Source organism: Streptomyces sp. NPDC051041 (assembly GCF_044456065.1).
Classification (GTDB): domain Bacteria; phylum Actinomycetota; class Actinomycetes; order Streptomycetales; family Streptomycetaceae; genus Streptomyces; species Streptomyces glaucus.
In genome coordinates this window covers 47,509-104,928 of record NZ_JBITFM010000019.1, presented here as the reverse complement: position 1 = coordinate 104,928, position 57,420 = coordinate 47,509, and the positions used below count along the sequence as shown (strand labels likewise).

General features: G+C 73.6%; 45 protein-coding genes, 2 tRNA genes and 2 pseudogenes (1 of these 49 only partly in view). 15 read left to right on the top strand and 34 right to left on the bottom strand.

Annotated elements, in window-relative coordinates; all coding sequences use genetic code 11:
- On the top strand, positions 1-314 hold the 3' portion of the coding sequence (locus tag ACIBAI_RS24710; RefSeq protein WP_399037479.1) for a ribonucleotide-diphosphate reductase subunit beta. It extends 715 nt beyond the left edge of the window; only the last 314 of its 1,029 coding nucleotides appear in the window; the start codon falls outside the window, past its left edge; the stop codon is at positions 312-314.
- A 299-nt stretch (positions 315-613) separates the two neighbouring features.
- Here ACIBAI_RS24710 and ACIBAI_RS24705 read toward each other — a convergent pair.
- The 7 genes and pseudogenes from ACIBAI_RS24705 to ACIBAI_RS24675 all read right to left on the bottom strand — a co-directional run.
- Positions 614-865: pseudogene (locus tag ACIBAI_RS24705) on the bottom strand (multidrug MFS transporter); the annotation flags it as partial.
- A 394-nt stretch (positions 866-1,259) separates the two neighbouring features.
- Positions 1,260-1,910, bottom strand: coding sequence for a peptide deformylase (gene def, locus ACIBAI_RS24700; protein ID WP_344602830.1), 651 nt, complete (start codon positions 1,908-1,910; stop codon positions 1,260-1,262).
- A 71-nt stretch (positions 1,911-1,981) separates the two neighbouring features.
- On the bottom strand, positions 1,982-2,962 hold the full coding sequence (locus ACIBAI_RS24695; RefSeq protein WP_399037477.1) for a tetratricopeptide repeat protein: 981 nt from the start codon (positions 2,960-2,962) through the stop codon (positions 1,982-1,984).
- 348 nt (positions 2,963-3,310) lie between these two features.
- Positions 3,311-3,622 carry a mycothiol system anti-sigma-R factor gene (rsrA, locus tag ACIBAI_RS24690; RefSeq protein WP_399037475.1) on the bottom strand — a complete coding sequence of 104 codons (312 nt, stop codon included), beginning with the start codon at positions 3,620-3,622 and terminating at the stop codon, positions 3,311-3,313.
- Positions 3,619-4,302, bottom strand: coding sequence for an RNA polymerase sigma factor SigR (gene sigR / locus ACIBAI_RS24685; RefSeq protein WP_399037473.1), 684 nt, complete (start codon positions 4,300-4,302; stop codon positions 3,619-3,621). Before sigR ends, rsrA begins: the two co-directional genes overlap by 4 nt.
- Before the next feature lie 340 nt (positions 4,303-4,642).
- A complete protein-coding gene (locus ACIBAI_RS24680; protein WP_399037471.1) occupies positions 4,643-5,299 on the bottom strand; it encodes an alpha/beta family hydrolase in 657 nt (218 codons plus the stop codon).
- 1 nt (position 5,300) lies between these two features.
- Positions 5,301-6,116, bottom strand: coding sequence for an SOS response-associated peptidase (locus ACIBAI_RS24675; RefSeq protein ID WP_399037470.1), 816 nt, complete (start codon positions 6,114-6,116; stop codon positions 5,301-5,303).
- Positions 6,117-6,166: 50 nt separating this feature from the next.
- Here ACIBAI_RS24675 and ACIBAI_RS24670 point away from each other — a divergent pair, with 50 nt between their 5' ends.
- From ACIBAI_RS24670 to hisN, 5 genes are all read left to right on the top strand, one after another.
- Entirely contained in the window at positions 6,167-6,889 is a 723-nt protein-coding gene (locus ACIBAI_RS24670; RefSeq protein ID WP_399037468.1) for a M50 family metallopeptidase, read from the top strand.
- 85 nt (positions 6,890-6,974) lie between these two features.
- The gene (gene aroA, locus ACIBAI_RS24665) at positions 6,975-8,291 is read left to right on the top strand and encodes a 3-phosphoshikimate 1-carboxyvinyltransferase (RefSeq protein WP_399037466.1); all 1,317 of its coding nucleotides are present in this window, start codon (positions 6,975-6,977) and stop codon (positions 8,289-8,291) included.
- An 18-nt stretch (positions 8,292-8,309) separates the two neighbouring features.
- Positions 8,310-9,320, top strand: coding sequence for a ribosome small subunit-dependent GTPase A (gene rsgA, locus ACIBAI_RS24660; protein WP_399037463.1), 1,011 nt, complete (start codon positions 8,310-8,312; stop codon positions 9,318-9,320).
- 139 nt (positions 9,321-9,459) lie between these two features.
- Positions 9,460-9,783: a multidrug efflux SMR transporter gene (locus ACIBAI_RS24655; protein WP_344602848.1), complete on the top strand. Its 324-nt coding sequence runs from the start codon at positions 9,460-9,462 to the stop codon at positions 9,781-9,783.
- Positions 9,784-10,133: 350 nt separating this feature from the next.
- Positions 10,134-10,934 carry a histidinol-phosphatase gene (gene hisN / locus ACIBAI_RS24650; RefSeq protein WP_399037460.1) on the top strand — a complete coding sequence of 267 codons (801 nt, stop codon included), beginning with the start codon at positions 10,134-10,136 and terminating at the stop codon, positions 10,932-10,934.
- A gap of 351 nt (positions 10,935-11,285) precedes the next feature.
- Here the strand turns inward: hisN and ACIBAI_RS24645 are convergent, their stop codons facing one another.
- The gene (locus tag ACIBAI_RS24645; RefSeq protein WP_399037459.1) at positions 11,286-12,737 is read right to left on the bottom strand and encodes a catalase; all 1,452 of its coding nucleotides are present in this window, start codon (positions 12,735-12,737) and stop codon (positions 11,286-11,288) included.
- 143 nt (positions 12,738-12,880) lie between these two features.
- On the opposite strand from ACIBAI_RS24645, the gene ACIBAI_RS24640 reads away from it, so the two are divergent.
- On the top strand, positions 12,881-13,297 hold the full coding sequence (locus tag ACIBAI_RS24640) for a Fur family transcriptional regulator (protein WP_399037457.1): 417 nt from the start codon (positions 12,881-12,883) through the stop codon (positions 13,295-13,297).
- A gap of 143 nt (positions 13,298-13,440) precedes the next feature.
- On the opposite strand, the gene ACIBAI_RS24635 is transcribed toward ACIBAI_RS24640, so the two are convergent.
- The 4 genes from ACIBAI_RS24635 to ACIBAI_RS24620 all read right to left on the bottom strand — a co-directional run bounded on the left by ACIBAI_RS24635 (position 13,441) and on the right by ACIBAI_RS24620 (position 18,808).
- Positions 13,441-13,514, bottom strand: a tRNA-Met gene (locus ACIBAI_RS24635).
- 207 nt (positions 13,515-13,721) lie between these two features.
- Positions 13,722-15,542: a sel1 repeat family protein gene (locus ACIBAI_RS24630; RefSeq protein ID WP_399037455.1), complete on the bottom strand. Its 1,821-nt coding sequence runs from the start codon at positions 15,540-15,542 to the stop codon at positions 13,722-13,724.
- Between the two features lie 230 nt (positions 15,543-15,772).
- Positions 15,773-15,846: transfer RNA gene (locus ACIBAI_RS24625), tRNA-Met, on the bottom strand.
- Positions 15,847-15,901: 55 nt separating this feature from the next.
- Positions 15,902-18,808, bottom strand: coding sequence for a UPF0182 family protein (locus ACIBAI_RS24620; RefSeq protein ID WP_399037520.1), 2,907 nt, complete (start codon positions 18,806-18,808; stop codon positions 15,902-15,904).
- A gap of 163 nt (positions 18,809-18,971) precedes the next feature.
- On the opposite strand from ACIBAI_RS24620, the gene ACIBAI_RS24615 reads away from it, so the two are divergent.
- Positions 18,972-19,514: a PPA1309 family protein gene (locus ACIBAI_RS24615; RefSeq protein WP_399037453.1), complete on the top strand. Its 543-nt coding sequence runs from the start codon at positions 18,972-18,974 to the stop codon at positions 19,512-19,514.
- Between the two features lie 26 nt (positions 19,515-19,540).
- On the opposite strand, the gene ACIBAI_RS24610 is transcribed toward ACIBAI_RS24615, so the two are convergent.
- From ACIBAI_RS24610 to ACIBAI_RS24595, 4 genes are all read right to left on the bottom strand, one after another.
- Positions 19,541-20,635, bottom strand: coding sequence for a PDZ domain-containing protein (locus ACIBAI_RS24610; RefSeq protein ID WP_399037452.1), 1,095 nt, complete (start codon positions 20,633-20,635; stop codon positions 19,541-19,543).
- A 101-nt stretch (positions 20,636-20,736) separates the two neighbouring features.
- Positions 20,737-20,901 (bottom strand): hypothetical protein, encoded by a 165-nt coding sequence (locus ACIBAI_RS24605; protein WP_399037450.1) that lies wholly within the window; start codon positions 20,899-20,901, stop codon positions 20,737-20,739.
- 162 nt (positions 20,902-21,063) lie between these two features.
- Positions 21,064-21,525: a molybdenum cofactor biosynthesis protein MoaE gene (locus ACIBAI_RS24600; RefSeq protein WP_399037449.1), complete on the bottom strand. Its 462-nt coding sequence runs from the start codon at positions 21,523-21,525 to the stop codon at positions 21,064-21,066.
- Positions 21,526-21,714: 189 nt separating this feature from the next.
- Entirely contained in the window at positions 21,715-22,878 is a 1,164-nt protein-coding gene (locus tag ACIBAI_RS24595) for an SDR family oxidoreductase (protein ID WP_399037447.1), read from the bottom strand.
- 193 nt (positions 22,879-23,071) lie between these two features.
- Between ACIBAI_RS24595 and ACIBAI_RS24590 the strand changes: the two genes are divergently transcribed.
- On the top strand, positions 23,072-24,511 hold the full coding sequence (locus ACIBAI_RS24590; RefSeq protein WP_399037445.1) for a zinc-dependent metalloprotease: 1,440 nt from the start codon (positions 23,072-23,074) through the stop codon (positions 24,509-24,511).
- Positions 24,508-25,029, top strand: coding sequence for an NUDIX hydrolase (locus ACIBAI_RS24585; protein ID WP_399037443.1), 522 nt, complete (start codon positions 24,508-24,510; stop codon positions 25,027-25,029). Before ACIBAI_RS24590 ends, ACIBAI_RS24585 begins: the two co-directional genes overlap by 4 nt.
- Before the next feature lie 73 nt (positions 25,030-25,102).
- Here the strand turns inward: ACIBAI_RS24585 and ACIBAI_RS24580 are convergent, their stop codons facing one another.
- The 4 genes from ACIBAI_RS24580 to ACIBAI_RS24565 all read right to left on the bottom strand — a co-directional run bounded on the left by ACIBAI_RS24580 (position 25,103) and on the right by ACIBAI_RS24565 (position 28,972).
- The gene (locus ACIBAI_RS24580) at positions 25,103-25,858 is read right to left on the bottom strand and encodes an AIM24 family protein (RefSeq protein ID WP_399037441.1); all 756 of its coding nucleotides are present in this window, start codon (positions 25,856-25,858) and stop codon (positions 25,103-25,105) included.
- Positions 25,859-25,876: 18 nt separating this feature from the next.
- On the bottom strand, positions 25,877-26,557 hold the full coding sequence (locus tag ACIBAI_RS24575) for an AIM24 family protein (RefSeq protein ID WP_399037439.1): 681 nt from the start codon (positions 26,555-26,557) through the stop codon (positions 25,877-25,879).
- Between the two features lie 12 nt (positions 26,558-26,569).
- Complete coding sequence (locus ACIBAI_RS24570; protein WP_399037438.1) at positions 26,570-28,237, bottom strand: TerD family protein; 1,668 nt, start codon at positions 28,235-28,237, stop codon at positions 26,570-26,572.
- Positions 28,238-28,375: 138 nt separating this feature from the next.
- Positions 28,376-28,972 carry a M48 family metallopeptidase gene (locus ACIBAI_RS24565; RefSeq protein WP_399037435.1) on the bottom strand — a complete coding sequence of 199 codons (597 nt, stop codon included), beginning with the start codon at positions 28,970-28,972 and terminating at the stop codon, positions 28,376-28,378.
- A gap of 229 nt (positions 28,973-29,201) precedes the next feature.
- Here ACIBAI_RS24565 and ACIBAI_RS24560 point away from each other — a divergent pair, with 229 nt between their 5' ends.
- Entirely contained in the window at positions 29,202-30,410 is a 1,209-nt protein-coding gene (locus ACIBAI_RS24560; protein WP_399037433.1) for a TOMM precursor leader peptide-binding protein, read from the top strand.
- Positions 30,403-31,770, top strand: a complete 1,368-nt coding sequence (locus ACIBAI_RS24555; RefSeq protein ID WP_399037431.1) for an ABC1 kinase family protein — start codon at positions 30,403-30,405, stop codon at positions 31,768-31,770. Before ACIBAI_RS24560 ends, ACIBAI_RS24555 begins: the two co-directional genes overlap by 8 nt.
- 350 nt (positions 31,771-32,120) lie before the next feature.
- Here the strand turns inward: ACIBAI_RS24555 and ACIBAI_RS24550 are convergent, their stop codons facing one another.
- The 4 genes from ACIBAI_RS24550 to ACIBAI_RS24535 form a co-directional block, all read right to left on the bottom strand.
- Positions 32,121-32,444, bottom strand: coding sequence for a hypothetical protein (locus ACIBAI_RS24550; RefSeq protein WP_399037429.1), 324 nt, complete (start codon positions 32,442-32,444; stop codon positions 32,121-32,123).
- Positions 32,441-32,809, bottom strand: coding sequence for a WhiB family transcriptional regulator (locus ACIBAI_RS24545; RefSeq protein WP_344602888.1), 369 nt, complete (start codon positions 32,807-32,809; stop codon positions 32,441-32,443). Before ACIBAI_RS24545 ends, ACIBAI_RS24550 begins: the two co-directional genes overlap by 4 nt.
- A gap of 172 nt (positions 32,810-32,981) precedes the next feature.
- On the bottom strand, positions 32,982-33,302 hold the full coding sequence (locus ACIBAI_RS24540; protein WP_399037427.1) for a hypothetical protein: 321 nt from the start codon (positions 33,300-33,302) through the stop codon (positions 32,982-32,984).
- 164 nt (positions 33,303-33,466) lie between these two features.
- A complete protein-coding gene (locus ACIBAI_RS24535; protein ID WP_399037426.1) occupies positions 33,467-35,692 on the bottom strand; it encodes an ATP-dependent DNA helicase UvrD2 in 2,226 nt (741 codons plus the stop codon).
- A gap of 184 nt (positions 35,693-35,876) precedes the next feature.
- Between ACIBAI_RS24535 and ACIBAI_RS24530 the strand changes: the two genes are divergently transcribed.
- On the top strand, positions 35,877-36,119 hold the full coding sequence (locus ACIBAI_RS24530) for a mycoredoxin (protein ID WP_344602894.1): 243 nt from the start codon (positions 35,877-35,879) through the stop codon (positions 36,117-36,119).
- A gap of 273 nt (positions 36,120-36,392) precedes the next feature.
- Here ACIBAI_RS24530 and nudC read toward each other — a convergent pair whose 3' ends face one another.
- The 5 genes from nudC to ACIBAI_RS24505 form a co-directional block, all read right to left on the bottom strand.
- Positions 36,393-37,337 (bottom strand): NAD(+) diphosphatase, encoded by a 945-nt coding sequence (gene nudC, locus ACIBAI_RS24525; protein WP_399037424.1) that lies wholly within the window; start codon positions 37,335-37,337, stop codon positions 36,393-36,395.
- Between the two features lie 155 nt (positions 37,338-37,492).
- Entirely contained in the window at positions 37,493-38,896 is a 1,404-nt protein-coding gene (locus ACIBAI_RS24520; RefSeq protein ID WP_399037422.1) for a dipeptidase, read from the bottom strand.
- A 10-nt stretch (positions 38,897-38,906) separates the two neighbouring features.
- Positions 38,907-42,587 (bottom strand): UvrD-helicase domain-containing protein, encoded by a 3,681-nt coding sequence (locus ACIBAI_RS24515; protein ID WP_399037420.1) that lies wholly within the window; start codon positions 42,585-42,587, stop codon positions 38,907-38,909.
- Between the two features lie 100 nt (positions 42,588-42,687).
- On the bottom strand, positions 42,688-45,960 hold the full coding sequence (locus tag ACIBAI_RS24510) for an ATP-dependent helicase (RefSeq protein ID WP_399037519.1): 3,273 nt from the start codon (positions 45,958-45,960) through the stop codon (positions 42,688-42,690).
- Positions 45,961-46,262: 302 nt separating this feature from the next.
- A complete protein-coding gene (locus ACIBAI_RS24505; protein WP_399037418.1) occupies positions 46,263-46,649 on the bottom strand; it encodes an MGMT family protein in 387 nt (128 codons plus the stop codon).
- Between the two features lie 185 nt (positions 46,650-46,834).
- On the opposite strand from ACIBAI_RS24505, the gene ACIBAI_RS24500 reads away from it, so the two are divergent.
- Together ACIBAI_RS24500 and ACIBAI_RS24495 are read left to right on the top strand one after the other, a co-directional pair.
- Complete coding sequence (locus tag ACIBAI_RS24500) at positions 46,835-49,555, top strand: lysylphosphatidylglycerol synthase domain-containing protein (protein WP_399037415.1); 2,721 nt, start codon at positions 46,835-46,837, stop codon at positions 49,553-49,555.
- Between the two features lie 261 nt (positions 49,556-49,816).
- A complete protein-coding gene (locus tag ACIBAI_RS24495) occupies positions 49,817-51,298 on the top strand; it encodes an alpha/beta hydrolase (RefSeq protein WP_399037412.1) in 1,482 nt (493 codons plus the stop codon).
- A gap of 110 nt (positions 51,299-51,408) precedes the next feature.
- On the opposite strand, the gene moeZ is transcribed toward ACIBAI_RS24495, so the two are convergent.
- From moeZ to ACIBAI_RS24470, 5 genes and pseudogenes are all read right to left on the bottom strand, one after another.
- Complete coding sequence (gene moeZ, locus ACIBAI_RS24490; protein ID WP_399037410.1) at positions 51,409-52,587, bottom strand: adenylyltransferase/sulfurtransferase MoeZ; 1,179 nt, start codon at positions 52,585-52,587, stop codon at positions 51,409-51,411.
- A 64-nt stretch (positions 52,588-52,651) separates the two neighbouring features.
- Positions 52,652-52,864 (bottom strand): annotated as a pseudogene (locus ACIBAI_RS24485) (phage tail protein); the annotation flags it as partial.
- Positions 52,865-52,923: 59 nt separating this feature from the next.
- The gene (locus tag ACIBAI_RS24480; RefSeq protein ID WP_399037408.1) at positions 52,924-53,883 is read right to left on the bottom strand and encodes an NAD-dependent epimerase/dehydratase family protein; all 960 of its coding nucleotides are present in this window, start codon (positions 53,881-53,883) and stop codon (positions 52,924-52,926) included.
- 402 nt (positions 53,884-54,285) lie between these two features.
- Positions 54,286-55,500, bottom strand: coding sequence for a hypothetical protein (locus ACIBAI_RS24475; protein ID WP_399037406.1), 1,215 nt, complete (start codon positions 55,498-55,500; stop codon positions 54,286-54,288).
- Complete coding sequence (locus ACIBAI_RS24470; RefSeq protein ID WP_399037404.1) at positions 55,497-57,224, bottom strand: DUF3492 domain-containing protein; 1,728 nt, start codon at positions 57,222-57,224, stop codon at positions 55,497-55,499. The genes ACIBAI_RS24475 and ACIBAI_RS24470 overlap by 4 nt, the downstream gene beginning before the upstream one ends.
- Positions 57,225-57,420: the final 196 nt, after the last annotated feature.

The window sequence follows — 57,420 nt, the reverse complement described above, 5'->3', positions numbered from 1 at the left end:
TCTTCGACGACCGGCTCCGGGAGCAGGTCACCGACATGCTGCGGGAGGCCGTCGAGGCCGAGCTGCAGTTCGCGCGCGACCTGTGCGGTGACGGCCTCCCGGGGATGAACACCGACTCGATGCGGCAGTACCTGGAGTGCGTCGCCGACCAGCGCCTGACGCGCCTCGGCTTCGCCCCGGTGTACGGCTCCGAGAACCCCTTCTCCTTCATGGAGCTGCAGGGCGTTCAGGAGCTGACCAACTTCTTCGAGCGGCGTCCGTCGGCGTACCAGGTCGCGGTGGAGGGCACCGTCGACCTGGACGAGGACTTCTGATCACTCCTCCCGTGCCCCGCCTGGGCCTCCCTGGTCCGACGGTCGATGCGCCGGTCGCGGACGGCGCCGATCACGGAGGGGAGGACCAGCAGGACGAGGATCCCCAGCACGGTCAGCGTTCCGGTCAGCGCTTCCGTCTGTGCCGCAGTCATGACACCACTGCCACGCCGGATGCTCCTCGCCGGCAGTGGCAGAACTGCCGCGCCCCTCGAACGGAGGGCGACACGGTCGCCGGGGTGCTGGCGCGGACGGAGCGCAACCTCGACCGGGAGGTCACCGTCGAGCGGCTCGCGGTCCGCGCCCGCCGTTTCCTTCGGCAGCGAACGGAGGTCGTTGTGCCGGACGGCGAATTCCTGGCTCAGCAGCGCCGCCCGCCGATGGGCCGGGTTCTCCCGGGCGGCGCCGGGGAGCTCCCTTCCCGCGCTCCGTTCCAGCAGGTCGGTCCGGATCCGGCGCGCGGAGGTGAGCCGACGCAGCGCGAGGCACTCCTCGACGCCCGGGACGATTCCGTGGGTACGGTTGGGGAATTCCCGGTCGTACGCCTCGATCACCGGAAGAGCGAGCGACGGTGGTACCCGGATCGTGGCCGGTGTCGATGTGGTGCCGGGTAAGAGGACATGCACGAACCAACCACTCCCAGCCGCCGGTGGGCGCACCCCTCCCGCCGTGCGGGGCGTGCGGCCGGTGCGTATCTCCCGCACATCCCATTCAGCGCCGCAACTGACAGCCCTGAGAACGGATTTGCTTCATCCGCCACCCCCGGATGCCGGACTCCTCCTTGCGCGGGGGTCGTCGATCACCAAGGAAGCGTGGGTGATCGAACGGCCGGCGGACGGACGAACGGCGCCTGCCCGGGAGGAAGAACCCGGACAGGCGCCGTGCGCGGGAGAGGGGGCGGCCCGGGCCGGTGCCGGTCCGGGTCCGCCGCGGCCGGCAGCCGGCGCGTCAGTCGTTCGCGACCACGGGGTAGCGGGGCTCGTTCTCGGCCATCTGCCGCAGGGCGTCCTTGCGTTCGCGCTTGGAGAGCCGGTCGATGTACAGGTAGCCGTACAGGTGGTCGGTCTCGTGCTGCAGACAGCGCGCGAAGTAGCCGGTGCCGCGCACCTTGATCGGGTTGCCCTTCTCGTCCTGCCCGGTCACCTCGGCGTAGTCGGGACGGGCGAGCGGCGCGTACGCGGTCGGCACCGACAGGCAGCCCTCGTTGCTGTCGTCGAGGCGGCGCCGGTCGGCGGGCAGGTCGACCAGCTTGGGGTTGCAGACCACGCCGACGTGCCGGACGCCCTCGTCGTCCGGGCAGTCGTAGACGAAGACCTTCAGGTCGACGCCGATCTGGTTGGCGGCCAGGCCCACGCCCTCGGCGGTGCGCTGGCTGGCGAACATGTCCGCGACCAGCTGCTGGAGCTCTTCGCCGAACTCGGTGACGTCCTTGCACTCCTTGTGCAGCACCGGGTTGCCGACCACCGTGATCGGCCGCGAGGTGCCGCGCTCCCGCCAGGCCGTCTCGCGCTCCTCGCAGTCCTCCGTGTCGATGACGTACCCCTCGTCGTCGACGGGGAGCACGCCCGCGTGCTGCTGATCGGTGTCCTGCTGCGCCATGACCGACGTACGCCTTCCTGGAAGAACAAAGGTGTGCTGCTGATACAGGGTACGGCGATCCGCGGGAGCCCTCAGCAGACCTCTTCCAGATCCCGCCAGTCCCGGGAGTCCGGGCTGTCCGCGACCCACCCGTCCAGCAGCCCCCGCACCAGCGGGGCCGGCGCGGCCACCCCGCACTCCCGCTCCGGCACCCACAGCTGCCCGTCGGTCCGGTGGCCCAGCGGCCCGGGATGCCCCGGTTCGCTGTGGTCGTGCGGGTCGAGGTGCTCGCCGTCGCCCTCGTCGGACGGCATCCGCGACTCGGAGCACATCCGGCACAGCAGCCGCACGGACGACGACCAGTCCTCCGCGGCGAACCCGGCGTCGGCGGCGAGCTGCTCCAGCGCGTCCCGGTCTGCCTCGGTCGCGGCCTCCAGCAGCACCACCCAGGTCGGCACCGGCGAGGGCGCCCACAGCTCGATCTCGTCGAACACCGGGTAGACGTCCCCGTTGGCGGTGACCCGCTCCCCGTGCGGCACCCCGTCGTGCAGCACGACCTCGCCCCAGCGCCGCCCCGAGGACGGCAGCGGGATGGACAGCACCTCCATCCGGGCGGGGTCCAGCCGCCTCCCCCACACCACTTCGGCCTCCCCCTCGGGGGACAGCCGTACGGCCGCGCTGCCGAGGTCCATGCCGAGCGGCTCACCGGAGCCGGTCGCGTCGCCCGGCACCCGCAGCCCGTACGCCTGCCAGGCGCGCCGGGCCAGCGGCCAGTCCTGCAGGGCGGTCGCGGCGATGCCGACGTTCCACCAGTCCGGCGCCCCGGCGTCCCGGTCGAGCAGGGCGACGGCCCGCAGGCCGGCCGCCCGGGCCTGCTCCCAGTCGTGCCGGAACTTGTGCAGCAGGGCGAGGTTGAACCAGGACTCCGACAGCCAGGGTTCCAGGTCGGCGGCCCGCGTCAGCAGCGCTCCCGCGTCCTCGTACCGGCCGTCGCCGATCAGTGTGAACGCGCGGTCGGTGGCCTGCCGCCAGGAGGCGGAGGGCCGGTGCCGTCCCTTGCCGAAGATCCTCACGATTCCCGCCTGCCAGTTCCGTGTGGTGGGCTGGCTGTGCCTTCCGCGCCCCCGGACACCCTCTCTTTCGCATCCAACCACGTACGACTGGAAGGACGCTCATTACCCATGGGTTACCCCGGCGCGGACGCGGTAAGGCAGCCTTCTCCTTGGCCGGACGACGCACGGGGGCGGCCCCCGCGCGTCAGCTCCTCGCTGCGGGACAGTACCCGGGCAGGCGGCTTCACCACATCCGGTGTGCGCGCGGTCCCCGCGGCACCGTGCGGCGGCTTCTCCCGGGCGGCGGGGGCGGGTCCGCCGGCACGTCCGGGCGGCGGGCCCCTCACGGCCGGGAGGGTCCCGGAAGGGTCAGGACTCCTGCGATGCCGGCGGGGCCGCCGCGACGTCGCGCTCCGGCACGGCCTGTCCGGAGCGGATCAGATCGATCCGCCCCATGACCTTGGCGCGCAGGTCGCCCGGCACGTCGTCATGCCCGCAGCACCGCTTGACCAGCTTCTTCACGGCCTGTTCCAGCCCGTACTTCTCCAGGCAGGGCGAGCATTCCTCGAAGTGGTGCTCGAACTTGGTGCACTCGGCATCCGGCATCTCACGGTCGAGGAACTCGTAGAGATGATCGAGGATTTCGCTGCAATCCGTCTCGTGCGGCTCTCCGCAGCTCATGACCCCGAGCCTTTCGCTTCGTTCGACTCTCCGGCGCCGGCCGGGACCAGCCCGCGCTCGCGGGCGTAGTCCTCGAGCATGCCGCGCAGTTGACGGCGGCCCCGGTGCAGCCGGGACATCACCGTACCGATGGGTGTTCCCATGATGTCGGCGATCTCCTTGTATGCAAAGCCCTCCACATCCGCGAGATAGACGGCGATGCGGAACTCCTCGGGGATCGCCTGGAGCGCTTCCTTCACGTCCGAGTCGGGCAGGTGGTCGAGCGCCTGCGACTCCGCGGAGCGCAGACCCGTCGACATGTGCGACTCGGCACGGGCGAGCTGCCAGTCCTCGATCTCCTCGGCCGCGCTGCGCTGCGGTTCGCGCTGCTTCTTGCGGTACGAGTTGATGAACGTGTTGGTGAGGATCCGGTACAGCCACGCCTTCAGATTGGTGCCCTCGCGGAACTGGTGGAAGGACGCGTACGCCTTGGCGTACGTCTCCTGCACCAGGTCCTCGGCGTCGGCCGGGTTGCGCGTCATGCGCAGGGCGGCCGAGTACATCTGGTCGAGGAATTCCAGCGCGTCCCGTTCGAAGCGCGCGCTGCGCTCCGCGGTCGACTCCGCGCTCGTGCCCTGGCCCTCGGGCAGCTCCGCCTGGCCGTTGTCGGTCCCTGCGTCGGTCCCAGTGACCGGACCCACCTCCTCCGGTGATGGCGTGGGACCGAGTCCGGCCCCACTCGATTCGGAGGATAGACGACGTGTGGCCGAAGGCGCTTCCCGGTACGGCCCGCCCGCCCCCCGGACGGGGGCGGTGGTCGCCGCGTGCAGCACCGTCCACTCCAGGCCGTCGCGGCTGCTGCGGTGCGGATCGGACCCTGCCGGCCGCAGCCCGTCCGTGGAACGGCCGGGGGAGACGGTCGGGCAGAAGGTGGAACCCATGCGGCGGACTTCCTCTCCTACGACGTGCGTGCCGATGGTCAGCACATACGTCCGCCACAACAGCGGCCGACGGCTCGCCATTCCCGGGCTTCCGGGTCTTTCAGCCGAGTGACCCGGTCCACGCGGCGACGGCGTCGGTGACGACCGCCAGCGTCCGGTCCTGGTCGACGGGCGCCCGCTTCGGGACGGCGAAGCCGTGATCGCCCCAGGCCACCCCGACCAGTTCGTACGGCCCGTCCGGGAACTCCTCCGGCTTCCCGAACGGGTCGTTCCCGCCCTGGACGACGAGGGTGGGCACGCCCGTCCCGAGCAGTTCGCCGGCGCGGGACTTCTCCGGTCTGCCCGGCGGGTGCAGCGGGAAGCTCAGGGCGAGGACGGCGTGCGCGCCCAGCTCGCCCGCGGTGCGGCAGGCGACGCGGGCCCCGGCGCTGCGCCCGCCCGAGATCACCGGCAGGCCCGGCGCGGCCAGCGCGGGCCACACGCCCCGCCATCCGGCGTCCAGGGTCCTCGGCGCGGGCGCGACCTTCTTCCCGGCCACCCGCCAGGGCTGTTCGACGAGGGCGACGGTCACGCCGTGGGCGGGCAGCACGGCGGCGAGGGCCGCCAGGTCGCGGGCGTCCACGCCGCCGCCGGCGCCGTGGCCGACGGCGAGGACGAGCCGTGCCCCGCGCGCCTCGTGCCAGGTGATCCGGGCGGTGCCCGCGTCCGTCTCGATGGTCTCGGTGGTCCCGGGGGTTCCGGTGGTCGCTTCCGTCACGTCAGAAGAGTGTGCCCTCCTCCGGCGCCGGCAGCTCCCTCAGCAGCTCCGGCCCGTTGTTGCGGACGTTGCTCACGGCCGTGGAGACGGGGTACGCCCGCATCAGCCCGGCGGGCGGGGGCGCCAGCAGCGGCCTGAGGTCGCCGGGGTCCGTGCGCGCCGGGTCCAGCCAGGCGTCCCACCGGTCGGGCGTCAGCATCAGCGGCATCCGGGGGTGGATGTCCGCCAGCGTCCGGGGACCCTCCTCGGGCGCCGCCGCGAGCGGCGTCCGCTCCGCTTCCGTGGTGATCACCGAGCACGTCACCCACCAGGCCCGCGGATGGTCGTCGGGCAGGGTCCGGTCGCGCCAGAACTCGTACAGCCCCGCCATCGCGAACACCGACCCGTCGGCCGGCGTCACGAAGTACGGCTGCTTCCGGGGCCGCTTGCGCCTGCCCTCGACCTCCAGCTCCCGCTCCTGCTCGCCGGTCACCCACTCGTAGTAGCCGTCGGCGGGCAGGATGCAGCGCCGGGCGGCGAAGGCGCGGCGGTAGGAGGGCTTCTCGTGCACCGTCTCCGCCCGCGCGTTGATCATCCGGGCGGCGCCCTCGGGGGTCCTGGCCCAGGAGGGGACGAGCCCCCACCGCAGCCTGCGCAGCTGCCGAACCGGCCGCGGATCGTCCGCGTCCTTCAGGGGGCGGTCCAGGACGGCGTAGACCTCCTTGGTGGGAGCCACGTTGTAGTCGGGCTCCAGGGTCTCCTCCGGCTCCCACTTGCCGATCTCAAAGATTCCTGCGAGATCCTCGGGCCTGCGACTCGCTGCATACCGTCCGCACATACGTGCCACACTGCCAGATTCCGCGCGACCCGGAGGAGCCACCGCCCGCCATGGACCGCCTCGCATCCGCCTCTCCCGCCTCCCTCTGGAACGAGGTCTCCGGCACCCAGCCCGACCCCGACCTGTGGGTGGTGGTGGCGACGCTGGCCGCCGCGCTCGCCGTCGTCGTACCGCACCGCCCGTGGCGCGTGGCGCGCAACGCCGTCACCATCGCCCACGAGGGCGGCCACGGACTCGTGGCGCTGCTCACCGGCCGCACCCTGACCGGCATCCGCCTGCACTCGGACACCAGCGGCCTGACCGTCAGCCGCGGCAAGCCGCACGGCCTCGGGATGATCCTCACCGCGGCCGCCGGCTACACCGCTCCCCCGCTGTTCGGCCTCGGCGGCGCCGCCCTGCTGGCCACCGGCCGCATCACGCTGCTGCTGTGGCTGGCGACGGCGCTGCTGGTCGCCATGCTGGTGATGATCCGCAACGCCTACGGGGCGCTGACCGTGTTCCTCGCCGGCGGCACCTTCGTGCTGGTGTCCTGGCTGACCGGGCCGCAGGTGCAGGCGGCGTTCGCGTACGCGGTGGTGTGGTTCCTGCTGCTCGGCGGGGTGCGCCCGGCGTTCGAGCTGCAGGCCAAGCGGTCCCGGGGAGGCGCCGGCGACTCGGACGCCGACCAGCTGTCGCGCCTCACGCACGTGCCGGCGGGGCTGTGGCTGTTCCTGTTCCACGCGGTGTCGCTGTGCTCGCTGCTCGGCGGGGGGCGCTGGCTGCTGGGGATATGAGGGCGCGGGCGCGCCGCCGTCGTGCGGGCGGGACCAGCCACGACGCACCCGCACCCGGACCACCGCCTCCTTATAAAGTGGGGCCATGGCCCCGAACCACGCAGACACCGCCCTCTGGCCCGCCCCGCACGCGAGCGGAGCCGTCGACGCGACGGTCCACGTGCCCGGGTCCAAATCGGTCACCAACCGCGCCCTGGTGCTCGCCGCCCTCGCCTCCGAGCCCGGCTGGCTGCGCCGCCCCCTGCGCTCCCGCGACACCCTGCTGATGGCGGGCGCCCTGCGGGCGATGGGCGTCGAGATCGAGGAAGGGGTGGGCCCGGACGGCACCGGCGAGGCCTGGCGGGTGCTGCCCACCGGTCTGCGCGGCCCGGCCACGGTCGACGTCGGCAACGCCGGCACGGTGATGCGCTTCCTGCCGCCGGTCGCCGCGCTCGCCGACGGCCCCGTCCGCTTCGACGGCGACCCGCGCTCCCACGAGCGTCCCCTGCACGGCGTGATCGACGCCCTGCGGCAGCTCGGCGCCCGCATCGACGACGACGGGCGCGGCACGCTGCCGCTGACCGTGCACGGCGGCGGCGCCCTGGACGGCGGCCCCGTCTCGATCGACGCCTCCTCGTCCTCCCAGTTCGTCAGCGCCCTGCTGCTCTCCGGCCCGCGCTTCAACCAGGGCGTCGAGGTGCGGCACACCGGCTCCACGCTGCCCTCGCTGCCGCACATCCGGATGACCGTCGACATGCTGCGCGCGGTCGGCGCCCAGGTGGACACCCCGGAGTCGGGCGGCGAGCCCGACGTCTGGCGGGTCACGCCGGGCGCCCTGCTCGGCCGGGACCTGACGATCGAGCCGGACCTGTCCAACGCCCAGCCGTTCCTGGCGGCCGCGCTGGTGACCGGCGGGCGGGTGGTGATCCCGGACTGGCCGGCGCGCACCACCCAGCCCGGTGACCGGCTGCGCGAGATCTTCACCGAGATGGGCGGTTCCTGCGAGCTGACCGACCACGGGCTGGTGTTCACCGGTTCGGGTGCGGTCCACGGCATCGACGTGGACCTGAGCGACGTCGGCGAGCTGACGCCGGGCATCGCGGCGGTCGCGGCCCTCGCCGACTCGCCGTCGACGCTGCGGGGCGTGGCCCATCTGCGGCTGCACGAGACGGACCGGCTGGCCGCGCTCACCAAGGAGATCAACGAACTCGGCGGCGACGTCACCGAGACCGCCGACGGGCTGCACATCCGCCCGCGCCGCCTGCACGGCGGGGTCTTCCACACCTACGAGGACCACCGCATGGCCACCGCCGGCGCGGTCATCGGCCTCGCGGTCGAGGGGGTGCGGATCGAGAACGTGGCGACGACGGCGAAGACCCTGCCGGACTTCCCCGAGCTGTGGACCGGGATGCTCGGGGTGTAGGGACGCGGGGACACAGCCATGCGCCGCTACGGCAAGCACACCGACGAGGACGACATCCGCACCCGCCCCAACCGCCGGGGCAACCGGCCCCGCACCCACATCCGGCCCAAGCACGAGGACGCCGCCAAGGGCATGGTCCTCACCGTGGACCGGGGCCGTCTGACCTGCCTCGTCGACGGCCGGATCGTGATGGCGATGAAGGCCCGCGAGCTGGGCCGCAAGGCCGCGGTCGTCGGGGACCGGGTCGCGCTGGTCGGCGACCTGTCCGGCCGGAAGGACACGCTGGCGCGGATCGTGCGGATCGAGGAGCGCGCCTCGGTGCTGCGCCGCACCGCCGACGACGACGATCCCTACGAGCGGGTGGTCGTCGCCAACGCCGACCAGCTCGCCATCGTCACCGCCCTCGCCGATCCCGAGCCACGCCCGCGCCTGATCGACCGCTGCCTGGTCGCGGCGTACGACGGCGGCCTCGATCCGCTGCTGGTGATGACGAAGTCGGACCTCGCCCCGCCGGACGAACTCCTGGAGCTGTACGGCGCCCTGGACATCCCGTACGTCGTCACCAGCCGCGAGGAGCTGGAGAACGGCGACGCGGCGGACCGGGTGCGCGCGCACCTGGACGGCAAGATCACGGCGTTCGTGGGTCACTCGGGAGTGGGCAAGACCACGCTGGTGAACGCGCTGGTGCCGGAGGAACGCCGCCGTACGACGGGCCGGGTGAACGCGGTGACCGGCCGTGGCCGCCACACCACGACGTCGGCCCTGGCGCTCCCGCTGACGGGAGCGGGCGGCTGGGTGATCGACACTCCGGGCGTGCGGTCCTTCGGGCTGGCCCACATCGACCCGTCCCGGGTCATCCACGCCTTCCCCGACCTGGAACCGGGCACGCAGGGCTGTCCGCGCGCGTGCAGTCACGACGAGCCGGACTGCGCGCTGGACGCGTGGGTGGCCGAGGGGCACGCCGATCCGGCGCGGCTGTACTCGCTGCGGCGGCTGCTGGCCACCCGGGAGGCCCGGGAAGGCGACTGACCTCCGCGTTGTTTGGGTGGGCGGGGGATCGGTAAGTGCATAATCGCCGTTGCCGGTTCCAGGCCCGACCAGGCCCTGTCCAGCTCGGACATCGCCCGACGAAGCGGTCGCAGAACGCGGGGACACAGGAGGACGACACATGGCGTGGCTGCTGGTCATCGTGGCCGGGTTGCTCGAAACCGGCTTCGCCGTGTGCCTGAAGCTGTCGCACGGTTTCACGCGGCTGTGGCCGACGATCGCCTTCTGCGTCTTCGCGCTGGGGAGTTTCGGCCTGCTGACCCTGTCGCTGAAGAAGCTCGACGTCGGTCCCGCGTACGCGGTGTGGACCGGGATCGGCGCGGCGGGCACGGCGATCTACGGCATGGTGTTCCTGGGCGACCTGGTGTCCACGCTGAAGATCGTGTCGATCACGCTGGTGATCGTCGGGGTGATCGGGCTGCAGCTGTCGGGGTCGGCGCACTGAGCTCCGGTCCCGGCGGGCGCACCCGCCGGGACCGTGCAGCCGGCGTCGAGCAGGGACTCGCGCGCTGCGGGCATGTCGCCTCCCTCGGGGCGAGCGGCTCCGCGCCCGGGTTCGACGCGTGTGGAAGCGCTGCCGGGAGTTCACGGCGGCCCTCGGGGCTCCCCTCGGGGGCGGGGTGCGCGGGATGCTCGCGGTCCGGCGCGGGCCCCGGGAGCACCCGTGGACCCGTGCCGGTGCGGGGAAGCGCGCGGGCTCGTGCGGGTGCGGCGGGGAAACGCGCGTCCGGCCGCCGCCCGCCGATCACGGCCCCCCGTGGCCCCACCCCGGCCGCGGCGGATACCGTTCATCACATGCCCGACTACCTCGACGACCTCCGCTTCGCCCATGTCCTCGCGGACGCGGCCGACGCGGCGACGACGGACCGCTTCAAGGCGCTCGACCTGAAGGTCGAGACCAAGCCGGACATGACCCCGGTGAGCGAGGCGGACAAGGCGGCGGAGGAGCTCATCCGCGGCCACCTCCAGCGCGCCCGGCCCCGCGACGCGATCCTCGGCGAGGAGTACGGCCTCGAGGGCACCGGGCCCCGCCGCTGGGTGATCGACCCCATCGACGGCACCAAGAACTACGTGCGCGGCGTCCCCGTGTGGGCCACGCTGATCGCGCTGATGGAGGCCGGGGAGGGCGGTTACCAGCCCGTCGTCGGCGTGGTCTCCGCTCCCGCGCTGGGCCGCCGCTGGTGGGCCGCGAAGGGGCACGGGGCCTTCAGCGGCCGGAGCCTGGCGTCGGCGTCGCGGCTGCGCGTCTCCCGCGTCTCCCGGCTCGCCGACGCCTCCTTCGCGTACTCCTCGCTCAGCGGCTGGGAGGAGCAGGGCCGGCTGGACGGATTCCTGGACCTGACCCGCGCGGTGTGGCGCACGCGCGCCTACGGGGACTTCTGGCCGTACATGATGGTCGCCGAGGGTTCGGTGGACATGTGCGCGGAGCCGGAGCTGTCGCTGTGGGACATGGCCGCCAACGCGATCATCGTGACGGAGGCCGGCGGCACCTTCACCGGGCTCGACGGCCGTCCCGGCCCGCACAGCGGCAACGGAGCGGCGTCGAACGGCCTGCTGCACGACGAGTTGCTGGGGTACCTCGACCAGCGCGGCTGAGCGCCCCTTCCCGGCCCCCTGCGCGCCCGCCGCTCCGGCACCCCCCGCTCGTGGATCCGTGCGGGCGGAAGCCGGGAGCGCTCAGGGCGTGGTCTTCGCCGCCCGTCCCGGGAGACGGAGGGGAGAGCCCGGGCGACGCCGCACGGCGGCTTCCGCCATCCGGTCGTCCCGGAGCGCGGCGAGTCCGCCGGCATCGTCCCGGTCCGCGCCCTCAGCCGCTGCCGGGTGTCCCAGCGGCAGCGGGTCCGGCATCTGCCCGCCGAGCGGGCCCGAGCAGGCGAAACGGGCCGGACCCCCCTTGATCGGGGAGTCCGGCCCGTTGCTCCGGCAAGCGGTCCAGTGCTGGTGGACTCAGCCGCGCAGGGCCTGGACCGCGACCTCCAGCCGCTTGCCGAAGTCGGCGTCGGCCTGACGGAAGTTGTTGATCGCGCGCTCGGCGATGTCCTCGCGCGAGACCTTGGAGATGGAGCCGGCCAGGTTGTTGATCAGGCGCTCCTTCTCCTCCTCGGTCATCAGGCGGTACAGGTTGCCGGCCTGGACGAAGTCGTTGTCCTCGGCATGGACCGGAGCCTGGTGGTTACCCGTCACACCGGTGAGGGAGACCGACTGCCACAGCGGACGGTCCGTCTGGAACGGGCCGCCGAAGCTGTTCGGCTCGTAGTTCTTCGCACCGCCGTGGCGGCCGTCGTACATGAAGCCGTCGCGGCCGTGGGTGCGCGCCTCGGTGGCGTGCGGACGGTTCACCGGCAGGTGGTCGGCGTTGATGCCGACGCGGTAGCGGTGGGCGTCGCCGTAGGCGAAGAGGCGGCCCTGGAGCATCTTGTCCGGGGACGGGCCGATGCCGGGCACGAAGTGCGCCGGGGAGAAGATCGACTGCTCGACCTCGGCGAAGATGTTCTGCGGGTTGCGGTTGAGCTCCAGCTTGCCGATCTCCACCAGCGGGTAGTCGCCGTGCGGCCACACCTTGGTCAGGTCGAACGGGTTGAAGCGGTAGGTCGCCGCCTCGGCCGCGGGCATGATCTGGACGTAGACGGTCCAGGACGGGTACTCGCCGCGCTCGATCGCCTCACGCAGGTCGCGCTGGTGCGAGTCGGGGTCCTTGCCCGCCAGGACGTCGGCCTCCTCCTGGGTGAGGCACTTGATCCCCTGGTCGGTCTTGAAGTGGTACTTGACCCAGAAGACCTCGCCGGCCTCGTTGTTCCACTGGAAGGTGTGCGAGCCGAAGCCGTCCATGTGGCGGTACGAGGCGGGGATGCCGCGGTCGCCGAACAGCCAGGTCACCTGGTGCGTCGACTCGGGCGACAGGCTCCAGAAGTCCCAGACGTTGTCCGCCTCCTGCGAACCGGTGTACGGGTCGCGCTTCTGGGTGTGGATGAAGTCGGGGAACTTGATGGCGTCCTTGATGAAGAACACCGGGGTGTTGTTGCCGACGAGGTCGTAGTTGCCCTCCTCGGTGTAGAACTTCACCGCGAAACCGCGCGGGTCGCGCACGGCGTCCGCCGCGCCCAGGTTGCCTGCCACGGTCGAGAAGCGGAGGAAGACCTCCGTCTCCTTGCCGACCTCGGAGAGGAACTTGGCCCGGGTGTACTTGGTGACGTCCGCGGTCACCCTGAAGGTGCCGTAGGCGCCGGCGCCACGGGCGTGCACGACACGCTCCGGGATGCGCTCACGGTTGAAGTGGGCCAGCTTCTCCAGCAGGAGCTGGTCCTGGACGAGCACCGGGCCGCCGACGCCCGCGGTCTCGCTGTTCTGATTGTCGGCTACCGGAGCACCGGCCTCCGTGGTAAGCGGTCCCTGAGTCACGTGGGCCTCCTGCGCCATCACTTGCGTTCCTCTCCCTTGGCCAAAGCCGATCCCGATCCTACAATGGACAATGTCTAAGTCAAGTAAAGCTCCAAAATCACACCCGTTCGGGACCTGGTCCCCCTGCTGTTAGGCTGGTCTGTATGAGTGACCTTCTGGAGCGGCTGCGCGGACGCGGATGGCGGATGACCGCGCAGCGGCGTGTGGTCGCCGAGGTCCTCGACGGCGAGCACGTCCACCTGACGGCCGACGAGGTCCACGCGCGGGCCGTCGCCAAACTGCCCGAGATCTCCCGGGCGACCGTCTACAACACACTGGGCGAACTGGTCTCGCTCGGCGAGGTGATCGAGGTCACCACCGACAAGCGCGCCAAGCGGTACGACCCGAACGCCCACCGGCCGCACCACCACCTGGTCTGCGCCCAGTGCGGCGCGATCCGGGACGTGCACCCGAGGGGCAACCCGCTGGCCGACCTCCCCGACTCGGAGCGCTTCGGCTTCACGGTCTCGGACGTCGAGGTGACGTACCGCGGCCTGTGCCCGACCTGCATGTCGGCGTAAGCGGACCTACGACGAAGCCCCGGTGCCCGACGGCACCGGGGCTTCGTCATACGTCCGCGGTCCGCTCACGCGGCCGGAGGCGCCGGATGCGCCGGATACACCGAGGGCCGGAACCCTTCCGGGTTCCGGCCCTCGGCCTTCAGTAGCGGGGACAGGATTTGAACCTGCGACCTCTGGGTTATGAGCCCAGCGAGCTACCGAGCTGCTCCACCCCGCGTCGGTGAATGCAACGTTACGTCAAGGACTCCGGCAGAAGCAAATCGCCTGCCGGGCGCCGGAACCGCCGGGTCCGGCCCGGGTCGCGCGCCCGGCGCCGGAGCCGCGCCTCCGACGGGCCGCGCGCCCCGGCCACGTCCCGGCCGTCCGGCTCCGGGGCCACGGTGCCGGCGGACCGCTCCCGTGGCCGCGGTCCCCGGCTCCGCGCTCACGCCGTCAGCTCCTGGCGCAGGGCGTCGCGCAGCCGGGCCGCCCGCTCCGCGACCTCCGCCGGCCCCAGGGACACCGCCCGGTCGGCCCACCCCTGCCCCTCCGCCAGCTCGCCCCGACGCGCGTAGAACAGGGCCAGCCGCAGCGCCGCCCGCCCGTGACCGGCGTTCGCCGCGCGGGTCCACCACGCGGCGGCCTCCGGCTCGCTGCCCTCCCGGGCCAGCAGCAGCCCGAGGTTGAACGCGCCGTTGCGGGACCCGGCCTCGGCCGCCTCCCGGTACCACCGCGCGGCCCCGACCACGTCACCCCGCGCGGCGGCCAGCATCCCCACCCGCACCTGTGCCCGCCGGTGCCCCTGGGAGGCCGCCCGCTCGTACCACTCCTCGCACTCGGTCCGCGCGTGCACGGACTCCCCCAGCTCGTGCGCGGGCTCCGGCGGCCGGCGCGCGTCCAGCACGGTCGCCAGCCGGTACGCGGCCTCGGCGCTGCCGCCTCCGGCCGCGCACCGCAGATACCGCTCGGCCTCCTGCTCGTCCCCCTCCCTCAGCCGCGCGATCCCGACCTGCAGCGCCGCCTCCGTGTGCCCGGCGGCCGCGGCACGCTCGTACCAGCGCAGGGCGGCCTGCTCCTCGCCGCGGCCGGCGTAGAGGATGCCCAGGTTGAAGGCGGCGTCCACGCTCCCGGACTCCGCGGCCTTGGAGAACCACGGCTCGGCCCCGGTCTCGTCGCCGCTCCGGAGGAGCAGGATCGCCAGTGCGTTCGCCGCCTCCCGGTGCCCGGCGTAGGCCGCGCGCCGGTACCACTGCTCGGCCTGCGCGGTCCGCCCCTGCTCGGCACAGAGCAGCCCGAGGTTGTACGCGCCGTTGACGTCACCGGCGTCCATCGCGGCCCGGTACCACCGCTCGGCGGTCTGCGTCTGCCCGCGCTCGGCGTGCAGCGCGCCCAGCGCGTTGGCGGCGTTGCCGTCCCCGTCCTGCGCGGCCCGCAGCCACCACACGGCGGCGCTCTCGGTGTCGCCGGCGTCCCGCAGCAGGAACCCGAGCGCTCGGGCGGCCCGCGCCTCCCCGTCCTTGGCGGACGTCAGGTACCAGCGCCCGGCCTCCTTCAGTTCGCCCCGCTTCTCCAGGATCGTCCCGAGGTGCAGCGCGGCCCGCCGGTGTCCGCGCGCGGCGGCCTGCCGGTACCACTGCTCGGCCTCGGCCATGAGCCGCGATCCGGCTTCCCTGTCGCCGCCGGACTCCCGCGCGGCCCGCCGGTCCAGCGCCCGCGCCAGCCGGTACGCGGCCTCCCGGTGCCCCCGCTCCGCCGCGGCCCGCAGCCACCGCTCGGCGCCGTCGTCGCCGCGGTGCTCCAGGAGGTCGGCGAGCGCGTACGCGCCGAGGACGTGCCCCTGTTCGGCGGACTGGCGCAGCCAGTACTCGGCGGCCGGCTCGTCGCCGCGTTCGCGGTGGTACCGGCCCAGCGCGTGCGCGGCCGCGGCCGATCCGGCGACGGCGGCGATCCGCCACCACCCGGCGGCCTCCTCGGCGTACCCCCGCTGGTGCAGCAGGACTCCCAGGTTGTTGGCGGCGGCACGGTCCCCCGCGGCGGTGGCGGCGCGCAGATGGGGTTCGGCTCCGTCGAGATCACCACGGCGCAGCAGCATGGCCCCGAGCACACTCATCGCCTCGACGTCGCCGGCCTCGGCGGCGAGCCGCCGGCGTACCTCTTCCGCGATCTCGGCGGCCTCTTCGACCTCGTCCCCGGTCTCCCCCCGACCGGACGGCTGCGCAAATCGCCCTGTCTCGAACAGAGTTGCCTTGTCCCCCATAACGTCCATCGTCGCACCACCTGCAACCTGGGTACACCCGGTATACCGCAGCCCGTGAGGTCACTTCAGCGTTTTGTCGACATGCCCACAGAGAGACAAGTCAAACACAGATCGCCCAACTCCCCTCACCGGCGCGGCCGTCACGGGCACCGGCACATGCGTTCGCACAACACGAAGGCCCGGGTCCCTTCCGGGACCCGGGCCTTCGTCGACGCCGCCTGTCAAGGCGGCGACTTCAGTAGCGGGGACAGGATTTGAACCTGCGACCTCTGGGTTATGAGCCCAGCGAGCTACCGAGCTGCTCCACCCCGCGCCGTTGTGTCACCTACCGTATCACGGCGCGGGGCGGGCCTTGACCGGCCTGCGTCCTAGCTGCTCGCTCCGGGGCTTCCGCCCCCGCCGTCCTGGGTCCGGTCGGCCCGGGACTGCGCCTCCTCGGCCCGCCGCAGGGCCTCCTCCAGATCCTGCTGGGCCCTGCCGTACGCCTCCCAGTCGCTCTCCCTGAGGGCTTCCTGGCCGGCCTCGAAGGCCTCCTGGGCGTCGTCCAGCGCCTCCTGGACCGTCGGGTTGTCGGACGTCGGCGGTGGCGGCGTCGTGGTGTCGCCCTCGTCCGGCGGCTCGGTGGCCGGGCCCTCCGCCCCGAAGACCTTGTCGAGCGCCTCGTCGAGGGTGTTCTCGAAGGCGGTGGCGCCTCCGTAGGTGACCAACACCTTCCGCAGCAGGGGGTACTTCAGTCCGCCACCGCGTACGTAGACCGGCTCCACGTACAGCAGTCCGCCGTCCAGCGGCACCGCCAGCAGGTTGCCGTACTCGACGTTGGAGTCGCCACGGGTCAGCAGGTTGATCGTCTCGGCGATGTCCTGCTCGGAGTTGAACTGGCTCTGCACCTGCTTGGGCCCGTTGACGGTGGTGTTCGTCGGCAGTTTCAGGATCCTGATCGTGCCGTACCCTTCGGTGCCCGCCTCGGCGTCGACCGCCATGAAGGCGCTGAGGTTGTCCCGGCCGTTCGGCGTGAACGTCGTCGTCAGCGAGAAGACCTGGGACTGCTGGTCGGGCATCCTCATGCTCAGGTAGTACGGCGGCACCGCGTCGCCCGTCTTGTTGGTCGGGTCGTCCGGCACCTGCCACACCTCGCTGCCGCTGAGGAACGTGGTCGCGTCCTCCACGTGGTAGCGGGTGAGCAGCTCCCGCTGGACCTTGAACAGGTCCTGCGGGTAGCGCAGGTGGGCCATCAGGGAGTCGGAGATCTCGGCCTTCGGCTCCACCGTGCCCGGGAACGCCTTCATCCAGGTCTTCAGGACCGGGTCCCGGGTGTCCCACTGGTAGAGCTCGACCTCGCCGGTGTACGCGTCGACGGTCGCCTTCACCGAGTTGCGGATGTAGTTGACCTGGTTCTGCTGGGCCACCACCGCGCGGTTGTCGTTGGTCGCGGTCAGCGAGTCGGCCGTGGTGTCGCCGAGGGTCGTACGGGAGGAGTACGGGTATCCGTTGGTCGTCGTGTACGCGTCGACGATCCACTGGATGCGGCCGTCCACCACCGCGGGATAGGCGTCGCCGTCGATGGTCAGCCACGGGGCGACCGCCTCGACGCGCTCCTTCGGCGTGCGGTTGTACAGGACCCGCGAACCGTCGCCGATCGCACCGGAGTACAGGATCTGCGGCTCGTTGAACGCCAGTGCGTACGCGGCCCGGTTGACCGGGTTGGAGAGGTCGACCCCGCTCTTGCCCCGGTAGCTGGTGGTCTTCTCGCCCTTGTCGTCGGAGTAGTCGATCTCCTTCTGGGGGCCGCCGACGATCGAGTACGTGGTGGTCTTCTCGCCGTAGTAGATCCGCTGCTCGTACGTCGGCAGGTCGCCCTTGGAGGGCAGGTCGGACTCCGTGAAGACCGGGCGGCCCTGGGAGTCGGCGCTGGTGCCCTCGGCGGCGACGACCCCGTATCCGTGGGTGTAACGGAAGTGGTCGTTGATCCAGTTGTTCTTCGGGATGCCGTTGAGGTTCAGCTCGCGCAGACCGATGACCGTGTCCTGGTCCTTGCCGTCCTTGGAGTAGCGGTCGACGTCCAGGTTGGTCGGGAACGCGTAGTAGTTCCTGATCTGCTGGAGCTGCTGGAACGTCGGCGAGACGATGTTCGGGTCCATGATCCGGATGCTCGCCGTGGCCTCGACGTCGTCCCGCAGCGCGGCCTTGTCCGCCGTCCTGCCCGTGCCCGGGTAGTCGGTGACCTTGGCGTCGTCGATGCCGTACGCCTCGCGGGTCGCCTTGAGGTTCTTCTGGACGTACGGCGCTTCCTTGGCCTGCTCGTTGGGCTGCACCTGGAACTTCTGCACGATCGCCGGGTACAGGCCGCCGATCAGGATCGCGGAGAGCACCATCAGGCCGAAGCCGATCACGGGCAGCTGCCAGGTGCGCCGCCACAGGGTGGCGAAGAACAGCAGCGCGCAGATGACCGCGATGCAGAACAGGATCGTCTTGGCCGGCAGGTAGGCGTTGGCGTCGACGTACCGCAGGCCGGTCCAGTTGTCGGTCGCCTTGAAGTCGCTGGACTTGACCGCGAGTCCGTACCGGTCGAGCCAGTACGCGACGGCCTTGAGCGCGACGAAGACGCCGATGAGCACCGACAGGTGCCCGGTGGCCGCGGCCGTGGCGCGCGCGCCGGGGCTGGTGACGCGCAGACCGCCGTACAGGTAGTGGGTGAGCGCGGCGGCGATCACGGAGAGGATGACGGCGGCGAAGCCGAAGCCCAGCAGGAACCGGTACCAGGGCAGGTCGAAGGCGTAGAAGGAGACGTCGAGCCGGAACTGCGGGTCCTTCTCGCCGAACGGCACGCCGTTGACCCACATCAGCCAGGTCCGCCACTGGCCGGAGGCCGAGGCCCCGGCGATCAGGCCGACCAGGGCGGTGATCCCGAGCAGCAGCCACTTCTTGTACGGGGCGATGCCCATCCGGTAGCGGTCGAGGTTCTGCTGCTCCATCGACATGGCGCTCAGCGGGGGCCGCAGCCGGTGCGCCAGCCAGACGTTGAGGCCGACGGCGAGGGCCATCAGCAGTCCGAAGACGAGGAAGAGCCCGATCTTCGTCCACAGCGTGGTGGTGAAGACGGACGAGTACCTCACCGACCGGTACCAGAGCCAGTCCGTCCAGAAGCCCGCGAACATGGTGAACGCCATGCCGAGGACGGCCAGGACGCCCAGCGTCATGAGCAGGGTCCGGACCCGCCGGGAGGGGCGGCCCACTCTCATCCGTGGCCCCGTCGGGCCTCCGCCGCGGTCCGGCATCTGGAAAGCCAAGGTGCGCACCTCGAAGTCGCTGTTGATCCGTCAGGCCCGCGTGTTCGCGGCCCCTCCGTGGTCCCCCCTGTCCGTGGGCCCACACCTATGCAACTTACTCACCGTTTACTCGGTTCCCGATTTCGGCCGGGAACGAGGCAGGATTGTGACCATGTCCAACACTCCCATGGCGGCGAGCCCGCTGACCCGGGCCGTACTCGAGATCGACGAGTACGTCTCCGGCCTCGGCTGGGACCAGCCCGCCCGCCTCTTCGCCCTCGTAGACACCGCGCGGCTGCGGACCGAGCAGCCCTCGCTCGCGGACCGGCTCGGTCTTATGGGCGAGTCCGAGACCTCCGGTCTCACCCCGATCGAGCAGGACGAGATCCCGACGGACCGGCCGCTGGACGAGTTCCTGGGCACCATCGCCTGGCCCGACGCCGTGGCCGGCTGCGCGCTCACGGTGGAGCGGCTGATGCTGCCGCCGTCCGCGGAGGCCCAGGTCCCGCAGGACCTGGACGAGGCCGCGCTGGCCCGGTGGGTGGCGGACCACCCCGAGCGGCAGGAGGTCCGCATGACGGTCGCGGTGCTGCGCGAGGGCGCCCGCGAGTCGGCCCTCAGGCTGCGCGAGAAGGACTCCCCGACCGAGGTCCTCACGGGATCCGACCTGGTGCCGGGTCTGGCGGAGGCGCTGGCGGCGACGTTCGCCGAGTAGTCCGCGGGCCCCCGGGGTCCGAGGTGCTACCCGGCCGTGCACGCCGGCAGGTCGTCCGTCCTCCCGGAGCGGATGTCCTCGAGGGCGTCGAGGGCGTCGTCCATGGTGCTCACCTTGACGAGGGTGAGCCCCTCGGGGGTGTCCCTGGCGGCGGCCGCGCAGTTGTCGGCGGGCGTCAGGAAGAACCGGGCGCCCTTGCTGCGCGCGCCGACGGTCTTCATCTCGACGCCGCCGATCGGGCCGACCTCGCCCTCGTCGTCGATGGTCCCGGTGCCGGCCACGAATTTGCCGCCGGTCAGGCTGCCCGGGGTGAGCTTGTCGTAGATGCCGAGCGCGAACATCAGTCCGGCGCTCGGCCCGCCGACGTCGGCGAGCTCGATGTCGATGGTGAAGGGGAACGTGTGGTCGGTCCCCGCGGAGATCCCGACGACGGCGCGCCGCTCGCCGCCGTCGTCGGAGGCCGCGGTGGTGATCGTGACCTGCTCGGTCGCGGTGGCCGTCCGGTTCTCCTTCTCGGCGGCCGCCTGCTCCTTGGCGGGCACGATCGTGAAGACGACGTCCTCGCCGGGCTTGTGCCTGGTCACCAGCTCGGCGACGTCGGCGGGCCGCTTCACGGCCGTGCCGTCGACGGCCTTGATCACGTCACCGGCGTGCAGCTCGCCCTCCGCGGGGGATCCCTTGACGACCGTGGAGACGATCACCCATGACTTCACCGGGATGCCGAGCTGCCTCAGGGCGGCGACCTTGGCGCTCTCCTGGGACTGGCTGAACTCCTCGGCGTTCTCCTGGGTGGACTCCTCCTCGGTCTTGCCGTCGGGGTAGAGCGTGTCGTGCGGCACGACCTTGTTGTCGTGGGCGAGCCAGCCGTAGACGGCCTCGACGAGGTTCATCCGGTAGTCGGCGCTGGTGACCCGCACCGTGGTCATGTTCAGGTGCCCGCTGGTGGCGTACGTCTTGCGCCCGGAGATGCGCAGCACCGGCTCGCCGTCGTGCTCGCCGAGGGTGTTCACCGTCGGCCCCGGGGACATCTCCGCGTACGGCACGGGGATGAACACTCCCGCGCACAGGAGCGCGATCAGCATCAGGGTGGAGGCGAGCATCGTCGCAGTGCGGCGTGGCATGCCTCGACAGTACGGGACGCTCCTGTCAGCACACCGTCAGGGCCGCCCGTCCGGGGCGGCCCTGCTGTCTCCAGCGTCTGTGACCTGCTGTTTCCCGGTCGTCAACTGCCCGAGCGGCTCTTCTCCATGGCTTCCCGGAAACGGGCGTAACCGATCAGTTCGGGACCGTCGCTCCGCGCCCTGCGGGTCCGATTGGCCCAACTGCCCCACAGGGCCGCGCCGATCGCGGCCACCAGCGGAATCAGCAACCAGGCGAGCGCCGCCATGCCGACCTCCCAACCCCAATGAGCGTCCGCAACCGACTGATCAGCAGATTAACCATCCGCAGTGACAACGCTCACGTCAGGGGTGCGGTTACGCAACCGGAGGACCGGCGGAAGAGTTGAGCACCGATCGGGCGGGGCGCTCGGGGTGCCGGGTGCCGGAGGTCAGCAGGCGCCGACCCACTCCTCGGTTCCGTCGGAGAACTTCTGGTGCTTCCAGATGGGCACCTCGTGCTTGAGGTCGTCGATCAGCTTCCGGCAGGCCTCGAAGGCCTCTCCCCGGTGCGGGCACGACACGCCGACCACGACGGCGAGGTCCCCCACCGCGAGGTCTCCCACCCGGTGGACGGCCGCCAGGGCCCGCACGGGGTACTCCGCGACGACCTTCTCGGCGACGCGCCGCATCTCGGCCTCGGCGCTGGGGTGGCAGGAGTACGCCAGCGCGGCCACGTCGGCGCCCCCGTCGTGGTTCCGCACCGTCCCGACGAACAGCGCGGTCCCGCCGGCCGCGTCGTCCCCGACGGCCCGGAGGACCTCGTCCACCGAGAGCGCGGTGTCGCGGACGGCGATCAGCTTGACGGGGTCCCGCGCGGCCTGCTCACCGGGGTGATCGTTCGTGGATGCCATGCCCCCATCGTGCCGCACGCCGGCGACCCGGGGAATCCCACAGGGGGCGGGCACGCGCGGACCGGCGGGCTTCCCCGGGATGTTCCGGGAACCTGCGCGGGGCCCTTCAAGGCTCTCAGGAGCGCCCGGGGGCTCCGCGGCGAGGAGCGCGGGCTCTCGCCGGGCGTCCGGGGACGGCGGGCGGGACCCTCAGATCCGCCGCCGGGCCTTGCGGGCGCGCCGTACCACCGCGGCCGCGCCGAGCAGTGCCACCGTGGCCCCCGCGGCCCCGGCCGCCGTCGCGTCCTTCCGGCCCAGCCGCCGGCCGGCCACCGTGCGCCGCCCGGAGACCTCCTCCAGGAGCTCGGCCAGCACCTCCTCGTTGGTGTACTTCGGCCGCCACCCCGCCTCGTGCAGCCGGCTCCCGCTCACCACCCAGGGGTACATCGTGTACGCCAGGTCCCCGGCCGGCGAGGGCGTGAGCCCGATCCGGTGCAGCCGGGTCGCCGCCCCGAGCGCGACCGCCGACGGCAGCTCCATCCGCCGGATCCCGCTCAGCTCCTCGATCTCCTCCTGCTCCAGCCATCCGTCGCACCCCACCGCCAGCTCGCCGTCCACCTTCTCCAGGACGGCGTACTCCAGCGCACTGCACAGGTCCTCGACGTGGCAGAACTGCCAGGCGGGCCGCGACCCGGCGACGACCAGCAGCCGAGGCGACTCGAAGTACCTGGTCAGCGCGGTGTCCGTGCCCCCGACCAGCACGGCCGGCCGGACGACGGTCACATTGAGTCCCGGATGCGCCCGCGGCGCCCTGCGCGCCAGCCGCTCGATCTCCAGCAGGTCCCCGACCCCGGTCGCCTCCGCCGTCGCCCGCAGTTCGGCGTCCTCCGACAGCGGCAGCTCGTTGTCCGGCAGCGCCCCGTAGACCATCGCCGAGGTGCACAGCACCACCCGGTGCACCCCGGCCGCCGCGGCGGCGGTCAGCACGGTCTGCGTCCCCCGTACGTTGTAGGCCGTCCGGGCGGCGGCGTCGCTCTCCAGGTCGAGGTCGAGCGCCAGGTGCACCACCACGTCCACCCCGCGCAGCTTGTCGGCGATGGCCGGATCCCGCACGTCCAGGATGTGCCACCGGGCGGACGCGCACGCGCCGCGCCGCTCGTCGATGGCGACGACCTGCCCGACCTCGGCCGAGGCGGCGAGCCGCTCGGTGAGCAGCGCGCCCACCCCGGAGGCGGCGCCGGTGACCGCGACGACGGGCCCGCGCGCCGCGGCCGTCCCGCCGGCGCGGAGCGGCGCCGTCGAAGGGCGGTGGTCGGGCGACGGGTGGGCTGACTGGTTTCGCGCTGCGCGAACCTGCGGATCTGGGGAACTCACCGGGCGTCTCCAGCGGTTGTCTTCAGTACGGGCGCGAGTGACGCGTACGTACCAGGTGGCATCCATCCTGCCGCAGGCCGTCAGTCGGCGAAGCACCGAGGCTCGAACGGCTTCGGGTGTCTACGCTGGGTGGTGTTGTCGGGCAGCCCGTGCCGCCGGAGAGAACCGGCGGCCCTACCAGCCGAGGAACCCCGTGAGTGACACCCCATTCGGATTCGGCCTTCCGCCGGAGGAGCCGGACGACGGCGACGAGGGCAAGAAGAAGGACCAGCAGGGCGGTGGTGGTCAGGGACCGGCCGACCCGTTCGGTTTCGGGCTGTCCGGAGCCGGAGGCACGGGGGGCGGGCCGGACAACCCGTTCGCCGCCATGTTCGGTTCGCTGAACCCCACCGACCTGGGCGCCGCCTTCCAGCAGCTGGGCCAGATGCTCTCCTACGAGGGCGGCCCGGTGAACTGGGACATGGCCAAGCAGATCGCCCGCCAGACGGTCTCCCAGGGCGCCCCCGGCGGCGCCAAGGACGCCAGCGTCGGCCCCGCCGAGCGCAACGCCGTCCAGGAGGCCGTCCGCCTGGCCGACCTGTGGCTGGACGACGTGACCGCCCTGCCCTCCGGCGCCGCCTCCGCGGTGGCCTGGAGCCGCGCGGAGTGGGTCGAGGCGACCCTGCCCGCGTGGCGGGAGCTCGTCGACCCGGTCGCCGAGCGCGTGGGCACGGCCATGGGGGACGTCCTGCCGGAGGAGATGCAGGCCATGGCCGGCCCGCTGATCGGCATGATGCGCTCGATGGGCGGCGCCATGTTCGGCACGCAGATCGGACAGGCCGTCGGCGTGCTCGCCGGCGAGGTCGTCGGATCGTCCGACATCGGCCTCCCGCTCGGCCCGGCCGGCCGGGCCGCGCTGCTGCCGGTGAACATCGAGACGTTCGGCAAGGACCTGGGCGTGCCGAAGGAGGAGGTGCGGCTGTACCTCGCCCTGCGCGAGGCCGCCCACCAGCGCCTCTTCGCGCACGTGCCGTGGCTGCGCTCGCACCTGTTCGGCGCGGTCGACGGCTACGCGCGCGGGATCAAGGTCGACACCGCCAAGCTGGAGGACGTGGTCGGCCAGTTCGACCCGCAGAACCCCGAGCAGCTGCAGGAAGCCCTCCAGCAGGGCATGTTCCAGCCGGAGGACACCCCGGAGCAGAAGGCGGCCCTGGCCCGTCTGGAGACGGCCCTGGCGCTCGTCGAGGGCTGGGTGGACGCGGTGGTGCACGCCGCGGCCAAGCCGCGCCTGTCGTCGGCGGACGCGCTGCGCGAGACGCTGCGCCGCCGCCGCGCCTCGGGCGGCCCGGCGGAGCAGACGTTCGCCACGCTGATCGGCCTGGAACTGCGCCCGCGCCGCCTGCGCGACGCCTCCCGCCTGTGGGCCTCGCTCACGGACGCGCGCGGTGTCGATGGCCGGGACGCCCTGTGGGCCCACCCGGACATGCTGCCGACCGCGACCGACCTGGACGACCCGGACGGCTTCGTGCACCGCGAGCAGATCGACTTCTCCGAGCTGGACAAGATGCTCGGCGAGGCGGCCGGCAAGCCCGACCTGAAGAAGAAGGACGACGCGGGCCGGGACGACGACCGCAAGGGCGACGACGCCGGGTGAGCCTGTACGACGACGCGGTCCTCGTGCTCAAGGGGTACGAGGACCAGCGGAAGCTGCGCCAGGCGTATCTGGACCACCTGGCGGCGCACCCGGACGGCATGTGGAAGTCCTGCTCCGCCGGTCACATCACGGCGAGTGCCCTGGTGATCGATCCCGAGGGCGGCCGGGTCCTGCTCACCCTGCACCGGAAGCTGCGGATGTGGCTGCAGATGGGCGGCCACTGCGAGCCCGGGGACTCCTCCCTGGCGGCGGCGGCGCTGCGGGAGGCCACGGAGGAGTCGGGCATCGCGGGGCTGACGCCGCTGCCGGGCGGCCCGGTGCGGCTGGACCGGCATCCGATCCCGCCGCCCTGCCACTGCCACTACGACGTGCAGTACGCGGTCCTGGCCCCGCCGGCCGCCGTGCACGCGATCAGCGACGAGTCGCTCGACCTGCGCTGGTTCCCGTACGCCGAGGTGGCGGACGTGGCCGACGACTCGGTCGTGCGCCTGCTGGAGGCGACGCGCGCGCGGCTGTGAGCCGTCGCCGCGCACCGGACGCGCGCGGGGCGGCCGTCGAGGCGGCCGCCCCTCCCGTCCGCTCCCCGGACGGTCAGCTCCAGACGTTGCCCTGGTTCTGGCCGCGCGCGCCCTGCTGCCCCAGGCCGTACTGGGCGGCCGGGCCCGAGCCGATCCGGGCGTTCTGCGGCGGCAGCAGCTCGCTGGGCTGCACGAGTGCGAAACCGGTGCCCATGAAGCCGAGCTCCCAGCCCTCACCGGTGGTGCCGCGGCGCCGCCACACCCCGGAGGAGTGCGTCTGGGCCTGCATCTGCACCCGCAGGCCGGTGGACCAGGCGACGATCGCGTCGGCGTCGCAGTTGACGTACCGGTCGGGCGTCACCTGCAGCAGCAGCGGCGCGCCGGAGGTCGTCAGGGCGACCTTGCCGCGGCCGGTGATGTTGAGCTGGTACTTCCCCGAGCCGGAGATGCCGTAGAGGCTGTCGACGGCGACGACCTCGTGGTGCAGGGAGGAGTCCATCGCCAGCACGTAGCTGCTGTCGACGGTGAGGCCGTCCTGCTCGACCTCCACGACGTGCACGTGCTGCGCGAGGTTGGCGAGGTAGACCGTGCCCTGTCCGTGGCAGCGCATCAGGTCCAGGCCCTCGCCGGTGCGCGCCCGCGCGCGTGCCTGGTCGCGGCTCTGGTACTCGGCGTCGAACTCGACCATTCCCTGGTAGGCGACCATCGTGCCCTTGCGGGCGAGGACGTCGTCGTGGCCCTCCAGGGTGACGCGGAGCATCTGCTTGTTCTGCAGGCTCCAGCGCTGCTGGGTCTGCTGGTCGTGGTAGGCGAAAAGCGGGCTCTGCATGGTGTGGTTGCTCCCCCCTCAGCCCCGGACGCGGAGACGGTCGGTGCTGTCCTCGCTGGGCTGGACGACGACGATGCCCTGACCGGAGAAGGCCATCTGGTAGGCCTCGCCGCTGCCGCGGCCGATCAGCGACTGCGCCCGGAAACTGCGCTTGCCCTTCACTTTCAGGTTCGGGGACCAGGCGACGAGCGCGTCCGGGTCGACGTACGTCTCGTCCTCGCCGCCGCCGCAGTCGACGACGACGGGCTTGCCCCGGGAGGTCAGCGCGACCCAGCCCTGCCCGGAGATCCTGGTGTTCCACAGGCCCTGCCCGGCGAGCTTCGCCAGGCCCTTGACCCGCTCCACGCCCCAGGTGAGGTGGGCGTCGAAGGCGAGCAGGTTGGTGGCGTTGACGGAGATGCCGTCGCCGTTCAGGTTGATCACGACGACATCGGCGCCGTAGTCGGCGAGGTAGAGCAGACCGTCGCCGGAGCACTTCATCAGGGGCGCGCCCTCGCCGGTGATCCAGTCCCGGGCGACCTGGCGCACGGCCGGCGGGTTGGGCTCGTACTGGATGAAGCCCTCGTAGGCGACCATGGACCCCACGCGCGCGAGGAGGTCGTTCCCGGTCTGCATGGCCACCTTCAGCATGTGGTTGCCGTGGTTCTCCATGCGGGCGGTGACGGGTGCGGGGGCGAAGCCCGCGAGCGGCTGGTTCATGACGGGCTCCCTCTAGACCTCGTACGGCTGGACGACGATGAAGTTGCCGGGCGCGCCCCGGAACTGGAGGTTGACGCTCTCCCCGGTGTCGCCGGGGTGGGCGTTGCGGCGCATCCGCACCTGGCTGGAGACGACCACCTGGGCGGCGGCCGACCAGGCGACGACGGCGTTGCAGTCGGCGAACGTGGTGGGCGTGACGGGCAGGACGACGGGCGTGCCGTGGGTCTTGACGACGATCGTGCCGGTGCCCTGGAACTGCATCGTGAACAGCGCGCCGCCGGGGATGCCGTGCCCTTCGATGCGGCGGACCTCGTACGCCAGGCTCTCGTCGAAGGCGAGGACGTTCTCGGCGGAGACGCACACGGCGTCGCCCTGGAGCTCGACGGGGTGCAGCATGGCGGAGTCCTCGGCGAGGAACACCTGCCCCTTGCCCGAGCAGCGCATCAGCTGCATCTCCTGGCCGGTGGCGTTGCCCACGATCCGGCCGGCGAACCCGGCGCCCTTGTAGCCGAAGTCGACCTTGCCCTGGTAGAGGACCATGCTGCCCTGCCGGGCCAGCACGGGCTGGTCGCCGATGCCGAGGTCGACGCGGACGAGCTTGTTGTTCTGCTGCGTCCAGCGCTGCCCGGTGGGCGTCTCCCGGAACTGCTGCAGCGCGGCGGCCACGCCGGGACCCTGCGGCGCCGCGGCCTGGGGGGCTCCGTAGGGCGCCTGCGGGCCCGGAGCCTGGCCGAACGGCGGCTGCCGGCCGTAGCCGGGCGGCGGTGCGGGAGCGTGCGGGGCCTGGGGCTGGGCGTAGCCGGGCGGGGGCGGTGCGGGCCGGCCCGGGGCCGCGCCGTACGGGGCCTGCGGCCCGCCGTGGGGCGCGGCCGGCGCCGGGCCCGGGGGCGGGACGGTCCCGCCGGGCGGGGTGTGCAGGGGCGCGACGACGGTCGGCGCGACGTGCACCCCGGGTGCGGGGGCCGGGGGCGGGATCGCGCCCGGCGGGGGTACGGAGCCCGGTGCGGCGGGCCGGGGAGCGGCGGGGGCCGGAGCGGGGGCGGGCGCCGGGGTGCCGGGAACGCCGAACGCCGGCGGGGCTGCGGCCTCGGCGGGCGGGGCGAATCCCGGGACGGCGTCCGCCCGGGGCTGCTGCGGGGCGGGGGCCTCCTCCTCGGCGACCTCGCCGCCGAAGTTCTTCAGCAGCGCCTCCAGTCCGCCGTCGAACCCCTGGCCGACCGCGGCGAAGCGCCAGACGTCCTTGCGGTAGAAGTCGCCCAGCATCACGGCCCGCTCGGTGGAGAACTCCGAGCCGTCGAAGGGGTACCGGGCCACCTCCTCGCCGCCGGCGACGATACGCAGGTATCCGGGGGCGATCTGCGACATCTGCCCGGCGCCGTCGATCGTCGCCGTGAAGGACAGCCTGTGGATCTGCGGCGGGATCCTGTCCAGGGTGACCCGGAAGGACTCCGTGTCGCCCGCCTGGGGCCCCAGGAGCTGGACGGCCTCCTCGGGGGACTTCGGCTGGTTGTAGAACACGAAGTACCGGTCGTCCGAGAGCCGTTCGTCGGCGTCGAGGCCGAAGCAGCTGATGTCGAAGGTCAGACCGGGACCGGAGATCTGCACGCCTACGTACAGATCCGTGCCCGCGGTGAGGTCACTGATCCTGGCCTTGTGGCCGCGTTGGAATTCCCTGGCCATGCGTAACGACCGTCCCCCATCCCGAATGCGAGTGCGTCGCGCCAGGTTAACGGCAGAATCGGACACCGGCGGCAGTCGGTACAGACCCGGTACACAACCCTCGCTCAGCCGTATCGGCCGCTCCGCGGCCGGAGGGGGTCACTCACCCCGTGCGCCGGGCGCATGGGGCAGCCGGCCGGCGGCGGCCACGCCCTCCAGATAGCCACGGGCGCGTTCGGTGCGGGGGTACGCCTCCAGCAGCCGCCAGAAATCGGGCCCGTGCCCGGGCACGAGCAGATGCGCCAGTTCGTGCAGGAGGACGTAGTCGACGACGTACTCGGGCATGCCCTGCAGGCGGTGCGACAGGCGGATGCTGCCCTCGGCCGGGGTGCACGAGCCCCAGCGCGTGTTCTGGTTGGTGACCCAGCGGACGGAGGCGGGCCGGGCGCGCCCGCCGAGGTGCTGGGCCGACAGCCGCTCGGCGCGCTCGGCCAGCTCGGCGTCGCCGAGGATCCGCTTGCTCTCCTGGGCGGCCAGCTTGTCGAGCATGACGCCCACCCAGCGCTGCTCCTCCGCCTCGGACATCCGGGCGGGGATGAGCACGACCACGCGGTCGCCCTCGCGGTACGCGGAGACCGTCCTGCGTCGGCGGGCGCTCCTGCGGACCTCGACCACGCTCGCCTCCGGGCCGCTCGGCGGCGGGGTCGTCGGCTTGCGCTGTGGCGTTCCGGCGCGGTGCAGTGGGTCGGCGGACACGTCCCGACGTTACCCGCTGCACGCGGGGAAGTCCCGGCTCCGGGACGGTTCGGTGCCGTTCCCGTCCCCGCCGCGCTCGATTCGTACGACTAGTACCTGTCGCCTGTGGACAACTCTCGGCGCTCCGCCGCGCACCCGGGCATGCTGGCTTCCACCGGCGGAGCCGCGACCGGCCTCCGCCGGCACATGCGGGAAAAGGAACATTCCACGAGGGCTACGGGGGCCTGTCATGCATCCGATGGTGAAGCCCGCGCTGCGGCGCGGCTGGCGCGATCTCAACACCGTGCAGTTCGGGATGACGCCGGCGCACGCGATGACGCTCGGCCCGATGGACACGGCGACGGGCAGTTTCCTGGAGTTGCTCAACGGCACCCGCGGGCTGGCGCTCCTGCGCGAGGAGGGACGCCGCATGGACCTGCCCGACGGCCATGTGGACGCACTGGTGGAGCGGCTGGCGGAGTCGGGACTCCTCGACGACGCCAGGGGCGGCGGGCCCGCGGCCGACGCCCTGCGCGGGAAGAAGGACGTCCTCGACCGGCTGCGCCCCGATCTGGCCTCGCTGTCCCTGACCGCCTCCGAACCGGGTGACGCGATCAGCCGCCTGGCCGCCCGCCGCTCGCTGCGCGTGCAGGTCAGAGGTGCGGGCCGGGTGGGCGCGGTGCTGGCCTGCCTGCTGTCGGGCGCGGGGGTCGGCGAGGTCGACGTGCGCGACGGCGGCCGGGTCGAGCCGTGGGACCTCGCGCCGGGCGGACTGCCCGCGGAGGCCGTCGGCGACCGCCGGGACGAGGCGGCCCGCCGTGCCGTGCGCCGGGCGGCGCCGGACCGGCCGCCGCGCCGCGGCCCCACCGCCCCGCCCGACGACGGCCCGGGGTTCTCCCTGGTGGTTCTCGCCCCGCGGGACGACGTCGCCGTCCACGCGCCCTCCCCGTCCGCCGCCGACCCCCTCATGACCTCGGGCATGCCCCATCTGTACGCCGGTGTCGTGGAGGGCACGGGCATCGTCGGTCCCCTCGTCCTGCCCGGCGAGACGGGCTGCGCGGGCTGTCTGCACGAGGACCGCACCGACCGGGATCCGGCCTGGCCGCGTCTGGTCGCCCAGTGGCGCTCGGGGAAACCGCGGCAGGCACGGCCCTGCGATCTGACGCTGGCCACGGCCGTCGCCGGTCTCGCCGCCGCCCACGCGCTCGCCTTCTTGGACGGCCGGGCGCCGTCGAGTGCCGGTGCCCGCTGGGAGGTGTCGCTGCCCGGCCTCCACTGGCATGCGCGACCGGTCCCGGCTCACCCCGCATGTCCGTGCGGGGCCGCGGAGAAAGGTGAGGGAGAACACCTCGCCGAGGACGGGCAGCCCCGCGAGACAATGGCGGGGCAATGGCCGTCAGAGGCACGCCGTACGGCAGGGGCGGCGCGGCTGGCTGGGACCTGGAGGGCGCATGTCTGATCTTCCCCGGAAGGCGGTCACCCGTACCGCCAAGCTCGCCGCGCTCCCGCTCGGCTTCGCCGGCCGGGCGACCTGGGGGCTCGGCAAGCGGATCGTCGGCGAGTCCGCGGAGATCGTCGGCCGTGAACTGCAGCAGCGCACGGCCGAGCAGCTGTTCAAGGTGCTCGGCGAGCTCAAGGGCGGCGCGATGAAGTTCGGCCAGGCGCTGTCCGTCTTCGAGTCGGCGCTGCCCGAGGAGGTCGCCGGCCCCTACCGGGCCGCCCTGACGAAGCTTCAGGAGGCGGCGCCGCCGATGCCGACGCGCACCGTGCACGCCGTGCTCGGGGAGCGGCTCGGCGAGGACTGGCAGGACCTGTTCCTGGAGTTCGAGGACAAGCCGGCCGCCGCGGCCTCGATCGGCCAGGTGCACCGGGGGGTGTGGCACGACGGCCGCGAGGTCGCGGTCAAGGTGCAGTACCCGGGCGCGGGCGAGGCCCTCCTGTCGGACCTGAACCAGCTGAGCCGGTTCGCCCGTCTGCTGGGCCCGCTGGTTCCCGGCATGGACGTCAAGCCGCTGATCGCGGAGTTGAAGGACCGGGTCTCGGAGGAACTGGACTACGGCCTGGAGGCCCAGGCCCAGCGGATCCACGCCGAGGAGTTCGCGAACGACCCGGACGTCGTGGTGCCGGACGTGGTCCACCAGTGCGAGCAGGTGCTGATCACCGAGTGGATCGACGGCGTCCCGCTGTCGGAGATCATCGCGGACGGCACCCGGGAGCAGCGCGACCGGGCCGGCCAGCTCCTGGCCCGTTTCCTCTTCTCCGGCCCTGCCCGCACCGGTCTCCTGCACGCCGATCCGCATCCCGGCAACTTCCGCCTGCTGCCCGGCGGTCCGGGCGGCGAGGACGACTGGCGCCTGGGCGTGCTGGACTTCGGCACGGTCGACCGGCTCCCGGGCGGCCTGCCGGCGCCGATCGGCGAGTCCCTGCGCATGACCCTCGACGGCGAGGCGGGTGCCGTCTACGAACTCCTGTGCGCGGAGGGCTTCGTCAAGGAGTCCATAGACCTCGATCCGGACGCCGTCCTCGACTACCTCCTGCCGATCATCGAGCCGGCCCAGGTCGACGAGTTCACCTTCACCCGCGGCTGGATGCGCAGTCAGGCGGCCCGGATCGCCGATCCCCGTTCCCCCGCCCACCAGTTGGGCAAGCAGCTCAACCTGCCCCCGGCGTACCTGCTGATCCACCGGGTGACGCTGAGCACGATCGGTGTGCTCTGCCAACTGGGCGCGACGGTGCGGCTGCGTGAGGAGCTGGAGGAGTGGCTGCCCGGGTTCGTCCTCCGGGAGCCGCTGGAGGACGAGCCGGCGGCGGAGGCGTGAGCCCCGGTCACCGCCGGGCCGGGTCCAGCCGTCCCCGACGGTCCGAGGTCTCCCGGGAACAGCGGGCGCAGGAGCAGCGGCGGACGCAGCTTTCCGCGGAGCGGGCCCGGACGGGTCGCGGGTCCTCGCCCGCGGTGCCGCGGCGGGCGCACCCGAGGAGCCGGGGCTCCGTGGCGGAGTCGTCGCCGCCACGGCCGCCGGCGGGCCTCGTCGTGCGGTGACGGCCTTCCCGCGGCGGGGCACGGGCGGGCGGAACGCGCCACGGGGGCCGGTCCGTTCGGCACGGACCGGCCCCCGCGTCGGAGAGCTCCGCCTCCCGGGCCGGGAGGCCACCGCCTCGGGTGGGTCGGTTACTGCATGAGCGCCATGGCGAGCGCACGCCGGGCGCGCATCGAGGCGCGCTCCGCCCGGCGCTGCATCCGGCGGGCGGCCGCCAGGCGCAGCGCCTGGCGTTCCCGCTCCGCCTCACGCAGCCGCTCGTGCATATGCACTCGGGCCATGGCTTCTGGGATGAGTTGCATCTCTCGGGTCCTGTTCTGACGCGAGTCGTTCGCGCCGCTGGTGGTGAAGTCTTCGGTCGCGGAGCCCGCGGGCTCGTGGGTGGACGGCTTCATCGGGGCCTGCTTCTGGGGGTCGTGCGTGAGGGGACGGTCGATCGTTCCTGCGGTGTTCATGCCGTGACCGGGTTCTTGCGCGGGCGGCCACGCGGCCGCTTCCGGGCGACGACGACACCTTGGACGAACAGCTCGCCACCCCAGACGCCCCAGGGCTCGCGCCGCTCCTTGGCACCGGCGAGGCAGGCCTCGATCAGCGGGCAGGTGCGGCAGAGGGACTTGGCGTACTCGACGTCCGCCGGCGACTCGGCGAAGAAGACCTCCGGGTCGTTGGAACGGCAGGGGACGGGTACGCCGAGGCTCTCGATGGCGTCGTCGAGCGCGGTGAGCGCGGTCAGCGGGGTCAAGGTGGGGTCCTCCGTGGGGCCGGGCTTGGGAATCGTGCCGGAAGGCGGTACGGACGGGGCGTGCGCTTCGAGTTGCACGGTTCGTCTTCCTCGTCTGGTCGTTCCGGCCTGTTGGCCGGGGGCGGCTTGGTACCGGGTTCTTTTCTTGTCCCGAGGTCCCTCGTTCTGCCGTCCCCGTTCGGGGAAAACAGAAGGGCCGCGGATCCCGGATGGGGTTCCGCGGCCCTGAAGGCGCCGGCCTGATCATCGATCAGGCTGGATCACTCCAGGGATCTGGCCCACGGAAGGCCCACATCAGGTGGTGCTGCGTCGTCTGCTTCCGGAATCCGGCACCGGTCGCCGCAAAGGCATAGGCCTGCGCCTGTGCCGCTACCGCTTCCGGTGCCTTGGTCGGTCGCTCATCGCGCTCACGGACGACGAGGCCCGCGGGAGCGACGGAGGACGCCGGACGCACGGCGGGAACGCCGGACAGACCGGTGCCCAGGTGGGAAACGCCGAGCATGCACAGGGAGACGGCCGAGCGATCGGTCATTTTCACGGTGCTGACGAAGCTGGTGTTGATGCTGATCACTGGACTCGCCTCCTCTCGGCGTCTCGGGGGACCGGATGAACCAGTCCGACGGATATGCAAGTACAACACGGAATCAGGGCCTCCGAGAAGGCCGCCGTTCCCGTGTGCAAGAACCTATGGGGATTGCTGGGGCATGCGCAAACTATTTTTTCGACGAGTTGGCATCAGCTCTCCTCGTCAAGCCCCTCACCTCTCCGGCCTGCGCAGATGGCCAGAACGTCGGCTCCGTAGCGGTTGAACTTGCGCATGCCCACGCCCGGGATCCGCACCAGTTCGCGCTCGTCCTCGGGTGCGGTCTCCGCGATGGCGATCAGCGTCTTGTCGGTGAAGACGCACCAGTCGGGCTGCCCGCTGCGCCGTGCCTGGACCGCGCGCCACTCGCGCAGCCTCTCGTACAGGCCCTCGTCCATGTCGGAGGGGCAGTCCTCGCAGCGCATCAGTTTCATCTCGCCGGCGTCGGTCAGCGTGCGTCCGCAGACCCGGCAGCGGGCCGGGGTGCGCCGCGTCCGTCGCGGGGCGGTGCCCGCGGGCCCGCCCGTGAAGCCCCGCTCCACGCCTCCGGTGCCGCCCGCGGCACCGCGGCCGCCGGTGGCCGGAGTGCCGGGGCGCAGCCCGTCGAGGAAGCGGCTGGGGCGGCGGCCGGGACGGCCGCCGGGCGAGCGGGCGAGCGCCCAGGAGATGTGCAGGCGTTCGCGCGCTCGGGTGACGCCGACGTAGAGGAGGCGGCGCTCCTCCTCGATCTGCTCGTCGGTCTTTGCGTAGGTGATCGGCATCATGCCCTCGGCGACGCCGACCAGGAAGACGACGTCCCACTCCAGGCCCTTGGCCGAGTGCAGGGAGGCGAGGGTGACGCCCTGCACGGTCGGGGCGTGCTGGGCGTTCGCCCGCTCGTCGAGTTCGGCGACGAGATCGGCCAGGGTGGCGCCGGGTCTGGCGGCGGCGAAGTCCTGGGCGAGGTTCACGAGGGCGGCCAGGGACTCCCAGCGCTCCCGCACGGCGCCGGAGCCGGCCGGGGGCCGGGGTGTCCAGCCCTCCCCCGACAGCACGGCGCGCACCTGGGAGGGCAGGTCGACGGCGTCGTCGAGGAGGGAGTCGTTGCCGCCGAAGCGGGCCGCGCCGCGCAGGGCGATGCCGGCCTTGCGCACCTCGGGGCGGTCGAAGAACCGCTCGGCGCCCCGCAGCTGGTAGGGGACCCCGGCGTCGGCGAGGGCCTGCTCGTAGGTCTCCGACTGGGAGTTCGTGCGGAACAGGACGGCGATCTCGCCGGCCGGGACTCCGGCGTCGACGAGTTCGCGGATGCGCCGGGCGGCGCCCTCGGCCTCGGCGGGCTCGTCGGGGTACTCGGTGTAGACGGGTTCGGGGCCCGGGGGCCGCTGGGAGATCAGTTCCAGGCGGTGGTCGGCGGCGCGGCCCCGGGCCTGGGCGAGCAGGCCGTTGGCGAGGTGCACGATCTGGGGGGTGGAGCGGTAGTCGCGGACCAGCTTGACGACGGTGGCGCCGGGGTGGCGGGCACGGAAGTCGAGCAGGTGGTCGGGTGTTGCTCCCGTGAACGAGTAGATCGTCTGGCTGGCGTCGCCGACCACGCACAGGTTGTCGCGGTCGCCGAGCCACAGCTCCAGCAGGCGCTGCTGCAGGGGGCTGACGTCCTGGTACTCGTCGACGACGAAGTGCTGGTACTGGGCGCGGACCTGTTCGGCGATGTCGTGCCGGTCCTGGAGGATGGCCACGGTCAGCAGCAGCACGTCCTCGAAGTCGATGACGGCCCGCTCCCGCTTGAGGTCCTCGTAGGCGGAGTACAGCTGGGCGATCTCGGCCGGGGCGCGGGGGGCCTCCCGGCCGGCCCGGGCGGCCGCGAGCGGGTAGTCGGCGGGGACGGTCTGGGTGACCTTGGACCACTCGATCTCGGCCGTGACGTCCCGCAGCTCGCCCCGGTCGAGGCGGATGCGGCAGGCGGCGGCCGCGTCCGCCACGAGCTGGACCTTGCGGTCGACGAGCCGGGGCATGGAGCCGCCGATCGCTTTCGGCCAGAAGTACTGGAGCTGGCGGAGCGCCGCCGAGTGGAACGTACGGGCCTGGACGCCGTGGGCGCCGAGCTGGCGGAGCCGGCCGCGCATCTCTCCGGCGGCGCGATTGGTGAAGGTGACGGCGAGCACGCTGGAGGGCTGGAGGATGCCGGCGCGCACCCCGTAGGCGATCCGGTGGGTGATGGCCCGGGTCTTGCCCGTGCCGGCGCCCGCCAGCACGCACACCGGGCCGTGCAGGGCGGTGGCCACCTCGCGCTGCTCGGGGTCGAGTCCTTCGAGCACCTCGTCGGCCCCGCTCGGCGAGGCCGGCACGGAGGAGCCGCTGGGACCCTGTGAGAAGAGAGTGGAGTGCGTTGCTGCTGTCACACGGCCATGCTGCCAGGTCGCCGGAGACGGGCGAGACGGTTGTCCACAGGCAGGAGCCGACAGTCGTACGGATGCGGCAGGCGTCACGTGCGCTCGGCGCCGCCCGCGGGAATGGTGGCGCTTTCAAGCACGTTCCACCCTGCGAGCACACACATCCCCGAGCCGCCGAAGGAGCGCGAGAGACATGCCGGGCACTGTGACGATGTACAGCACCACGTGGTGCGGTTACTGCCGTCGGCTGAAGAGCCAGCTGGACCGCGAGGGCATCGAGTACACCGAGATCAACATCGAGCAGGACCCGGAATCCGCCGCGTTCGTGGAGAAGGCCAATGGCGGAAACCAGACGGTGCCGACCGTGCTCTTCCCGGACGGCACGACGCTCACCAACCCGTCGCTGGCGCAGGTGAAGCAGAAGATCGGCGCGTAAGCGGTCAGGTACGGCGTGGGGGGGGGGGGGGGGGCGGCGCCGCCGCGGGGGGGCCGCCCGCCGGGGCGGGCCCCGGCGGGGGGGCGGCCCCGCGGGCCCGCGCCGCCATGGGGAGGCGGCGCGGCGGGGGCGCGGGGGGGGCCCCCCCCCCCCCCCCGGGGGGGGGGGGGGGGGGGGGGGGGGGGGGGGGGGGGGGGGGGGGCCCGCGCGGGGGGGGGGGCGCCCCCCCCCCCCCCACGCCGTACCTGACGTGCCGGACCGGGCGGCCCGGCCTCAGAAGAAGTTCCTCGTCGGCAGCGGCTTGCCGTACCAGAGCTCGATCAGGCGGGCCGCGATCGAGATGCCGTACGGCGGGAGGACCTCGCCGGATTCGAAGGCGGCGCCCAGTTCGTCGCGGGAGAACCAGCGGGCCTCGTGGATCTCGTCGCCGTCGACGTCGATGTCGGTGGAGGTGGCGTGGGCCATGAAGCCGAGCATGAGGCTGGACGGGAAGGGCCAGGGCTGGCTGGCGACGTACTCGACCCGGCCGATGGTGATGCCGGCCTCTTCGTGGACCTCGCGGCGCACCGCCTGCTCGACGGACTCCCCGGGCTCGACGAAGCCGGCGAGCGTCGAGAAGCGGCCCTCGGGCCAGTGGACCTGGCGGCCGAGCAGGATGCGGTCGTCGCCGTCGGTGACGGCCATGATCACGGCGGGGTCGGTGCGCGGGTAGTGCTCGGCGCCGCAGGCCGGGCAGCGCCGGATGTGACCGGCCGCCGCGATCACCGTGCGCTCGCCGCAGCGGGAGCAGAAGCGGTGGGTGCGCTGCCAGTTCTCCAGGCCGACCGCGTGCACCATGAGACCCGCGTCCCGGGGGGACAGCAGCAGGCCCGCCTCGCGCAGGCCCGCCGGCCGCGCGGACTGGTCCATGCGGCCGGGCAGGGAGTCCTTCTGGAGGGCGAAGTAGCTCACGCCGTCCTCGTCGATGCCGAGGAAATAGCGGTGCGCCTCGGTGAGCGGGGCCTCGAAGGAGGGGGTCATGACGAGTTCGGTCCGTCCGTCCGGCGTCTCGTCGATGAGGACCTGACCGCCGGAGACCACGAAACAGCGCGTCGAGGGGTGGCTCCACGCCGCCGCGAGCCAGGCCTCGTCGAGCCGGTGGTGCGCGGCGCGGTCGATGCCGCTCGGGGCGGTGAGCGAGATGGGACGGTCGGCGGTGTGGTCGGTCCAGGTGGTCACGGGTGCTTCCAACTCCCCCGGTGGAACGGATTGGGTCGGCGGGCGGTTCGGCGGGACGGGCGGCGGGCGGCGACCGGGTCCGGGAGGCTCGGCGGTGCGGGGCGGCCCTTCCAGTGTGCCCCGCGCGGGATGCCGGTCCGGACGGCGCGGGGGGCTCAGGGCGCGTGGCGCCAGTGCGCCGCGAGGTCGTCCCACAGGTACGCGGCGGTCTCGACGCCCTTGAGGAGGAGGTCGAGCTCGACCTTCTCGTTCGGCGCGTGCCAGCCGTCGGACGGGACGGAGATGCCGAGGAAGAGCACCGGTGCGTCCAGCACTTCCTGGAGGTCGGCGGCGGGCCCGGAGCCGCCCTCGCGCGTGAAGCGGACCGGTTTCCCGAAGGCGCGGCCCATGGCGCGGACCACGGACCGCAGCGCCGGGTGGTCCAGCGGCGTCAGGCACGGGCGGGTGGCCGAGCCGAACGTGATCTCGCAGCGGATCCCGGCGGGCACCCGCTCCTCGGCCCAGGCGCGGACGGCCTTCTCGACGTGGCCGGGGTCCTGGCCCGCGACCAGCCGGAAGGACAGCTTCACCAGGGCGGCGGACGGGATGATCGTCTTGCTGCCGGGGCCCTGGTAGCCGCCGCCGATGCCGTTGACCTCGGCGGTGGGGCGGGCCCAGACGCGCTCCAGGGTGGTGTACCCGGCCTCGCCGTGGGCGGCGTACGACTTGGCCGTGCGCAGCCACCGCTCCTCGTCGAAGGGGAGTTCGGCGAAGAGTGCGCGCTCGCGGTCGGTGAGCTCGATCACGCCGTCGTAGAAGCCGGGGATCGCCACGCGCCCGTGCTCGTCGTGGAGGGCGGCCACCAGGCGCGCGGCGGCCGTGGCCGGGTTGGGCACGGCGCCGCCGAAGGAACCGGAGTGGATGTCCTGGTCGGGGCCGTGCAGCCGGATCTCGCACTCGGCGAGGCCGCGCATGCCGGTGCACACCGTGGGGGTGTCCTCGGACCACATGCCGGTGTCGGAGACGATCACGGCGTCGGCGGCGAGCCGGTCCGCGTGGTCCTCGACGAGGGCGCGGAAGTGCGGGGAGCCGGACTCCTCCTCGCCCTCGACCAGCAGCTTCAGGTGCACGGCCGGGGCGGTGCGGCCGGTGGTGGCGAGGTGCGCGCGGACGCCGAGCGTGTGGAAGAACACCTGCCCCTTGTCGTCGGCCGCCCCGCGCGCGTGGAGACGACCCCCGCGGACGACGGGCTCGAAGGGCTCGGTGTCCCAGCCGTCCTCGCGGGCGGCGGGCTGCACGTCGTGGTGGCCGTAGACGAGGACCGTGGGCGCCCCGGGGTCGTCGGAGGGCCACTCGGCGAAGACGGCCGGGGCGCCGGGGGTCTCCCAGACCTCGGCCGTGGGGAATCCCGTCTCCCTGAGCTTGGCGGCGAGCCAGTCGGCGCTGCGCCGGACATCGGGCGCGTGGTCGGGCTGGGCCGACACCGAGGGTATGCGCAGCCATTCGGCAAGGTCGTCGAGGAAGGCGGCACGGTGCTGCTCGATGTACGCGCGGACGGCGCCGTCCGGGGTGTGGCTCATGGTCACGAGCCTATCGGCCGACGGTGGCATCCTCGTCGTGCGGTTCGTCACCGGCCGGCTCCCCCAGCAGCAGCCGCTCCAGCTCCGCTCGGCCGGGCAGGTGCTCCGGCCGTACGACCTCGCCGGTGCGCACGTACAGGAACGCGGCCGTCACCGCCTCCAGGGGCACGCCCTGCTGTTCGGCCCAGGCCAGGCGGTACACGGCGAGCTGGAGCGGGTCGGCCGCGGCGGTGCGGCCGGTCTTCCAGTCGACGATCTCGTACGTCGCCCCGTCCCCGTCGCCCTCCTTGTAGACGGCGTCGATACGGCCCCGTACGACGCGGCCGGCGAGCGCGAGCTGGAAGGGGGCCTCCACACGATGGGGCGTGCGCCGGGCGTACTCGGTGCGCTCGAAGGCCTCCTTGAGGGCTTCCAGGTCGCGTTCGTCGGCGATCTCGGCCTCGCTGCCGGGCAGCTCCTCCGGTTCCAGCATGGGCAGCGTCAGCTCCTCGAAGCGGGCCTCGACCCAGGCGTGGAAGCGGGTGCCGCGGCGGGCGGCGGGCTGCGGCGGGCGGGGCATGGGGCGGGCCAGCTCCTGCGCGAAGCCGTCCGGGTCGGCGGCCAGGCGCAGCAGCTGGGAGGCGGTCAGCGAGGCCGGCAGGGGGACCTCCCTGACGCTCTCCCGCGCGCGCAGGAGTTCGCCGGCGAGGGCGTCGAGGTCGCGGTCCCAGGAGGCGACGGTGCGGGCCTCCTCCGGGGTGAGCCGCGCGGCCTCGAAGGGGCCGGGGCGCCCGGCGGCCGGGTGCGCGGGCGCGTCCGGCGGCCGGGGCTCCCCGGAGCGCGGACGCGCGGATTCCGCGGGGCGGGGGGCCGGGCCCTGCGCCGTGCCGGGGTGCCCGGTGGTCTCCGGGGGTCCCGCCTGGTGGGGGATGGCGGGCCGGTCCGCCGCCCACGCGTCCCGGTCGGCCGGGGCCTCCTCGAGGAACGGGTCCTCCCCGGCGAAGGGGTCCTCCCCGGTGAAGGGGTCCCCCTCGTGGGGGGCCTCCTCGAAGGGGGCGTCGGCGTACGGGTCGTCGTCCTGCGGCGGCGGGGGCCAGTCCGGGTCGTCGTAGGCGTCCGGGTCGTGCACAACCGCGGGGTGGCCGTCCGCGCGGGCCGCGAGGTCCTCCAGGTGGGCCAGGACCGTCTCGGCGGCCGCGCGGCGCCGGGCCAGGGCGGTGTCGTCCAGGGGCAGGGGCCACGCCCGGTCGGCGCCGGCCCGGTGCAGCGCCGGGTTCTCCTCGTCCTCGGCGGGTTCGTCCGCCCAGACCTCGATCTCGCCGTGTCCGGCGGCGCAGTGGTCGTACAGGGCCTTCAGGAACGCGGAGGGGCCGCGCGGCTTCTTCTGGGCCGGGCCCCACCAGTGGCCGGAGCCCAGGAGCAGGGAGCGGGGGCGGGTGAAGGTGACGTAGCCGAGGCGGAGTTCCTCGGTGTGCTGGTGCTCCTTCATGGCCTCGTGGAAGGCCTTCAGGCCCCGGGAGTCCCAGGACTCCACGTCGGGGAGGGTGTCGGCGTCGCCGCGCAGCGCGTGCGGCAGGACCTTGCCCTGGGCGGTCCACTTCTCGCGGCCCTGGCTGCTGGGGAAGGTGCCGGTGACCAGGCCGGGCACGGCGACGACGTCCCACTCCAGGCCCTTGGACCGGTGGGCGGTCAGCACCTTGACGGTGTTCTCGCCGCCGGGGAGGGCGTTGTCGAGGCCCTTCTCGTACTGGGCGGCGGTGCGCAGGAAGCCGAGGAACGCGAGCAGGGTGGCCTCGTTGTCGCCGGCCGCGAAGGAGGCGGCGACGTCCAGGAAGTTGGACAGGGTCTCCCGGCGGCGGGCGGCCAGCGCGTGCGGGGACGCCGACAGCTCGACCTCCAGGCCGGTGACGGCCAGGACGCGGTGCAGGACGTCCATGAGCGGGTCGGACAGGAAGCGGCGCAGGTCGCGCAGTTCGGCGGCGAGGCGGGCGAACCGCACGCGCGCCTCCGGGGAGAAGGGCAGTCCGTCGTCGTCCCCGCGGCCGTCCAGCGGGGTCTCCAGGAACGTGTCGAGGGCGTCCGCGAGGGAGATCGTCTCGGACGGGTCGACGCCCTCGACGGCCTCGGCGAGCCGGCGGTCGGGGTCGTCGTCGCCGGCCACGCGCGCGTGCGTCACGAGCAGCCGGGCGCGCCGCCCCAGGAGGGCGAGGTCGCGCGGGCCGATCCGCCAGCGCGGGCCGGTCAGCAGGCGGACGAGGGAGGCGTTGGCGCCGGGGTCCTGGAGGACCTCGCAGACGGCGACGAGGTCGGCCACCTCGGGCAGGTGCAGCAGCCCGGACAGGCCCACGACCTCCACCGGGACGTCCCGGGCGACCAGCGCGCCCTGGATCTCGGCGAAGTCGGTCGCGGTGCGGCACAGGACGGCGATCTCGCCGGGCGCCTTCCCGGTGCGCACGAGGTGGGCGATGGAGTCGGCGACCCACTCGATCTCCTCGGCGTGGGTGCGCAGCAGGGCGCAGCGGACCAGGCCGTCGCGTTCGGCGCCGGGGGCCGGGCGGAGGGCCTCCACCCCCGCGTGCAGGGCGCGCAGCGGCTCGGCGAGGCCGTTGGCGAGGTCGAGGAGGCGGCCGCCGCTGCGGCGGTTCTCGCTGAGCGCCCGCCGGGCGGCGGGGCGGCCGTCGGCGTGCGGGAAGTGCCGGGGGAAGTCGTCGAGGTTGGCGACGGAGGCGCCGCGCCAGCCGTAGATCGCCTGGCAGGGGTCGCCGACGGCGGTGACCGGGTGGCCGGTGCCGCCGCCGAACAGGCCCGCGAGCAGGACGCGCTGGGCGACCGAGGTGTCCTGGTACTCGTCGAGGAGGACCACGCGGAACTCCTCGCGCAGCAGGCGGCCCACCTCGGGGAGTGCGGCGAGCTCGGCCGACAGGGCGATCTGGTCGCCGAAGTCGAGCAGGTCCCGCTCCCGTTTGGCGGCCCGGTAGCGGATCACCAGGTCGGCGAGTTCGCGGCGGGCGGCGGCCGCCTCGGGGACCTTGCGCAGGTCGGCGTTGGTGAGCTGGGCGCCCTCCAGCGTGTGCAGCAGCCCGGCGTCCCACGCGCGCAGGTCCTCCGGCCGCACGAGGTGCTCGGCGAGTTCGGCGTCGAGGGCCAGGAGGTCGCCGACCAGGTCCGCGAAGGAGCGGGTGAGCGCCGGGTAGGGGCCCGGCGCTTCGCGCAGCACGCGTGCGGCGAGCTGGTAGCGGGTGGCGTCGGCCAGCAGGCGGGACGCCGGCTCCAGGCCGATGCGCAGGCCGTGGTCGGTGAGCAGACGGCCCGCGAAGGCGTGGTACGTGGAGATCACCGGCTCGCCCGGCGGGTCCTCCGGGTCCGGCCCGAAGGACCCGGAGCGAAGCGCCGCCGCCGAGGGGGGGCCGGGTGGCGGGAGGGGGTCCGGGTCGGTGACGCCGGCCTTGGCCAGGGCCGCGCGGACGCGTTCGGCGAGTTCGCCGGCGGCCTTGTTGGTGAACGTGAGGCCGAGCACCTGCTCGGGGGCGACCTGGCCGGTGCCGACCAGCCACACCACGCGGGCCGCCATCACCGTCGTCTTGCCCGACCCGGCGCCGGCCACGATCACCTGCGGGGCGGGCGGCGCGGTGATGCAGGCGATCTGCTCCGGGGTGAACGGGATGCCGAGAAGCTCTTTGAGCTGTTCGGGGTCGGTGATACGGGCGGGCATCCCAGAGAGACTAGCGGCGATCACCGACCAGGGGTGCCGGATTGGTCCGTGCTACGGAAAAAGCGTAGGTGAACACGTGTGGTGCTATATGTCACACCGGTCACTCGACCACGTGCCGTCCCTCGGGCCGCGCACTGCACGACGCCCGGAACGCGCAGTGCGCGCAGTGCTGGCCGGCGGTCGGTGCGAACCGCTCGTCGAGGACCTTGCCGGCGGCCGTCGCCAGCAGCTCGCCGACCCACTCCCCCGCCGTCCCCGCCAGGGCCTCCTGCGCCTGCACCCTGGGCAGGTCCGCGCCGCCGTCCCGCCGGGCCGCGCCCTGGCGCAGCTGCACGAGTTCGGCGCCGCCCGGCTCGGGGCGCGTCCCGCCGAAGACCTCGTCGACGGCGCCCTCGCGGACGGCGAGCTGGTAGACGGCGAGCTGCGGGTGGCGGGCCACCTCGGCGGCGCTGGGGGCCTGTTTGCCGGTCTTGAAGTCGACGACGTAGGCGCGGCCCTCGCCGTCGGTCTCGACGCGGTCCATCTGGCCGCGGATGCGCACCTCGTAGTCGCCGGCCTCCAAGGTGACGTCGAAGTCGTGCTCGCTGGCGACCGGCGTACGCCCCGCACGGTCCATGACGTGCCACTTCAGGAAGCGTTCCAGCGCCGCGCGCGCGTTCTCCTTCTCCTGGGCGGACTTCCACGGCGCGTCGAAGGCGAGCGCGTTCCACACGGACTCCAGGCGCTCCATGAGGACGTCGAGATCGGCCGGGGTGTGTCCGGAGGCGACCTCGTCGGCGAGGACGTGCACCACGTTGCCGAAGCCCTGGGCGGCGGTCGCGGGCGCGTCGGCCTTCACCTCGCGGCCCAGGAACCACTGCAGGGCGCAGGTGTTGGCGAGCTGGTCGAGGGCGCTGCCGGAGAGCACGACGGGCTGGTCGCGGTCGCGCAGCGGCACCTTGGACTCGGTCGGCTCGAACATGCCCCACCAGCGGTAGGGGTGCGCGGACGGCACCAGGGGACGGCCGTCCTCGTCGGCGAGCGCGGCGAGCCGGGCCAGCCGGCGGGCGGCGGCCTCGCGCAGGGCGTCGGAGACGCGCGGGTCGACCGTGGTGGCGCGCAGCTCGGCGACGAGCGCGGCGACGTTCAGCGGGCGGCGCGGGCGGCCGGTGACGTCCCTGGGTTCGACGCCGAGTTCGGTCAGGAAGCGGGAGGGCTGGTCGCCGTCGTCCGCGGGGGCCTTCACGGCGGTGACCACCAGGCGTTCGCGGGCGCGGGTGGCGGCCACGTAGAACAGGCGGCGCTCCTCGGCGAGCAGCGCTCCGGGGGTGAGCGGTTCGGTGAGCCCGTCGCGGCCGATGCGGTCGGCCTCCAGGAGGGAGCCGCGGCGGCGCAGGTCCGGCCACAGTCCTTCCTGGACGCCCGCGACGACGACGAGGCGCCACTCCAGTCCCTTGGAGCGGTGCGCGGTCATCAGGCGGACGGCGTCGGGGCGCGCGGCGCGCCGGGTGAGGGTGTCGGCGGCGATGTCCTCGGCCTCGATCTCCTCCAGGAAGTTCAGGGCGCCCCGGCCGCCGGTGCGCTCCTCCGCGCGCGCGGCGGTCGCGAAGAGGGCGCACACGGCGTCCAGGTCGCGGTCGGCGTTGCGGCCGGCCGCGCCGCCGCGCCGGGCGGCCCGCTCCAGGCGCGCCGGCCAGGGCGTGCCCTCCCACAGGTCCCACAGCGCCTCCTCGGCCGTACCGCCGCCCGCGAGGCGTTCGCGGGCCTTGCGGAGCAGGGCGCCCAGGCGCTGGGCGCCCCGCGCGTAGGCGGGGTCGTGCACGGTGAGGCGCTCCGGCTCGGCCAGCGCCCGCGCCAGCAGTTCGTCGGAGGGGGGCGGCAGCGGGTTGCCCGCGGCCCGCTCCTCCTCCCGCAGGGCCCGGCCCAGGCGGCGCAGGTCGGCGGCGTCCATGCCCGCGAGGGGCGAGGCGAGCAGGGTCAGGGCGGTCTCGGTGTCGAGCCAGCAGGTGCCCTGCTTCCCGGGGGCCTCCTCGGTCCGCCGCGCCTCCGCCGTCGCCACCGCCCGCAGGGCCGTCAGCAGCGGTGCCACCGCCGGTTCGTGACGCAGCGGCAGGTCGTCGCCGTCGACGTCCAGGGGCACTCCGGCCGCGGTGAGGGCGCGGCGGACCGTCGGGATGGTGCGGGACCCGGCGCGCACCAGGACGGCCATCTCGCTCCAGGGGAGGCCGTCCTCCAGGTGCGCCCTGCGCAGGATGTCGGCGATGTTGTCCAGCTCCGTGCCGGGCGTCGGGTACGTGTACACCTCCACCCGGCCCCCGTCCCGCACCGGGATGAGCTCCCGGTGGGCGCGCGCCTTGTCGGCGGGCAGGCGGGGCAGCGGCATGCGCCGGGTCAGCAGCCGGGTGGCGGCCAGCAGGGCGGCGCCGGAGCGGCGGGAGGTGCGCAGGACCTCGACGGGCGCCGGGCGGCCGTCCGCCCGCGGGAAGGCGTGCGGGAAGTCCAGGATGCCGTTCACGTCGGCGCCGCGGAACGTGTAGATCGACTGGTCGGGGTCGCCGAACGCGACGAGGGTGCGCCCGCCGCCGGCCAGGGCGCGCAACAGCCGCACCTGCGCCGGGTCGGTGTCCTGGTACTCGTCGACGTAGACGGCGTCGTACCGGGCGGCGAGCCGCTCGGCGGCCTCGGGGCGGCGGGCGAGGAGCACCGCGCGGTGCACCAGTTCCGCGTAGTCGAGCACGCCCTGCAGGTCGAGCACGTCGAGGTACTCGGCGAGGAAGGCCGCCGCGGCGCGCCAGTCGGGGCGGCCGATGCGCCGGGCGAAGGCGTCCAGGGCGTCCGGTCCGAGGCCCAGCTCGCGGCTGCGGGCCAGGACCGCGCGGACCTCGTCGGCGAAGCCGCGGGTGGTCAGGCAGGCGCGCAGCTCGTCCGGCCAGCGCACGTGCGCCAGTCCGAGCCGTTCCAGGTCCGCCTGGCCCGTGAGCAGCTCGCGGACGGTGACGTCCTGCTCGGGGCCGGACAGCAGCCGCAGCGGCTCCACGAACAGGTCGCTGTCCTGGTGGGCGCGGACCAGGGCGTAGCTGAACGAGTGGAACGTGGTCGCCTGGGGGGCGCGCGCCGCCCCGATGCGCAGCGCCATGCGGTCCCGCAGTTCGACGGCGGCCTTGCGGCTGAAGGTCAGCACCAGGATCCGCTCGGGGTCCGCGCCCCGGGCGATCCGCTCGGCGACGGACTCGACGAGCGTGGTGGTCTTGCCGGTGCCCGGGCCCGCGAGGACGAGCAGCGGACCGCTGCGGTGGTCAACCACGGAGCGCTGCGCGGCGTCCAGACGAGGGGGATCCACACGGGCCGGCGGGGTACGCACCAGTCGGTAAGCCCCGGGGGTCCCCCGTCGCACCTGCGGGTGCGACGGGTGCCTGGTGGAGAAGGAAGAGGAGCTCACGTGGTTCGCCGGTCCTGGTGGGTGTGCTGGTGGGGCTCGCGCCGCGGGCGGGCGGCGGGGGTCGCGGGGTGAGGGGGGCGCGTGGAGCCGACGCTACGCCGGGCGACAGGGCGGAAGCAGAGCTTCCATCTTTTCCCTCCCGTCACTCGCGGCACCTGCGTCCCTCGCCTCACGAACGTACGTCATGCCACGGACATGTCCTGTTTCCCCCCTACGGAACACGGGTCGCACACCGGCCCGCCGGATGGCGGAAGCTGTCAGGTGTGACCCCGCGCACGTTCGTCGCCGTCCCACCGCGCCCGTCGCAGATCGAGGCGCGGCAGACGGCCCTCCGCGGCCCGGCCCGGCTCCCTCAGGGGCGTGCCCTCCGCACGGTAGCGGCCGAGCGCCTCCAGCTCGTGTCCGGGGAGCAGCACCCCGTCCGCGCGTACGACCCGCCACCACGGGACCGCTCCCCCGTAGAGGGCCATCACCCGGCCGACCTGGCGGGGGCCGCCCTCGCCCAGCCACTCGGCCACGTCGCCGTAGGTCATGACCCGCCCCGGCGGAATCCGTTCGGTGACGTCGAGGACCCGCTCGGCGTACTCCGGCAGCGCGTCCGGGTGTCCCGGGCGGGCGCCGTCCGGGAGGCTCTCCTGGCTCATCCGGCCCATCCTGCCTCACCCCACCGACAGCGCGGCGCGCTCCGCCCGTGCGGATCCCTCGCCCGGGAACCGGGCTTCCGGCAGACTGTGCGCCCCCGCATGTGCACCCTGATGCCCCGGTGTGCCGGTGCGGCATGCCACCATCGTGCGGGCGGTGACCGGTGATACGAGACCGAGAAGAGACGATGAAGCAGCAGGGTGTGCACCCCGAGGACGCTCGGAGCGCCTCTGCCGCTTCGTCGCGCCCGGACGCCGGGGACAGGCGCGGCCGGGGCAGGCGGGCGCCGGGCGCCGACCACGTCGACGAGGCGCACATCGACGAGGTGGAGGGCGACGAGCCGCTGCTCCCCGCGCGCGTGCACCGTCCCTCCGACCTGATGCGGCTCCTGGTGGGCGTGCTCGCCGTCGTCGTGCTGCTCGCGATCGCCGCGTTCGCGCACGGCACGACCTCGGGCCTGGAACAGGACATCAACAAGGGCACCGGGCAGGCGCCCGACCTGCTGATCAAGATCGCGGGCCTGGCCTCCAGCATCGCCATCCTCCTGGTGCCGGTCGCGTTCGCGATCGAGCGGCTGATCAAGCGGGACGGGCTGCGGATCGCCGACGGCGTGCTCGCGGCGGTCCTCGCGCACGGGGTGACCCTCGCCACCGACCTGTGGGTCGCCAAGGCCGCGCCCGACTCCATCCAGGAGGCGCTCACCCAGCCCTCGCCCGGCGACGTCCACGCCCTCACCGATCCCGTGCACGGATACCTGGCGCCGGTCATCGCCTACATGACGGCCGTCGGCATGTCGCGCCGCCCGCGGTGGCGGGCGGTGCTGTGGATCGTGCTGCTCCTCGACGCCTTCTCGATGCTCGTCACCGGCTACACGACGCCGTTCTCGATCATCCTGACGGTGCTCATCGGCTGGACCGTGGCCTACGGAACGCTGTACGCCGTCGGCTCGCCCAATGTCCGCCCCACCGGGCGGACGCTCATGGCGGGCCTGCGGACCGTCGGCTTCCGCCCGGTCACCGCGTCCCGCGAGGAGGTCCCGGACACCGCGGAGACCGGCGACCGCGGCCGGCGCTACTTCGTCACCCTGGAGGACGGACCGCCCCTGGACGTCACCGTGGTGGACCGCGAGCAGCAGGCGCAGGGCTTCTTCTACCGGGCATGGCGCAATCTGACCCTCCGCGGCTTCGCCACCCGCAGCAGCCTCCAGTCGCTGCGCCAGGCCCTGGAGCAGGAGGCGCTGCTCGCCTACGCGGCCATCGCGGCCGGCGCCAACGCGCCCAAGCTGATCGCCACCTCCGAGCTGGGCCCCGACGCGGTGATGCTCGTCTACGAGCACACCGGCGGGCGCACCCTCGACTCGCTGCCGGACGAGGAGATCACCGACGAGCTGCTGCGCGACACCTGGCACCAGGTGAAGGCGCTGCAGTCCCGGCGCATCGCGCACCGCAGGCTGGTCGGCGACGCCATCCTGGTGGATCGTTCCGGCACGGTGATCCTCACCGACCTGCGCATCGGCGAGATCGCGGCCGGCGACCTGCTGCTGCGCATGGACGTCTCCCAGCTGCTGGTCACGCTGGGCCTGCGGGTGGGCGCCGAGCGCGCGGTGGCCTCGGCGGTGAGCGTCCTCGGGCCGGACACCGTGGCCGACTGCCTGCCGATGCTGCAGCCCATCGCGCTGAGCCGCTCCACCCGCGCGACGCTGCGCAGACTGGCCCGGGAACGCGCCCAGAGGGAACGCGAGGCGGTCCTGGAGGCCTCCCGTCAGGCCAAGCAGGCCCGGCTGGAGGCGGCCGGGGAGCACGACCGTCCCGTCCCCGAGAAACCCGACAAGAAGGCCGTGCGGGCCGAGGCCAGGGCGCAGAAGCGGGCCATCGACGAGGCCCTGGAGGAGGCGCGCGAGGAGGATCTGCTCACCCAGATCCGGTACGAGGTGCTGCGGATCAGGCCGCAGGCGCCGGTCGAGCCGGCCCGGCTGGAGCGGGTGCGGCCGCGCACGCTGATCAGCTTCATCGCCGGCGCGATCGGCGCGTACTTCCTGCTGACCCAGCTCACCCACATCGAGTTCGGGCCGCTGATCGCCAACGCCGAGTGGGGATGGGTGGCCGCGGCCGTGCTGTTCTCGGCGGCGAGCTACTTCGCGGCGGCCATGGCCCTGCTGGGGTTCGTGCCCGAGCGGGTGCCGTTCCTGCGGACGGTGGCGGCGCAGGTCGCCGGCTCGTTCGTGAAGATCGTCGCTCCGGCGGCGGTCGGCGGCGTCGCCCTGAACACGCGCTTCCTGCAGCGCGCGGGGGTGCGGCCGGGGCTCGCGGTGGCGAGCGTGGGCGCGTCGCAGCTGTTCGGGCTCGGCTGCCACATCCTGATGCTGCTGTCCTTCGGCTATCTGACCGGCACCGAGAAGACGCCCTCGCTGTCGCCGTCCCGGACGGTCATCGCGGGCCTGCTGACGGTGGCGGTGCTCGTGCTGGTGGTCACCTCGGTGCCGTTCCTGCGGAAATTCGTCGTCACCCGCGTGCGGTCGCTCTTTGCGGGCGTCGTGCCGCGCATGCTCGACGTGCTGCAACGGCCGCAGAAGCTGGTCACCGGCATCGGCGGCATGCTGCTGCTGACCGCCTGCTTCGTGATGTGCCTGGACGCCTCGATCCGGGCGTTCGGCGACGAGACGACCTCGATCAGCATCGCCAGCGTCGCCGTCGTCTTCCTCGCCGGCAACGCGCTGGGGTCCGCGGCGCCGACACCGGGCGGCGTGGGCGCGGTCGAGGCGACCCTGACGGTCGGCCTGATCGCCGTCGGGCTGCCCAGCGAGGTCGCCGCGCCGGCGGTACTGCTGTTCCGGCTGCTGACGCTGTGGCTTCCGGTGCTGCCGGGCTGGCTGGCCTTCACCCATCTGACGCGGAAGGAAGCGCTTTAGTGCCCTCCTGAGGGCTCCCCGTCAGGAGGCAGCGGCACTCGGCGCGTGCGCTCGTGCGCGGCGCTGGAGCCGCAGGGTGAGGTCGTCCGCCCGCGCGCGCCGGGCGGCCCCCTCCCCTGGCGATCTCACCTCCGCCAGCCTCATGAACCAGCAGGTCAGGGAGTTTTCCACAGGGCTGCGCGGGTTTCGCGCGCTCCATCTACGATGGCACGACCGCCTTCCGCGGGCGGCGCGGAGGGGCGGGCGAGGGGGGGAGACGACATGAGGCGCTGGTTCCGGTGGGCGGCCGTCACGGCCGCCGCCGCACTGCTGGCGACCGGCTGCGGCAGCGGGTCGTCCGACGACGGCGAACCGGCCGCGCAGCGGCTCGACTGGGGCCGCTGCAAGGCCACCGGGGACTCCCCCGCGCCCGGCGACGACTGGCAGTGCGCCACGCTGAAGGCGCCGCTCGACTGGTCGAAGCCGGACGGCGAGACGATCGGCCTCGCGCTGATCCGCGCCAAGGCCCGCGGGGACGATCGCCTCGGCTCGCTGCTGTTCAACTTCGGCGGTCCCGGCGGCTCCGGCGTGTCCATGATGCCGTCGTACGCCGCCGCGGTCTCGCACCTGCGCGAGCGCTACGACCTGGTCAGCTGGGACCCGCGCGGAGTGGGCGCCAGCGGGGGCGTCCGCTGCCGCGGCGACGAGGAGATCGAGGCCGCCGAGGCGGCGGTGGACGCCACCCCGGACACCCCGGCCGAGGAGAAGGCGTACCTCGCGGACGCCGCCGACTTCGGCAGGGGCTGCGCCAAGGCCGCCGGAAAGCTGCTGGAGCACGTCTCGACCACCGACACCGCCCGCGACCTGGACCTGATGCGGCAGGTCCTCGGCGACGGCAAGCTGCACTACTTCGGCATCTCCTACGGCACCGAACTCGGCGGCGTCTACGCGCACCTGTTCCCGAAGAACGTGGGGCGGGTGGTGCTCGACGCGGCCGTCGACCCGAGCGCCGACACGGTGGGGCACGCCGAGAACCAGGCCAAGGGTTTCCAGCGCGCGCTGAACAACTACCTGGCGTCCACCGGGCAGGACCCCGAGCGGGGCACCCGGAAGATAGCCGACCTGCTGCGGCGGATCGACGCGCGCCCCCTGCCGACCTCCTCACCCGGGCGGAGGCTGACGCAGACGCTCGCGCTCACCGGCCTCGTCCTGCCGCTGTACAGCAAGGACAGCTGGCCGGCGTTGACCAGCGCCCTGGAAGCGGCGGAGCAGGGCGACGGTTCGGAACTGCTGGCGCTCGCCGACGGCTACGCCGAACGCGATTCGTCGGGCCGCTACGGCACGACGACCCACTCGCAACGGGTCATATCGTGCCTGGACGACCGGCGGCGGCCGACCGTCGAGGAGACGAAGAAGCTGCTGCCGAGGTTCGAGAGGATATCCCCCGTCTTCGGGGCCTTCCTCGGCTGGGACACGGCCGGCTGGTGCCACGACTGGCCGGTGGCCGGCCGGCACGACACACCGGAGGTGAGCGCACCGGGCGCCGCTCCGATCCTGGTGATCGGCAACACCGGCGACCCGGCCACGCCCTACGAGGGCGCCCGGCGGATGGCGGACGAACTGGGCGACGGCGTCGGCGTGCTGCTCACCTGGAAGGGCGAGGGGCACGGCGCGTACGGGAGCGGGAGCGACTGTGTCGACACCGCGGTCGACGCGTACCTGCTGCACGGGACGGTGCCGCCGGAGGGCAAGGTCTGCTCATGACGTCGGTGGGGGCTGCGGGCACTCACCGTGCCCGCAGCCCCCACCGACAGAGCTTCCCTTGTCCGGGTTCCCGCCGCCCTGGCCTCTGCCGTGCGGGCGGGGAAGCCGCGTCAGTACACCGGCTTGTGCGGCTCGATCTGGTTGACCCAGCCGATCACGCCGCCGCCGACGTGGACGGCGTCGGCGAAGCCGGCGGACTTCAGGACCGCGAGGACTTCCGCACTGCGGACACCCGTCTTGCAATGCAAGACGATCTTCTTGTCCTGCGGGAGGCCCTCCAGGGCGGTGCCCATGAGGAACTCGTTCTTCGGGATCAGCCGGGCGCCCGGGATGGAGACGATCTCGTACTCGTTCGGCTCGCGGACGTCGATGATCTCGATGTTCTCGCCGTCGTCGATCCACTCCTTGAGCTGCTTGGGAGTGATCGTCGAGTCGGCGGCCGCCGCCTGGGCCTCCTCGGAGACGACGCCGCAGAAGGCCTCGTAGTCGATGAGTTCGGTGACGGTCGGGTTCTCTCCGCAGACCGCGCAGTTCGGGTCCTTGCGCACCTTGACCTGGCGGTACTGCATCTCCAGGGCGTCGTAGATCATCAGGCGGCCGACCAGGGGCTCACCGGTGCCGGTGAGGACCTTGATCGCCTCGGTGACCTGGATGGAGCCGATGGACGCGCACAGCACGCCCAGCACGCCGCCCTCGGCGCAGGAGGGAACCATGCCGGGGGGCGGGGGCTCCGGGTAGAGGCAGCGGTAGCACGGGCCGTACTCGGACCAGAACACGGAGGCCTGGCCGTCGAAGCGGTAGATCGAGCCCCACACGTACGGCTTGTTGAGCAGGACGCAGGCGTCGTTGACCAGGTAACGGGTGGCGAAGTTGTCCGTGCCGTCGACGATCAGGTCGTACTGGCTGAAGATGTCCATCACGTTGTCGGCCTCGAGCCGCTCCTCGTGAAGGATCACGTTCACGTACGGGTTGATGCCCTTGACCGAGTCACGGGCGGACTCGGCCTTGGAACGGCCGATGTCGGACTGGCTGTGAATGATCTGGCGCTGCAGGTTCGACTCGTCGACCTCGTCGAACTCCACGATGCCGAGCGTGCCGACGCCCGCGGCGGCCAGGTACATCAGCGCCGGCGAGCCCAGGCCGCCGGCGCCCACGCAGAGCACCTTGGCGTTCTTCAGCCGCTTCTGCCCGTCCATCCCCACGTCGGGGATGATCAGGTGGCGGGAGTACCTGCGGACCTCGTCTACGGTGAGCTCGGGAGCCGGCTCGACCAGGGGTGGCAACGACACGGGGACTCCGTTGGTCGGTCAATCATTACGGTTGTTCTTCCCGTAAACAGTGCCATGGCCTTTTTCATTCCGAGACACCTGTTCCGACACGCGAGACGATGTCGTCCCAGTAGCCGGGCACGGCCTCCCGGCGGCCGGTGCGGCCGTCCCGGCCGGTGCGCTCGGTGAAGCGGATCGTCGCAGTGCCCTGCCGGCGGGCGGTGCGCAGCGCCTCGTGGAGGTGCGGGCCGGACACACCGTGCGCGAAGCGGCGGAAGCGTTCGGGCGGCCGGCCGGCGGGACGTCGGCACATGCGGCGTCCGCTCCCGGGGGCGTCGGATTTCGCTCCCGGATGCGTCAGATACGGCATGCCGCCTCCATCCAGATGTCGGCGAGGGACTCCTCCAGAGTGATCCGGGGCCGCCAGCCGAGCCGGTCGCGGGCGGTGCGCACGTCGGCCTGCTGCCAGCTGCCGCAGCCGTCGGGGTACGGATACGCGAGCGGAGGCGCGTGGTCCGGGTCGGGGCGGGGGTGGCCGATGGCCGGCCGCAGGGCGACGGGGGGACCGTCGAGCTCGTGGAGCGCACCGGCGTAGCCGGCCACGCGGGCGAGGGTGGCGGCGGCGTCGCGGAGGCGGACGGCCCGGCCCGAGCCGATGTTGATGATGCCCTGCGCGGCGGAGAGGGACGCGGCGTGGACGGCGCGGGCCACGTCGCGGACGTCGACGAAGTCGCGCTGGGTGCCGAGGCCGCCGAGCTTGAGCTCGCCGTCGCCGGACTGCATGGCGCGGCGCATGGCCTCGGCGAGCCGGCCGAGCGGGGAGCCGGCGGGGGTGCCGGGGCCGGCGGGTGAGAAGACGCGGAGGACCACGGCGTCCAGTCCGGAGCCGAGGACCAGTTCGGTGGCGGCGAGTTTGCTGACGCCGTAGGGACCGCCGGGGCGGGGGACGGCGTCCTCCGCCGTGGAGGAGCCTGGCTGGCTGGGCCCGTACTCCGCGCTGCAGCCGACCTGCACCAGGCGGGCGCCGCAGCCGCTGCGGCGCAGGGCCTCGCAGACGGTGGCGACGGCGACGGTGTTGTGGCGGGTGAGTTCGCGGGCGCCGCCCCGGGTGGTGCCCGCGCAGTTGATGACGACGCCGGGGTGGACGGCGTCGAGGAAGCGGGTGAGGGCGCCGGGGCTGCCGGTGGCGAGGTCGAAGCGGACGTCGGCGTCGTCGCCGCGGCCGAGGGCGGTCAGCTGGACGGCCGGGTCGGCGAGCAGGCGATCGGCGACGAAGCGGCCGATGTAGCCGTTGGCTCCGATCAGCAGGACTCTCATCGGGCGGCTCCCGGGGCCGAGGTGTCGGGTCGGGAGGTGATCATTTCGGGGTCTCCTTCGGAGTGTCGCGGGTGCGGATGCCTGCGGTGGTCGGGCCGGGGCGGTGCCTGCGGCGGCCCGGGGAGCGCCATGGGCCCGTGGGAGGGGCGTGCGGGGCATGCGTTCGCCCCGCGGCGGATGGAGGGGCCGGGGCTCTGCCGGGTGCGGGCAGGCGCGGACGGTGCCGACCCTGCCGGGTACGGGTGGGCGGTGCGGGCCCTGCCCGGACCGGCCACGGGCGAACGGACCGCACGAGCCCCGCCGAGGCCGGCCGCGGGCGGACGGGCCGCGCAGATCCCCTCGGAACCGCCCGCGAGCGGGTGGGCCGCGCGAGTCCTGCCGGGTTCCGTTGCGGACGGGCGCTCAGCATGGCTGTCCCGGCGCGTGGGCCGAGGCTCTCGTGAGTCGGCGGGTCGCGTGGATCAGCAGCGTCAGGGCCGCGATGCCGCAGGCCAGCGTGGGAACGCTGCCCGGGCCCCAGGCCGTGACGAGGGTCTGCACCGGGACGGCCAGGAAGTCGCAGCCGGGGAGGCGGGCCGCGAAGACGGTGGCCGGGGCGGTGACCTCGGCGGCGGCCGTGGCGGCGAGGACGAGTGACGGGGCATGGGTGAGGCCGTGTGCGACGAGGAGGCGGGCGAGCATCAGGAGGGCTCCCAGGGTGAGGCCCTGGGGGTGGGCGGCGGAGGCGCCGAGGACCGTCGCGCTGAGGGCGAGCAGGGTCGCGAGGGCACCCGTGAACAGGGCGAGCGTCCCGAGCAGCAGGGGCCGCACGGAGGCGGTGAAGTCCGCCAGGCCGCAGCTGGCCGCGAGCCTGCGGCGGGCGCCCGCGGTGAACAGGTGGGCGCTCCAGGCCGCGGGGGCGCAGGCCATGACCAGGGCCAGGACGGGGGCGACGGCGAGGGGCCAGGGCCCGTCGGCGGCGCCGGTGGGCAGGGTGTCGGGGCCCCCGGCGACGGCCGCGCCGAGCAGGCCGTCGCCGAGGAGGGCGTAGCCCAGCAGGGCGCAGGTCCACAAGCCGGCGGTGTGCCTGGCCGGTGCGGGACGGCCGGGGGCGCTCAGCGGGCTTCGGCGGCATACGGCGCGCAGCGCCAGGACGACGGCGAGGGCTCCCCCGGCGCCCACGGTCAGCCGCGGCTGACCGTGGGTGAGGTGCGTTCCCGCCACGGTCGCGGCGCAGAGCGCGCCCGGCAGCAGCGGGAGCAGGAGCAGGCCGGCGCGCGGGCGGGCGGATTCGGCGGGGGCGGGGCGCCGGAGCGGGATGTCCGCGCGGGGCGCGCGGGCGTACATCTCCTCGGCGAGGGAGAAGACGTCGCGGTGCCGGAAGCGGGCCGCGGTCCGGTCGGTGACGCCGTGGGCCTCCAGGCCGGCCGCGATCTCCAGCGGGTCCACGGCCCGTCCGCACAGTTCGCGGTGACGGTGCATCAGCGCCTTCACCGGGTCCCCGGCGGTACGGCGGGGGGAGTCCGGCCGGGCGTCGTCGGCGGGCGTACCGGCCGCGGGGTGCGCGTGCGGACGCTCGTCCCACGTCCTGGGGCCGTCCGGTGCGCCGGGGCGGCCGGGTTCGTCGGGGCCGCTCATCGGGCCCCCTCGGCGGCGGGTGCGGGGGCGGCGGCCCGTACCGGTGCGTCCGCCGCCCAGCCGGGTGTGCCCCGGGCGACGGCGCGGGCCGCCGCGTCGGCCCAGCGGCCGGGGACGTGGGCTTCGGCGGGGGCGCCGAACGGCAGGGGTGTTCCGGCGGCGTCGAGGACGACGCGGCGGACCGGGGTGTGCGAGACGATCTCCAGGTAGATGCCGTGAAACGCCGCGATGCTCCGCTCGGCGGTGAACAGTTCGAGCGCGCGGGCGCGTGCGGCGGCGCCCAGGCGTGCGCGGCGCTCGGGGTCGCGCAGCAGCGCCACGCACGCCCGAGCGAGCGCCCGCGGGTCGCGCGGGGGCACGACGAGTCCCGTGCCGCCGATGACCTCCGGCACCGCGCCGGCGTCGGTGGACACCGTCGCCCGGCCGCAGAGCATGGCCTCGGCCAGGCTGACCGGGAACTCCTCCACGACGCTGGACAGCACGGTCACGGCGCCCGCGGCGTAGGCGTCGGCGGGGGACGGGAGGTCCGGTCCGCCGGTCTCCTCGAAGGAGACCGGGTTGCCGCCGGCGGTGTGCGGTCCCGCCGCCTCGGCGGGGAAGAGCCGGGCCGCGAGGGCCTTGCAGTGGGCGAGGTAGGCCGCGCCCCCGGGGCCCGACGGGCCCCCCACGATCCGCAGGCGGGTCCTCGGCTCCTCCGCGCGGACCTGCGCGAACGCGTGCAGCAGCGAGACCAGGTCCTTGGCGGGGTCCACCCGGCCGACCCAGACCAGGGTGTCCGGGTCCCCGCGCTCCGGCGCCTCCCCCACCTTGGCGAAGGGGGCCGCCGCCAGGCCCGGGTGGACCGTGCGGATCTTGTGCCGGGGGGCTCCGCAGCGCTCCTGCCAGCGGCGGACCTGCGCGTTGCCGGCGGTGATCACGGAGGCCTGCCGGTAGGTCTCGGCGGCGAGGCGGCCGTGGAAGGCGGCGAGCAGGGACCGCACCGGGGGCGAGGTCCGCGCGTCGGCCAGGTAGTACGTGCGCAGGCGCGCCCCGTACTCGGTCACCAGCAGGGGGACGCCGAGGAAGTGCCGGGCCAGCAGCCCGGCCAGGGCCGCCGCGCCGCCGGAGGCCGCGTGGCACAGGTCGACCGCGCCGAGCCGGTCGTCCTCGTACCAGTCGAACGAGAGGGGGCGCAGGGCGCGTTCGAGGTGTGCGGCCATGGCGAGCAGTTCGGGGACGCGCGCCTCGTGCGCCGGGCGCGGGGCGCCGGGCGCACGGCAGGCGCGCTCCAGGACGTGTACGGCGGTCTCGGAGCGGAGCGCGCCCGCCAGGCCGCCCTCGTCGCGGGCGAGTTCGGCGAGGGCGTACAGGGCGCCGGCGAAACGGTCCGCCTCACCGGTCGGCGCTTCCCCCGGGAGGTCCGCGCGTCTCCCGGCCGGGACGTCCCCGGACGCGGGTGCGCACAGGGCGGCCACCAGGTCCGCGTAGCACTCGGCGAACCGCCGGCGCGCCCGGCGCCCGTACACCACCCCGTCGTGCCCCGGGCTCCGCGAAGGCGCGGTGCGCGCCCGGGTGACCTGCGACGGCAGCGGAAGCCGTCCCTCGGCCTCCTGGCGTTCGCCGAGGGTGAGCGCGTAGAGGTCGAACTCGTGCTGCCCGAGCCCGCGCACGAGCCGGTCGCACCAGGGCCCGGCGTCACCGCCCACATACGGATGAACACCCTCCGTAAGCAGTCCGATGCGCACGCGTGCACCCCCGATCTCCCGTCTGGGGAGCCGCCGTTGTCGGCGGCTCGCAGCGGGACGAACGTATGCGGACAAGACGGTGGCGGGGGGGGGGGGGGTGGGGGGGCGCCCCCCCCCCGCGGGGCGGGGGGGGGGGCGGCCGGGGGGGGGCGGGGGGGGGCGGGGGCGGCGCGGGGGGGGGCGCCCCCCCACCCCG

Bases quoted from the DNA above. Each gene is read 5' to 3' on its own strand.
- def (WP_344602830.1), bottom strand. From the start codon at position 1,910: ATGGCGCAGCAGGACACCGATCAGCAGCACGCGGGCGTGCTCCCCGTC.
- rsrA (WP_399037475.1), bottom strand. From the start codon at position 3,622: ATGAGCTGCGGAGAGCCGCACGAGACGGATTGCAGCGAAATCCTCGAT.
- ACIBAI_RS24675 (WP_399037470.1), bottom strand. From the start codon at position 6,116: ATGTGCGGACGGTATGCAGCGAGTCGCAGGCCCGAGGATCTCGCAGGA.
- ACIBAI_RS24670 (WP_399037468.1), top strand. From the start codon at position 6,167: ATGGACCGCCTCGCATCCGCCTCTCCCGCCTCCCTCTGGAACGAGGTC.
- aroA (WP_399037466.1), top strand. From the start codon at position 6,975: ATGGCCCCGAACCACGCAGACACCGCCCTCTGGCCCGCCCCGCACGCG.
- rsgA (WP_399037463.1), top strand. From the start codon at position 8,310: ATGCGCCGCTACGGCAAGCACACCGACGAGGACGACATCCGCACCCGC.
- ACIBAI_RS24655 (WP_344602848.1), top strand. From the start codon at position 9,460: ATGGCGTGGCTGCTGGTCATCGTGGCCGGGTTGCTCGAAACCGGCTTC.
- hisN (WP_399037460.1), top strand. From the start codon at position 10,134: ATGCCCGACTACCTCGACGACCTCCGCTTCGCCCATGTCCTCGCGGAC.
- ACIBAI_RS24640 (WP_399037457.1), top strand. From the start codon at position 12,881: ATGAGTGACCTTCTGGAGCGGCTGCGCGGACGCGGATGGCGGATGACC.
- ACIBAI_RS24630 (WP_399037455.1), bottom strand. From the start codon at position 15,542: ATGGACGTTATGGGGGACAAGGCAACTCTGTTCGAGACAGGGCGATTT.
- ACIBAI_RS24620 (WP_399037520.1), bottom strand. From the start codon at position 18,808: ATGCCGGACCGCGGCGGAGGCCCGACGGGGCCACGGATGAGAGTGGGC.
- ACIBAI_RS24615 (WP_399037453.1), top strand. From the start codon at position 18,972: ATGTCCAACACTCCCATGGCGGCGAGCCCGCTGACCCGGGCCGTACTC.
- ACIBAI_RS24610 (WP_399037452.1), bottom strand. From the start codon at position 20,635: ATGCCACGCCGCACTGCGACGATGCTCGCCTCCACCCTGATGCTGATC.
- ACIBAI_RS24605 (WP_399037450.1), bottom strand. From the start codon at position 20,901: ATGGCGGCGCTCGCCTGGTTGCTGATTCCGCTGGTGGCCGCGATCGGC.
- ACIBAI_RS24600 (WP_399037449.1), bottom strand. From the start codon at position 21,525: ATGGCATCCACGAACGATCACCCCGGTGAGCAGGCCGCGCGGGACCCC.
- ACIBAI_RS24580 (WP_399037441.1), bottom strand. From the start codon at position 25,858: ATGCAGAGCCCGCTTTTCGCCTACCACGACCAGCAGACCCAGCAGCGC.
- ACIBAI_RS24575 (WP_399037439.1), bottom strand. From the start codon at position 26,557: ATGAACCAGCCGCTCGCGGGCTTCGCCCCCGCACCCGTCACCGCCCGC.
- ACIBAI_RS24570 (WP_399037438.1), bottom strand. From the start codon at position 28,237: ATGGCCAGGGAATTCCAACGCGGCCACAAGGCCAGGATCAGTGACCTC.
- ACIBAI_RS24560 (WP_399037433.1), top strand. From the start codon at position 29,202: ATGCATCCGATGGTGAAGCCCGCGCTGCGGCGCGGCTGGCGCGATCTC.
- ACIBAI_RS24555 (WP_399037431.1), top strand. From the start codon at position 30,403: ATGTCTGATCTTCCCCGGAAGGCGGTCACCCGTACCGCCAAGCTCGCC.
- ACIBAI_RS24550 (WP_399037429.1), bottom strand. From the start codon at position 32,444: ATGAACACCGCAGGAACGATCGACCGTCCCCTCACGCACGACCCCCAG.
- ACIBAI_RS24530 (WP_344602894.1), top strand. From the start codon at position 35,877: ATGCCGGGCACTGTGACGATGTACAGCACCACGTGGTGCGGTTACTGC.
- ACIBAI_RS24520 (WP_399037422.1), bottom strand. From the start codon at position 38,896: ATGAGCCACACCCCGGACGGCGCCGTCCGCGCGTACATCGAGCAGCAC.
- ACIBAI_RS24515 (WP_399037420.1), bottom strand. From the start codon at position 42,587: ATGCCCGCCCGTATCACCGACCCCGAACAGCTCAAAGAGCTTCTCGGC.
- ACIBAI_RS24505 (WP_399037418.1), bottom strand. From the start codon at position 46,649: ATGAGCCAGGAGAGCCTCCCGGACGGCGCCCGCCCGGGACACCCGGAC.
- ACIBAI_RS24500 (WP_399037415.1), top strand. From the start codon at position 46,835: ATGAAGCAGCAGGGTGTGCACCCCGAGGACGCTCGGAGCGCCTCTGCC.
- ACIBAI_RS24495 (WP_399037412.1), top strand. From the start codon at position 49,817: ATGAGGCGCTGGTTCCGGTGGGCGGCCGTCACGGCCGCCGCCGCACTG.
- ACIBAI_RS24480 (WP_399037408.1), bottom strand. From the start codon at position 53,883: ATGAGAGTCCTGCTGATCGGAGCCAACGGCTACATCGGCCGCTTCGTC.
- ACIBAI_RS24475 (WP_399037406.1), bottom strand. From the start codon at position 55,500: ATGAGCGGCCCCGACGAACCCGGCCGCCCCGGCGCACCGGACGGCCCC.